Origin of the sequence: Methylobacterium oxalidis, assembly GCF_007992195.1 — a bacterium.
GTDB lineage: Bacteria > Pseudomonadota > Alphaproteobacteria > Rhizobiales > Beijerinckiaceae > Methylobacterium > Methylobacterium oxalidis.
Genome location: NZ_BJZU01000074.1, coordinates 1 through 53,667, shown reverse-complemented (window position 1 = coordinate 53,667; position 53,667 = coordinate 1). Strand labels below are relative to the sequence as shown.

The window sequence follows — 53,667 nt, the reverse complement described above, 5'->3', positions numbered from 1 at the left end:
CGATCTCGCCACCCGCCTCGTCCTCGACATCTGCGGCGGCAGCGCGAGCCAGGCCACGGTCGCGGGCGAGGTCCCGGAGACGGGCCACGTCATCGACTTCCCCTGGACGGAGGTGCGCCGGCTCGCCGGGATCGAGCTGTCGCGCGCCGAGATGAAGGTGACGCTGGAGACCCTCGGGTTCCACGTGGCCGGCAGCGGCGACCGGGTGAAGGTGCTGCCGCCCTCCTGGCGCCCCGACGTCGAGGGCAAGGCCGACCTCGTCGAGGAGATCGTGCGCATCGCCGGGCTCGACCGGATCGAGCCGAAGCCGCTGCCGCGCCTCGTCGCGGGCGTGGGCCGGCCCGTGCTCACCGTCCTGCAGCGGCGCACCCGCGCCGCCAAGCGTGCCCTGGCGAGCCGCGGCCTGATGGAGGCCGTGACCTGGTCCTTCATCCCGCACGACGACGCCGCGGCGTTCGGCGGCGGGGGCGGGGCGCTGGCGCTCGCCAACCCGATCGCCTCCGACCTCTCGGACATGCGCCCGAGCCTCGTGCCGGGCCTGCTGCGCGCCGCGCAGCGCAACGCCGACCGGGGCTACCCGGACGTGGCCCTGTTCGAGGTCGGCCAGTGCTTCGCGGGCGACGAGCCCGAGGCGCAGTCGATCCGCGCGGCCGCCGTGCGCCGGGCCGGCGCCGGCCATGCGGGCGGCGGCCGCCACTGGGACGGCGCGGCCTCCCCCGTCGACGCATTCGACGCGAAGGCCGACGCGCTGGCGCTGCTCGCCGGCCTCGGCGTGCCGACCGGCGGCCTCCAGGTCGTGGCCGGCGGCCCGGCCTGGCTGCATCCGGGCCGCTCCGGCACCCTGCAGTTCGGGCCGAAGAACCCGGTCGGGCATTTCGGCGAGATCCACCCGCGGATCCTGAAGGCGCTCGATCTCAAGGGCACCCTCGTCGCCTTCGAGATCACGCTCGACGCGCTGCCGCTGCCGAAGGCGAAGCCCACCAAGGTCAAGCCGGCGCTGGCGCTCTCGGATTTCCAGCCGGTCTCGCGCGACTTCGCCTTCGTGGTCGCCCGCGACGTGGCGGCGGGCGAGGTGGTGAAGGCGGCACAGGCTGCCGAGCGCAAGCTCATCGCGGGGATCGACGTGTTCGACGTCTACGAGGGCGCCGGCATCCCGGAGGGCTCGAAGTCGGTCGCCATCGCGGTCCGCCTGCAGCCCGTCGAGAAGACGCTGACCGACGCCGAGATCGAGGCCGTGAGCGCGAGGATCGTGGCCGAGGTCGCCCGCAAGACCGGCGCCACCCTGCGCTCCTGAAGGCGGTCCCATGCTCGGCGACGATCTCGCACTCCGCCTCGGCGCCTCCGACTTCCTGCCTGAGGCGGCGCTCCGCGAGGCCGTCGCCGAGCCGGGGCGGATCGCCGGCGAGGTCCTGCGCCTCCTCGACGCCGCGGGCGGCGGCGCGGAGCTGACGGACGAGGAAGCGAACCTCCTGTTCTGGGGCCTGCACGCGCTCGCCGCCGCGCGGGACGCGCGCGCCTACCGGCCGCTGCTGCGCCTGCTGCGGCAGGACGGTGAGACGCTGGCCGACCTCCTCGGGGACGCGGCCGGCACCACGCTGCCGCAGGTGCTCGCGAGCCTCTACGACGGGGACCCGGAGCCGCTCTTCACCCTCGTCCTCGACAGCACGATCGACGACCTCGTGCGCAACGAGGCGCTCGCCGCGACCGCTTTCCTCGTGCGCGACGGCCGCATCCCGGCCGAGGCCGCCGCGGAGATGCTGATACGCTTCGACGACAAGCGCGTCGCCGTCGAGGGCGACATCGGCTGGGTCGGCTGGGAGGAGGCGGTCGCGCTGACGGGGGCGAGCGGCCTCGCCCCCCGCGTCGAGGCGGCCCGCAGGGACGGGCGCCTGACCCGGGACGTGTCGGACCCCGCCTGGTTCCGCGCGGCCCTGCGCCGGGCCCAGACGCGCCCCGGCGACCGCCGCGACCTCGACGAGCGCGGCCTCGGCTATCTCGACGACCCCGTGGCGGCGCTCGCCTGGACGGAGGAGGGGGCGGGCGAGCCGGTGACCAACCCCTTCCGCGACGTCGGCCGCAACGATCCCTGCCCCTGCGGCTCGGGCAGGAAGTTCAAGAAGTGCTGCCTCGGCGCCTGACGCGCCGCCCGCCGAACGCCGTGGAACGATCCCGTCCCCGGGCGCGCGCCCCCACCGCCCGCCGGGGCGCCCGCCTCACATCCCGAAGGCGAGCCGGGCGGGCCGCGGGGAAGGGCCGGCGCGGCTCGGCGCCGGATCCCGCGCCCGCGCGGCCTCGGCGTCGCCGGCCTCGAGCCTGCGCAGCAGCGCCGCGATGCGCGCGTCGGGCGCATCCTGCAGCACGGGCTCGTAGAAGTACTGCAACTGCCGGCCGAGGCTCTCGAGGATGGCCGCGTTCAGGGCGCCCGCGCGCCGCGGCCTCGATGCCGGCGCGACCGGCGGCAGGGTCTTCGACATCCGTGAACCTCCCCCCAGCATGTCCTCAGCAGAGGTCCGGACGCAGCTTCGCGCGGAACCGGGTCCGCGCCGGATCGAGGATCTCCAGGAAGGGCACGTCCATCAGGATGCGGCCCGCCGCGTCGGTGATCTCGAAGGCGCAGGCGAAGGGGTCCGCGCCGGGCTTGCGCAGGGAACTCCGCCACAGGTCGGCGGCGATGTCCGGGATGGTCTCGCAGACGCTCAGGTAGGCCGCGTCGAGGTCCGCGAACGTCGAGCCCTCGTCGTCCCGATGGATGCCGAGCGGTGTCCGGAAATGGAGGTAGAAGTGCGGCATGAGCTGACCCCGAGTTGTCGCGACACCCTCGCGTCGATCGCGCACCGCGGTCTCTCGTTCCGGCTCGTGAAGAACGGTCTCGTCCCCCGCTGGGAGCGGGGCGATGCCTCGACCCGCGCCGGCCGTCGCCGAAACTTCGGCAACGCGCACGCTGAACCAGATGCCGTGGTGCCTGTGACGGTTTCGCGGCCCGACGACGGACCGATCTTTTGTTGGCTCAGCGTATAGACGTAATATTCGAGCCGTGAAACTAAAAAATTCAAGAGCAAAAATAGCCCACGCGGCGCTACCCATGGGCATTTACTGACCTTACGGCGCTTTAGGCCCCCGTCATGGGCACTTTCTTCTCAGTCTGCGCGGCCTGAATGGCTGAGCAACGGTCGAGATGGGCACAAATTACGCTGCACTCCGTACGAAATCGAGCCGAAGGATCGTGTGGACGGAGGGGTTCGCGGCGGCGAACGGCGATCGTCGGCGGTTCGAGCAGGACGATCGCCGGCCAAGCCCGAGCCAAGCCGGGCCGCGGGCGGGCGCGGCGCGGCGATCGAGGCTCCGGACCCGCCGAGGACGCCCGATCCGCTCCGTGCAGCCTCGTCAGGCCGTATCGCCTCGCCGCGGTGCGGGGCCGCCCGCATCGGCCGTTCCCGCGTCCGCCTCCGCCGCCTTCGCCCGCTCCCGGCCGATCGCCGCGCTCTCGCGCTTCAAGGGCCGCGCCACCGGGCAGACCTCCTGCACGAAGCCGTTCAGCGCATTGATCAGGTTCTCGCTGACCTGCCGGTAGAACACGTACTGGCCGCGCTTCTCGCTCACGACGAGGCCGGCCGCCTCCAGCACCGCGAGGTGCTGCGAGATCGAGGGCTTCGTCATGTCGAACCGCGCCGCGATCTCGCCCGCGCTCAGCTCGCTGTGGGCGAGCAGGGCGAGGATCTTCCGGCGGGGCGTGGACGCGAGGGCTTCGAAGACGCGCTGCATGCCCGTCACATAGGCGATCCGGCCGGGCTTGACAAAGCCGCCTGCTTATTTAGCTAATTTGCTAAATAACTGCGATGAGCCCATGCCCTGCCTCTCGACCGACCGCGTGATCGCGGGTCCCGACACATCGAGCACGGAGGGCCGCGTCGTCTGGGCGCCCGCCCGCTCCCTCTGGACCGGGAGCATGCTGGCGGCGGCCCTCGCGCTCGGGCCGCTCTTCGTGACGCCGGGGGCGGTGGTCCTGTTCGTCGCGACCACCGCCGTCACCCTCTGCGCCGGCCACTCGGTGGGCATGCACCGCCTGCTGATCCACCGCAGCTTCGAGGCGCGAGCGTGGCTGGAGCGCCTGCTCGTCTATCTCGGCACGCTCGTCGGCATGGCCGGCCCGCTCGGCATGGTGCGCCTGCACGACATCCGGGACTGGTCGCAGCGGCAGGCCGCCTGCCACGATCTCCACGCCCATCGCGCCCCGTTCTGGAAGGACGCGTGGCTGCAGATGCACGCGCGGCTCGATCTCGCCCGCCCGCCGCGCTTCCGCCCGGAGCCGCGCCTCGCCGACGACCCGTTCTACCGCTGGCTCGAAGCGACCTGGATGCTGCAGCAACTGCCCTGGGCCGTGCTCTTCTTCGCGCTCGGCGGCATGCCCTGGCTCGTCTGGGGGATCCCCGTCCGCATCACGGTCTCGCTCACCGGCCACTGGCTCGTCGGCCACATCACGCACCGGCGCGGCCCGCAGGGCTGGGTGGTCGACGGGATGGCCGTGCAGGGCCACGACCTCCCGGCGGCCGCCTGGATCACCTTCGGCGAGGCCTCGCACGCAAATCACCACGCCGGGCAAAACTCGGCGCGGTTCGGCATCGAGCCGGGCCAGGCCGATCCCGGCTGGTGGCTCCTGCGTCTCTTCGAGCGTCTGAACTGGGTCTGGGGCCTGCGCACGCCCGCGGCGCTCGCGGCGAGGTCGGGCGTGCGGCGGGCCGGCGACGCATCCGTTGCGGGCGGCTCGAAGTCCCGGCGCGAGCATGTGGCGACACGACGGTGAGGGGGCACGAATCGCTGTGGACGCTCCTGCGTGGCAGCGCCGCTCTGGGCGCACGCATCGTCGCCGCCTACTGCGCGGGCTTCCTGATCTTGGTCCCGTTCACCGGCATATTCGCGCCCTTCATCATCATCTTCGCAATCTACCTGAGCTGGCCTCTCCCGATCGCGGCGCTCTGCATCGGCGTAGCGTTTCAGCGCAGCCTTCACGCACATCTGCTCGCTTGGTGCAGGGTCGCTCCGTTTGTCGTAGCCTTGTCGTACCTGCTGCTCGACTACGGCGGTGTTCTCGAACGGCGCGGCACAAGCTTGACGGAACACATCCTCAACCGCGCAACCCTGGAACGGACAGCCCTCGCCCTCGTCTGCTCGACCGTGGCGGCCTGGGTCTTCTTCCGCATCGAGAGCAAGCACCAAGTCGCTTGCGAGGACGAGACGCACCTTTAGCGCACCGGGGTTCCGCTCAGCGGATTCGTCTCGTCCCACCCGTAGGCCAGGGTCTCGAAGCGCATCGCCAGGGCGTCGACCATGAGGAGGCGCCCCACCAGCGGCTCGCCGAAGCCCGCCACCGCGCGGATCACCTCCATCGCCATCAGCGAGCCCATCACGCCGGCGAGCGCGCCGAGCACGCCGGCCTCCGCGCAGGGCGGCACCGCGCCGGGGGGCGGCGGGTTCGGGAACAGGCAGCGGTAGGTCGGGTTCGGGCGCCCGTCCGCTCCCGTCTCGTGCGCGCGGATCGTGGTCAGCGAGCCGTCGAACTGGCCGAGCGCGGCCGTGACGAGCGGCCGCTTCGCGTGGAAGCAGGCGTCGGACACCGCGTAGCGGGTCGCGAAGTTGTCCGAGCCGTCGGCCACCACGTCGTACTCCGCGAGCAGGCCCGGCGCGGACTCGGCCGTGATCCGGATCGCGTGAGGCACCACCCGCACGTGCGGATTGAGGCGGGCCACCGCCTCGGCGGCGCTCTCGACCTTCGGGCGGCCGAGATCCGGCGTCCCATGGATGACCTGCCGCTGCAGGTTCGACAGCGAGACGACGTCGTCGTCGACGAGGCCGATCGTGCCGATGCCGGCCGCGGCGAGGTACTGGATCAGCGGCGCTCCGAGCCCGCCCGCGCCGATCACCAGCACCCGCGCGGCCTTCAGGCGGGCCTGCCCCGGGCCGCCCACCTCGCGCAGCACGAGGTGGCGGGCGTAGCGTTCGATCTCGTCGGCGGAGAGGGCCATGCAGCGGGAGATAGACCGCCCGCGCCCGCCGCGGAAGCCCCGCCGCCCGCGGCCTGCGCCTCGGGCGGGGCCGGTTCCGTTCGGCCGGGGCCTCCACTAGGGTTGGCGGATCCCGCCACCGGACCCCGCCTCGCCCCCCGTGCCCCCCTTGCGCTCCCCCCTCGATCTCGCCCGCGCGCTGATCCGCTGCCCGTCCGTCACCCCGGAGGAGGGGGGCGCGCTGGCGCTCCTCGAACGCGTGCTGGCGGAGGCGGGCTTCGCGGTGCACCGCCCCGTCTTCTCCGAGCCCGGCACGCCCGACATCGACAACCTCTACGCCCGGATCGGCTCGGGCGGACCCTGCCTGCTGCTCGCCGGCCACACCGATGTGGTGCCCCCCGGCGAGCCCGGCGCCTGGCGCCACGGCCCCTTCGAGGGGGCGGTCTCGGAGGGCGTGCTCTACGGGCGCGGCGCCGTCGACATGAAGGGCGGCCTCGCCTGCCTGCTCGCCGCGGCGCTCGGCTTCCTCGACGCCCGCGGCCGCGGCTTTCCGGGCTCGATCGCCTTCCTGGTCACGGGCGACGAGGAGGGGCCGGCGGTCAACGGCACCGTCAAGCTCCTGCGCTGGGCGCGCGAGCGCGGCGAGCGCTTCGACCACTGCATCCTCGGCGAGCCGACCAACCCGAGCCGCCTCGGCGAGATGATCAAGATCGGCCGCCGCGGCTCGCTCACCGGCAAGCTCACGGTGCACGGCCGCCAGGGCCACGTCGCCTACCCGCACCGGGCCCAGAACCCGATCCCCGGCATGCTGCGGCTGGCCTCCTCCCTCATCGCCGAGCCGCTGGACGGCGGCACGGCGCATTTCGACGCCTCGAACCTCGAATTCACGACGATCGACGTCGGCAACCCGGCCACCAACGTGATCCCGGCCGACGCGCGCGCCGTCTTCAACATCCGCTTCAACGAGGGCTGGACCGCCGGGACGCTCGGCGCCGAGATCCGCCGCCGCCTGGAGGCCGCCGCCGGAAGCACGGTCCGCTTCAGCCTCGACCTGCAGCCCTCGAACGCGCCGGCCTTCCTGACGCGGCCCGACGCCTTCGTCGACCTCGTCGCGGGCGCGATCGAGGCGGAGACGGGCCTGCGGCCGGCGCTCTCCACCACCGGCGGCACCTCGGACGCGCGCTTCATCAAGGATGCCTGCCCGGTGGTCGAGTTCGGCCTCGTCGGCGAGACCATGCACCAGGTCGACGAACAGGTGCCGGTCGCGGACCTCGATCGCCTGACGGCGATCTACCGGCGCGTGCTGGACGCGTATTTCCCCGCCTGATCCGTCAGCCGGCCGGGTCGTCCTCCGCCCGGTAATCGACGCCGACGAAGGTCAGGCCGCAGGCCGGGGCCATCGGGCCGCAGCGGCTGCGGTCGCGCGCGGCGAGGATGTCGGCCACGTCGTCGGCGCTGAGGCGCCGGCTGCCGGCGAGCATCAGCGTGCCCACCATGCTGCGGACCTGATGGTGCAGGAAGGAGCGGGCGGAGGTCGCGACGACGATCTCCTCGTGCAGCCCCATCGGCATCCGCGCCACGTCGAGCTGCTCCAGGGTGCGCACGGGGCTCGCCGCCTGGCACTCGGCGGCGCGGAAGGCGGTGAAGTCATGCCGCCCGAGGAGGCGCCGGGCCGCCGCCCGCATCAGGTCGGCATCGAGCGCCCAGGGCACGTGCCAGACCTGGGCGCGGCTGAGCGCGGCGGGGCTGCGTCGGTTGAGGATCCGGTAGCGGTAGTGGCGGCGGATGGCGGAGTGGCGCGCGTCGAAGCTCGGGTCCACCACCTCGGCCGAGAGCACCGCCACGGGCAGCGGGCGCAGATGCGCGTTCAGCGCGTCGCGCACCGTGTCCGTGCGCCACGCCTTCCCGAGGTCGAGATGAGCGACCTGATGGGTGGCGTGCACCCCGGCATCGGTCCGGCCCGCGCAGGTCAGGCGCGCCGCCTCCCCGGAGAATCGCAGGACGGCCGCCTCGACGGCGCCCTGGACGGTGAGGTCCTCGGCCTGCCGCTGCCAGCCGCAGAAGGGCGCGCCGTCGTACTCGATGACGAGCTTGTAGCGGGGCATCAGAGGGACAGGCGGGCGCCGGGCTCCAGCCGGGCGCCGCGCAGGAACTCGGCACCGGAGACCGTGCCGCCGCGCCCGGCCCGGCGCAGCTCCAAGAGGCGCACCGCGCCGGCGCCGCAGGCCACGAGCCCGTCCGCCGAGAGCAGGGTGCCGGGCGCCCCCGCGCCCTCCGCATTCTCCGCCCGGAGCACCTTCACCCGCTCCGGCCCCTTGCCGAGATCCGCCTCGACGAAAGCGCCGGGGAAGGGGGAGAGGCCGTTGATGTGGTTCGCCACCGCGGCGGCCGGGCGCGCCCAGTCGATCCGGGCCTCCTCGTTCGTGATCTTGTGGGCGTAGACCACGCCGGTCTCGGGCTGGGGCGTGAAGCCGAGGCGGCCGGCCGCGAGCTCGGCCAGAGCCCGGCCCATCAGGTCGGCACCGAGCGGCATCAGCGCGTCGTGCAGCTCGCCCGCCGTCATTCCGGGGCGGATCGGAAGACGCGCCTCCATCGCCACGGGGCCGGTGTCGAGGCCGGCCTCCATCTTCATCACGCCGACGCCGCTCTCGTGATCGCCGACCATCACGGCCCGCTGTATCGGCGCGGCGCCCCGCCAGCGCGGCAGCAGGGACCCGTGCAGGTTGAGGCAGCCGTGGCGCGGCGCGTCGAGGATCGCCTGCGGCAGGAGGAGCCCGTAAGCCACCACGACGGCGACGTCCGCCCCGTGCGCGCGGAAGGTCTCGGCCGCCCCGGGGTCCTTCAGGGTCGCCGGCGTCAGGACGGGCGCGCCGAGCGTCTCGGCGAGCGCGTGCACGGGCGAGCGCCGAAACGCGAGGCCGCGCCCGGACTTAGCGGGCGCGCGGGTGTAGACCGCGGCGATCGCGTGGCCGTCCGCCGCGAGGCGCGCCAGCGTCGGCACCGCGAAATCCGGGGTGCCCATGAACACGATTCTCACGGCGTCAGCCCTGGCTCGGGCGGCCTCAGGCGGCCTCGCCGCGCTTGGCCGCCTTGGCGAATTTCTTGACCACCCGGTCGCGCTTCAACTTGGAGAGGTGATCGATGAACAGCACGCCGTTGAGGTGATCGATCTCGTGCTGGATGCAGGTCGCGAGCAGCCCGTCCGCCTCGATCTCCCGCTCGCGGCCTTCGAGGTCGCGGAAGCGCACGCGCACCCGGTCCGGCCGCTCCACCTCGGCGTAGTATTCGGGAATCGACAGGCAGCCCTCGTCGTAGACCCGCCGCTCCTCGGACGACCACACGATCTCGGGGTCGAGGAAGATCCGGGGCTCGCGGGCATTCTCCTCCTTCGAGGTGTCGATGGTGACGACCCGCTTCGGCACGCCGATCTGGATGGCGGCGAGCCCGACGCCCGGCGCGTCGTACATCGTCTCCAGCATGTCGGCGGCGAGCTTGCGGATCTCGTCGGTGACCGGCCCGACCGGCTCTGACGTCAGCCGCAGGCGGGAATCGGGCAGGATCACGAGGGGGCGGACGGCCATGGCTAAACCGGGGAGCACGGCGCCAAACCGCGGCGCCCGAAGGATTTTCGCAGATAAGCTGTGGGGCCGGGCCGGTCAAATCATCCGAGCCCCCGCGTCATGGCCCGGCGTCACGCCCCGGCTTCGGTGCCGGATGCGCGGGCCGGCGATTACCTCAGATTGCACGACCGGCATTCCCGCCCTAAGTACCTCCCCGCGAAAACGGGGGTCCACATGGTTGAGCAGGGACTCGACGCCGGTGCGTCGACCCCGCGGGCGGCCAAGCCCGAGGTTCCGGACGAGGTCGTCGAGAGCTGGCAGTACATCGTCAACGAGGTCGCGAGGCGCCTCGACGTGCCGGTCGGGCTGATCATGCGGGTGATCGGACCGGAGATCGAGGTGCTCGCCGCCAACGACGACGGCCGCAACCCGCACGCTGTCGGCGAGCGGAAAATCCTGAAGGATTCCGGTATCTACTGCGAGACGGTGCTGGCCCAGGGCACGCATCTCTACGTGCGCAACGCCCGTGCCGACATCCGCTCCTGGGCCGGCAATCCTTGCTTCGAGCAGCACGGGCTCCTCGCCTATATGGGCTATCCCATCCGCTGGCCGGACGGCGAGCTGTTCGGCACCCTCTGCGTCCTCGATCGCCGCGAGCGGACCTACAGCACCCACGAGCGGGACGTGATGGCCCTGATGCGCGACCTCATCGAGGGCAACCTGCGCGTGCTCTGCCGCCACTGACCCGTCGGCCGGGCCGGCTGCTCCTCAGAAGGCCGTCCGGCTCCGTATGGCCGCCGACAGCGTCCCCTCATCAAGGTAGTCGAGCTCGCCACCGACCGGCACGCCGTGGGCGAGCCTCGTGATCGTCAGGCCGAGATGGCCGATCGATTCGGTCACGTAGTGGGCCGTCGTCTGCCCGTCGACGGTGGCGTTGAGGGCGAGGATCACCTCCTTCACCGCCGGATCGCTCGCCCGCTCCACCAGGCGGGCGATGTTGAGGTGCTCGGGGCGCACCCCGTCGAGGGCCGAGAGCACGCCGCCCAGCACGTGGTAGCGCGCCTGCACGGCGCCGGACCGCTCCAGCGCCCACAGGTCCGACACGTCCTCCACCACGACCACGGTCGTGGGGTCGCGGGACGCGTCCCGGCAGATCGTGCAGGGATCGCTCGTATCGACGTTTCCGCACTCGTGGCAGACCACGATGCGCTCGGCGGCGACCCGCATCGCCTCGGAGAGCGGTCCGAGCAGCGTGTCCCGTTTCTTGATGAGCTGGAGGGCAGCGCGGCGCGCCGATCTGGGGCCGAGGCCCGGCATCCGGGCGAGAAGCTGGATCAGGCGCTCGATCTCGGGACCGGCGACGGCTTGGGGCATCGTGTGTCCATCGGCTGACCGGGGGCGCGTGCTCCCGGGCGGGTCTGGCAGGGCATAGCGGGCAAACGCCGGACGGGAAATCCAGGCGGCGTACGAAACAGATAGGATCGAAGCCTGCGTTTCGCCCGTGCCCGCGCGCATGCACCGCTGCCCGCACCTGTTCATCGGCCGGACATTTCAGGACTTCCACGATCGTCTCGGACTGACAATCCGATCGGCCAGTCTCGACATCGTACGCAAGTCTGATTGACGGGAAAGCTTCGCTGCCTATCGACATTGATCTGACGCGAGAGGCGGAGAACCGGCGTGCGGCGGACCTGAACGACCGCACGGACGCAACCTCGCGAAAGCCGGCGTCGCCCGACGTCGGAGCTGCGGACAACGTCGCGATCAGGTGCCCGGGAGAAACGCTCTTGACCAACATCGGTGACTTCAACGCGGGCCACGGCGCCGAGGCGATCGGGCTGAAGAATCTCAAGGCCGTCCACTGGAATTTGGAGGCGCCGCGGCTCTACGAGGAGGCGCTTTCCCGCGGCGAGGGCCAGCTCGCCCGCGGCGGCGCCTTCGTGGCGACCACGGGCAGCCATACCGGCCGCTCGCCCAAAGACAAGTTCGTGGTGCGGGACGCCTCCACCGAGAGCGAGGTCTGGTGGGAGAACAACGGCGCCATCACGGCCGATCAGTTCGAGACGCTTCTGGGCGACTTTCTCACGCATGCCGAGGGCAGGGAGCTGTTCGCGCAGGATCTCTACGGCGGTGCGGACCCGGCGCACCGCGTCAAGGCCCGCGTCTTCGCGGAATTCGCCTGGCACTCGCTCTTCATCCGCAACCTGCTGATCAGGCCGGAGCGCGACGAGCTCGCGTCCTACGTGCCCGACCTCACCATCATCGACCTGCCGAGCTTCCAGGCGGACCCAGCCCGGCACGGATGCCGCTCGAAGACGGTCATCGCCATCGATTTCAGCCGGAAGATCGTGCTGATCGGCGGATCGGCCTACGCGGGCGAGATGAAGAAGTCGGTCTTCACCTACCTCAACTACATCCTGCCCGAGAAGGGCGTCATGCCGATGCACTGCTCGGCCAACGCGGCCCTCGACGCGGAAGGCGGCTCGGCCCTGTTCTTCGGCCTCTCCGGCACCGGCAAGACGACGCTCTCGAACGATTCCTCCCGCATGCTGCTCGGCGATGACGAGCACGGCTGGAGCCCGGACGGCATCTTCAACTTCGAGGGCGGCTGCTACGCCAAGACCATCCGGCTGTCGCGCAACGCCGAGCCCGAGATCTACGCCACCACCGAGCGCTTCGGCACGGTGATGGAGAACGTCGTGATCGACCCCGACACGAGGCGGCCCGATTTCGACGACGCCTCGCTGACCGAGAACACCCGCTGCGCCTACCCGCTGGACTTCATCGCCAACGCGAGCGCCACCGGCCGTGCAGGTCACCCGAAGAACATCGTCATGCTCACCTGCGACGCGTTCGGCGTGATGCCGCCGATCGCCAAGCTCTCGGGCGCCGAGGCGATGTACCACTTCCTCTCGGGCTACACCGCGAAGGTGGCGGGCACCGAGCGGGGCCTGACGGCGCCGGAGGCGACCTTCTCGACCTGCTTCGGCGCGCCCTTCATGCCGCGCCACCCGAGCACCTACGGCAATCTCCTGCGCGGCCTCATCGCCGGGCATCAGGTCGATTGCTGGCTCGTCAACACGGGCTGGACGGGCGGTGGCGTCGGGACGGGCCGGCGCATGCCGATCCGCGTCACCCGGCGGCTGCTGGCAGCGGCCCTCGACGGCACCCTCGCCAAGGGCGAATTCCGCCAGGACCCGTATTTCGGGTTCGCGGTGCCGGTCGAGGTTCCGGGCGTCGAGCAGCATGTGCTGGAGCCGGTGAAGACTTGGAACAACAAGGCCGCCTTCGCCGAGACCGCGGCGCGGCTGGTGGCGATGTTCCGCGAGAACTTCAAGCGCTTCGAGGCCCATGTGGAGCCCGACGTGAAGGCCGCGGAGCCGACGACCCGCGCCATCGCCGCCTGATGAAGGGCACCATCCCGGGCCGACGCGGACGGCCCGGGATGAGCGCCCTCACGCCGGCTTCGCGGCGATGACCTGGCGCACCTTCCGGGCGAGTTGCTCCAGCGTGTAGGGCTTGCCGAGGAGTTGCACGTCGGCGTCCACGATACCGTTGTGGACGATGGCGTTGCGCGTGTAGCCGGTCGTGAAGAGGACTCGCAGGTTCGGGTGCCGTTCGCGGGCCGCGTCCGCGAGTTCCCGGCCGCTCATCTCCGGCATCACCACGTCCGTGAAGAGCAGCGCCACGCCCGGATGATTGTCCAGGATCCTCAGGGCTTGAGCCCCGCCCGCGGCGTGAATCACGGTGTAGCGCAGGTCCCGCAGGGCCTCGACCGCCATGCGGCGCACGCCGTCCTCGTCCTCGACCACGAGGATGATCTGACCGGGGTCGCCCTCGGGGATGGCGATATCTGCAGGCCCGGCCGCCGCGATCTCGGCGCCGACGACGCGCGGCAGGTAGATCTTCACCGACGTGCCGCGCTGCGGCTCGGAGTAGATTTTCACGTGGCCGCCGGATTGCCTGACGAAGCCGTAGACCTGGCTGAGGCCGAGGCCGGTTCCCTGACCGACGGATTTCGTGGTGAAGAAGGGGTCGAAGGCCCGGGCAGCGACCTCGGGGCTCATACCGGTCCCGGTGTCCGTGATGACGATCAGCACGTACTGTCCCGCCGGGATGCCGGGATGCACCTCCGCGTAGGCGTCGTCGAGATGGGCGTTGGCCGTCTCGATCGTCAGGCACCCGCCGTCGGGCATCGCGTCCCGCGCGTTCACTGCGAGGTTGAGGAGGGCGTTCTCAAGCTGGTTCGCGTCGGCCCTGGTGGTCCAGAGGCCGCCGGCCAGCACGGTCTCCACGCGCACCCGCTCGCCGAGCGTCCGCCGCAGGATCTCCGACATGCCGGGAACGAGCCGGTTGCAATCGATCGGCTCCGGCGTCAGCGGCTGTTTGCGGGCGAAGGCGAGAAGGCGGTGAGTCAGGGTTGCCGCCCGCGCTCCGGCATCGAGAGCCTGCTGGACATACGCATCGAGCCGGGCCTCGCCGCGCTCGATTCGACGCTTCATCAGGTTCAGGTTGCCCATGATGATCGCCAGCATGTTGTTGAAATCGTGCGCGAGACCGCCGGTGAGCTGACCCATCGCCTCCATCTTCTGGGATTGGCGGAGCTGGTCCTCCAGCCGCTCGCGGGCCGCTGAGGCACGCAGCAGCGCTGCGTGCGCGCTGGCAAGATCCGCGTGCGCGGCAGCGATGCGGCGGTTGCGCGTCGCGGCTTCGAACACCGCGTAGGCGGCGAGAGAGACGGCCAGCAGCACGGCGGCACCGATGGCGATCTGCAGCGAGCGAGCCGTCGTGGACGAGGTGTCCTGACGGGCCCGCAGGCGCGCATCGATATCCGCCTCGAGCGCCTCCACGATCGCACGGACCCGGTCCATCAGGCGCTTGCCCTCGCCCGAGCGGACCACGGCGAGGCTCGCCTCGCTCTCGCCCGAGCGGTGCAGATCGATCGTGCGGCGCAACTCGGCCAGCTTGTCGCCGGTCACGGCGCGGAGCTTGGCGAGCGCCGCACCGGCTTCGAGCTCGGCCGCAACCGCGTCGGCGAGCCGATCGAGAGCCGCGGTGATGCGGCCCTCGGTCTCTCGAAAGGGTGCCAGATAGGCGTCCTCGCCGGTCAGAAGGTAGCCGCGCTGGCTCGTCTCCGCGTCCTGAAGCATCGAGAACAGCCGCGCCACGGAGGCGCGGAGCTCCACCGTTTGCCGGGTATCCGCGACGTTGCCCCGCTGCATGGCGGTGAGGCCGCCGGTCGCCGCGACGACGGCAACAAGCAGCAGGAAGCCCGCGACGAGCGGCGCGAGATTGAAGGCGCGCGGAGGAGTCGAATCCGGGCCCGCGCCCGACGGAGAAGTGAATTGGCGGGCATCGGACATGAGCGAATCAGCAGACTCCGGGCGGAACTATCCGCCGGAAAGCCGCCGCGTACCAATTCGCCGGCACCGGGCTTCGCCGGCGCGGACCTCAGAAGGGGAGGTTCATTCCCGGCGGCAGCGGAAGGCCCTTGGTGAGCTCGGCCATGCGTTCCTGCGCGGTCTGCTCGGCCTTTCCACGCGCGTCGTTGACCGCGGCGACGACGAGATCCTCCAGGATCTCGCGCTCGTCGGCGACCATCAGGGTCGGGTCGATCGTGACACCCTTGACGAGGCCCTTGGCCGTCATCGTCACGCGCACGGCGCCGCCGCCGGAGGCGCCCGTGACCTCGACCGCGTCGAGCTCGGTCTGCAGGTTGGCCATCTTCTCCTGCATGGCCTGCGCCTGCTTCATGATGCCCATCAGGTCGCGCATCGGATCGGTCCCGGTTCGAGTGGCGGTAGCTGAAGATGTAGGCGCGCGGGCTTGCCGCGGCTACGGCTCGTCGTCGCCGGACTCGGCCCGGGCGGCGTCCTCGGTCCCGAGGATCTCGGCTTCGGCGGTTGCCGCTTCGTCCTGAGCCTTCTCACGGACGTCCACGATCTGGGAGCCGGGGAAGCGGGACAATACTTCCCGCACGAGCGGGTGGGCCGCCGCGTTCTGGTGGCGGCTCTCGGTGGCCGCCTTGGCGCGGGCGTCGAGCGTCGGGCCGCCGTCCTCCTTCGAGAGAGCGACGATCCAGCGCCGGCCGGTCCACTCGTCGAGCGCGCGGGCGAGATCGTTGGGAATGGTCTGGCGCGCGCCTTCCGCGAGTCGGAACTCGATCCGGCCCTCCTCGAAGCGGACGAGGTGCACGTCGCGCTGGAGGGCGCTCTGAAGGGCGATGTCGCGCCGCTCTCCGGCCAGGGCCACCACGTCCTCGAAGCGGGCGAGGCGCGGTCCGGCTGGCGCCGCCGGTGCAGGGTTCGCCGCGAGCGCGGGGCGAGGGGGCATCTCGGCCCCGACCGCCTGCGCGAAGGTCGGGGCAGGGGGCGGCGCCGGGGGCGGCGAGGCGGCCGGGTTCTGACGTCCGATTTCACCGGCCTTGAGCTGGCGCAGGGCCTCGTCGGGTGTCGGCAGATCGGCCGCGTAGGCCAGCCGGACAAGCGCCATCTCGGCTGCTGCGAGCGCGCGGCTCGCGGCCTGCACCTCGGGGACCGCCTTCAGCAGGATCTGCCAGGCGCGCGAGAGCGCGCGCACCGAGAGCTTGCCCGCGAACTCGCTGCCGCGCCGGCGCTCCACCTCGCTCAGGGTCGGATCGGCGCCGGCCTCCTCGGGAACGAGCTTCAGGCGGGTGACGAGGTGCGTGAAACCGGCGAGATCCGACAGAACCACGGCAGGGTCCGCACCCGCCTCGTACTGGCCGCGCAGTTCCGCGAAGGTCGCGGGGATGTCGCCCCGCATCACCGCCTCGAACAGATCGACGATGCGCCCGCGGTCGGCGAGGCCGAGCATGTCGCGCACGCCGGCCGCCGTCACCTGGCCCGCCCCGTGCGCGATGGCCTGATCGAGGAGCGAGAGCGCGTCGCGCACCGACCCTTCCGCCGCGCGGGTGATCGCCGCGAGCGCCTCGGCCTCGGCGTCGACACCCTCGGCGGCGCAGATCCGGGCGAGATGCGTGGAGAGGGTCTCGGCCTCGATGCGCCGCAGGTCGAAGCGCTGGCAGCGCGACAGGATCGTGACCGGAACCTTGCGGATCTCGGTCGTCGCGAAGACGAACTTGGCGTGGGGCGGCGGCTCCTCCAGCGTCTTCAGGAAGGCGTTGAACGCCTTCTCCGAGAGCATGTGGACCTCGTCGACGATGTAGACCTTGTAGCGGGCAGAGACGGGCGCGTAGCGGATCCCGTCGATGATGCCGCGCACGTCGTCGATGCCCGTGTGCGAGGCGGCATCCATCTCCAGCACGTCCATGTGCCGGGATTCCATGATGGCTTGGCAGTGCAGCCCAAGTTCCGGCATCGCGATGGTCGGGCCCGCCTCCGCCTCGCCGGCGCGCGCATAGTTCAGGCCGCGGGCGAGGATGCGTGCCGTCGTCGTCTTGCCGACGCCGCGCACGCCCGTGAGCATCCAGGCTTGCGGGATGCGCTTGGCCGCGAAGGCGTTCGCCAGCGTGCGCACCATGGCGCCCTGGCCGATCAGGTCGTCGAAGGTCTGGGGTCGGTACTTGCGCGCGAGCACCCGGTAGGGGGAGGCCGCCGGGAAGCCCGGGAGACCCGGCTCGTCGTCCTGCGTGCCGGTGCTCACGTCCATGCGGTCTGGCTGGGTGCTGCTGACCGGCCGGTCACGGCTTCCCGCGACGCACGGACGGTGGGAACGGGTGGGAGGCTGACAAAGACCCGCTCGGTCTCGTTAGGGCTGCTTCCTTCCGGACCTGACCCGGTTGGCGAGTGAAACGTCCCTCACCAACCTCCCGCCGCCTATATGGCCGGGCGCCGCCGCGAACGCAAGCGCCGCCCGGGGCCTGCCTCACTCGGCCTCGCGCTTCACGATGGCGAGGGTCTTGGGGTCGAGCTTCAGGTCGAATTGCTTGCCGCTGGCGTCGATCGCGTCGTCGACCTCGATCATGCCGTCGTCCAGCTCGATCTCCTTCCACTTGGTGAAGCCCTCTTGCTTGAGCATGGCTTCGACCTTGGTCTGTTGATCGGGCGGCAGTTTCTCGTCTGCGAGGGCGGCACCGGAGGCGGCGGTCGCGAGGGCGACAGCGAGGGTAAGTGTGATCGGACGCATGGCGGGATCCTCTTCTGGTTCGCGGGCGATGAACAAGGCGGGATGAGCCTCGGTTCCTTCGTTGCGTCTGCAACGATCGGTCCCTACCCTCGGCGTCCTTCCCCGAGGACATCCGCCCATGGTCACCCGCGTCGCAACCGTCGCCTTCGAAGGGATCGAGGCGCGCGCCGTCGACGTGCAGGTGCAGATCGTACCGGGATCGGTCAGCTTCACGATCGTCGGCCTTCCCGACAAGGCAGTGGCCGAGTCGCGGGAGCGGGTCCGCGGTGCGCTGATCGCCTCCGGCCTCGCTCTCCCAGCCAGGCGCATCACGGTCAATCTCGCCCCGGCGGACCTGCCGAAGGAGGGCTCTCACTACGACCTGCCGATCGCACTCGGCGTGATGGCGGCGATCGGCGCCCTGCCCGGGGATGCGCTCGCCGGCTACTGCGTGCTCGGGGAACTCGCGCTGGACGGGTCCATCACGGCGGTCAACGGCGTCCTGCCGGCCGCGATGGCGGCGAACGCGCGCGCTCTCGGCCTGATCTGTCCTTCCGCGACGGGTCCAGAAGCGGCGTGGGCCGGCGGCGACCTCGACGTGCTCGCCCCCCGCTCGCTGATCCAGCTCGCCAACCACTTCAAGGGCAGCCAAGTCATGGCCCGCCCGGAGCCGGCCTTTGCGGCATCGGCCGGCCCGATGCCCGACCTGCGCGACATCAAGGGCCAGGAGAGCGCGAAGCGTGCCCTCGAGATCGCCGCCGCGGGCGGTCACAATCTCCTGATGAATGGGCCCCCCGGCGCCGGCAAGTCGATGCTCGCCGCGCGCCTGCCCTCGATCCTGCCGCCGCTTTCGCCGCGGGAGCTCCTCGACGTGTCGATGATCCAGTCGGTCGCGGGCGAGTTGCGCGGCGGCTCGCTCTCGAACCGACGCCCGTTCCGCCAGCCGCACCACTCGGCCACCATGGCGGCCCTCGTCGGTGGCGGGATCGGGGCGCGGCCCGGCGAGATATCGCTCGCGCATGGCGGCGTTCTGTTCCTCGATGAACTGCCGGAGTTCAACCCGCAGACTCTCGACGCCCTGCGCCAGCCCATGGAGACCGGGGAGGTGATGATCGCGCGGGCCAACCACAGGGTCTCGTACCCGGCCCGCTTCCAGCTCATTGCCGCGATGAATCCCTGCCGGTGCGGGCAGGCGCAGGAGCCGGGTTTCGCCTGCCGGAGAGGTCCGAACGAGCGCTGCATGGCGCAGTACGGCGCCCGCATCTCCGGACCGCTCCTCGACCGGATCGACCTTCGCCTGGAGGTCGCGGCGGTGACGGCGGCCGATCTGATCCTGCCACCGCCCGCCGAGGGCTCGACCGAGGTGGCGAGGCGGGTCGCCGAGGCCAGGACGCTGCAGACCGCCCGCTACGCGGAACGCGGCCTGCCAGGTGGCACCACCAACGCGACCTGCCCGGCGCCCGTGATCGAGGCCGTCGCGGCTCCGGACGCGGACGGCACAGCGCTCATCCGCGCGGCGGCCGAGACGATGCGCCTGTCGGCCCGCGGCTTCCACCGCACGCTGCGGGTCGCGCGGACTCTCGCCGACCTCGACGGCGAGGCGCAGGTGCGCCGCCCGCACCTGGCCGAGGCGCTGTCATACAGGGCACGGGCGGACCGGGCTCCTGCCGCTGCGTGACGAGCCCGGCGGACCGCCTCAGGCGTCGAGTTCGGGATACCGGCGGAAAATGCCCTGCTCGTTGAAGGGAATCCGGCGCGGACTCGTCAGGTAGCCGGAGAGGCGCGGGCGCTCTGGCACGGCACGGTGCAGTGCTTCGAGGCATGGATGTTTCTTCAGGGCTGCCTCGGTGGTCTTCGGGAAGGCGTAGAGGAGGCCCGCGACGAGTTGGAAGAGGGAGAGGTCGGCGTAGGAGACCACTCGGCCGGCGAGGTGGCGCCCGTCGTTGCGTACGAGAACGCGCTCGAACCATCCGAAGAATTTCGGGATGCGCTCCGTGCGGAAATCCACCGCGCGGCGCGCGGACTCCGGCTTCTGCTCCTCGTAGGTGAGGGCTGCCGCGACCGGATGGTGCGTGTCGTGCGCCTCCGCCCTCATGTCGGCGATGGTGAGTTGGATCTGATGCGTCCAGATCCGATCAGCCTCGCTCGGACCGACGAGGCCGAGGCGCGGTCCGAGGTAGAGCAGGATCGCTGCGGTCTGCGCGACGACGAGATCGCCGTCCCTCAGGGCGGGGAGCGCGAAGGGCGGCCGACCGAGGCTCGGATCGTGGAGGAGGGCGGCCAGCGCCGGTGGGTCTCCCTCGTCTCCAGGGCCGCCGCGCGCGACGTCGATATAGGGAGCGCCGGCATCTTCCAGGGCGAGGCGGACGAACTCGCCGCGCCCCTGGAGCATGGGCCAGTAATACAGTTCGTAGGTCATCGCCGATCCTCGCGTCGTCGGGACAAGAAGCGACGGCGCGATGGGTTCAGCGGGTGAGCGCGCTCAGTGCGCCTCGGTCTCGCCCGGCACGCCCCGGTCGGCGGGCGGCTCGGCGCTCGCCACGGCCTTGCGCTCGAGGAAGGGCTGCAGGCGCTCCGCCAGAGCCCGGTCGAGGTGCTTGGCATAGGCGCTCTTGAAGTAGCGCGCGCCGCTGCCCGGGCCGAACAGGCGGTCGTGCGCCGCCGTCATGGCATCGACCTCGGGCCGGCAGAGGAAACCGATCACGCCGGCGGCCTTGTACCACTGGCCGGCCCGCGCGTAGTTCATCGCTCCCGGGTTCGCCATGACGGTCTCGGCGAAGCAATCCGTCGCGGATTTTTCCAACGGGGTGAGAACCTGCGCCGCGTCGGTACGGCTCCGCGCATTCGGCCGTGCCTCGGCACAGGTGGCCGATGCGAGGGCTGCTGCGACGAGGCCGAGAACAAGTGCTTTCATGGGGACGAGCCTGAGATGCGAACCAGACCGTCGCCAGTATTCCCGCACGATTGCGTCACGAACAGGGCTTCGCGTGCCCAGCCGGGGCCAAAATCGTGTTTGCGCCGCTGCTGTCGCCGGCCGACCACATGTGACGCGATGCCCGCGGCCGAAATAACGCTTCCTTAACTCTCTCGCCGGCCTCGGTTTTCAGCCACGCCGCTCTGCGTTCCACTGGCCGCGGCAAGCGATCCCGCCGTTCGTCGTCCAGGTCCCGTTGCCGTACCCGGCGCGGGCCAGGCGGCCGACGACGCTGGCGCTGTCGGTGCCCCGCGAGATGATCGCCCGCACCGCGCCGTTCGGCGCCACCCGCCCGGAGATGTGGAAGTCGGCGCCCGCGTAGCGCGCCTCGCCGCGTTCGATCTGGACGCCGTAGCGGTAGGCCCGGTCGCAGGGACCGTCGAGCGTGATGACCTCGATGCTCCAGCTCCCGTCGTAGCGGTTGGGCACCTGCACCTTCTTGCGGGCGGCCTCGGCCGAGCCGATGCCGGCGGCCGCGACGGTGAGGGCGACCGCGGCGATGATGGCTGTTCTCATGGTACCTCGTATCCCGAGGGCGGCGCGGGCGCCGGCCCGTTCTGCGTGCCTGGACGAAAGCACGGTTCGGCACGCCTCGGCGCGTCCGGCCGTGACGACTGAACGTTCCAGAAACTCGTCAGAGTCCGAGAGGTTTCCCGCCGAGCTTCAGGCACGCGTTCCGATCTTGAGGGCCTCGGTCAGGAGAGTCTGCAGATCGCAGCCCGCGTGCAGGAAGGCGTGCACGCCCGCGGCGTTCAGGGGCCCCGCGAGTTCTGCCGGCTTGCCCGCCACGTAGATCGTGCCCGCGCCGGCCCGCGCCAGGGCCTCGGCGGCGGGCACGGCCTCCGCCTCGTAGACCTTGTCCGACGAGCAGATGCAGGCGAGCGCCGCCCCCGACGCCTTGAAGGCGGCGGCAAGCTCGTCGAGATCGGTGAAGCCGTGGTTGCCCGGCGCCTCGATGCCGCCTGCCGCGAAGGCGTTGGCGGCGAAGGTCGCCCGGGTGTTGAAGGCCGCGAGCGGGCCGAGATTGGCCAGGAACACCCGAGGCCGCCGCCCGGTCCGGGCGAGATAGGCGTCGGACGCGTCCCGGAGCGCCTCGTAGGGCTCGGCCAGCCGCATCGAGGGCAGCGCCTCGCAGGCGACCGCCGCGCCTGAGCCGAAGCCCGAAGCAGGAGGTGCCGCCACCGGATCCACGTCGAGGACGGTCACCGGCTTCTCGGCGAGGAAGGGAAATTCCGTGGCGCCGGTCAGCGCCTCGCGGCGCGTCGCGACGTTGCGGGCGCGGGTCTGGCGCGTCTCCTCGATCCGCCCCTGGAGCTTGCCGAGGCTGAGGCTCGCGACGATTCCGCCCTCGCGCTCGATCGTCTGGAAGGCGGACCAGGCGGCCTCGGTCAGTTCCGCGGTCAGCGCCTCGAAGCCGCCGGCGCCGGCGGCCGGGTCGGCGACCTTGGCGAGGCTCGACTCCTCGAGGAGGACGATCTGGCTGTTGCGGGCGACCCGGCGGGCGAAGCCGTCCGGCAGGCCGAGCGCCTGCGTGTAGGGCAGGGCTGTGACCGTGTCGGCGCCTCCGATCCCGGCCGAGAACGAGGCCATGGTCGTGCGGAGGATGTTCACGAAGGGGTCGCGGCGGGTCATGTTCCGCCACGCCGTCTCGGCGTGGACCCGCAGCGGCTTCGCGTCGAGACCGCAGGCCGCCTCGACTCGGGCCCAGAGGCGGCGGAGCGCGCGGAACTTCGCGATCGTCAGGAACTCGTCGGCGTCCGCCACGAGGAGCACGGCGACGGCGTCCCGAGCCCGGTCGAGATCGTGGCCGCCCGCTTCGAGGGCGCGCAGGTAGGCGACGGCGGTCGCCAGCACGGCGCCGAGCTCGGCGGCCTCGCTGGCGCCGGCCTCGTGGTAGGGACGGCCGTCCGCGAGGACGAGGCGGCCCCGGAAGCCGGCGGCGTCGAACTCCGACAGCGTCTCAGCGAGCTTCGGCGCCACCGAGTCCCAGACCGCGCCGAGGGTGCCCGTGGCGGCGAGCGTGCCGACCGGGTCGATGCCGAGGTCGAGGTCGAGATCGGCCAGGGCGTCGCCGCGCCGCTCGGCCAGCTGCCGGACGAGGGCCGCCGCCTCGAGACCGCGCGGGCCCGCGTCGAGGCGCAGGGCGATGAGCGGGAGCATCACGTTCTTGAGAGAGGCATCGAGATGGTCGACGCTCACGGCGGTGAGGCCGAATCCGCGTGCGGCGGGCGCTCCCGCGAAGACGAGAGCGAGCGCATCGGCCCCGCCTTCGAGGTCGGAGAGGGCCTGCGAGACCGCCGATTCGGAATCGGGATGGTCGACGCGCATGGAGACGCGCCAGGGGCCCGGCGCCCGGGTCGGCTGCGGGGCGGCCTCGGCGGGCTCGTAGAGCGGCTCGATGCGGATGCCGTCGGCCGTCTTCGAGACGAGGCGCTTCTCGAAATCGGCCCCCTTCAGCACGCCGTCGACGAGGCCGCGCCAGCCCTCGCGGGTCGCGGGCTCGAAGAGGTCGGCGAGCGGTCTGTCTTCCATCGTTCGGCCCTGCGCGGTCTGGGGCAGGGGCCCGGGCCGGGACAGCGGCGTGACAGGTTGCCCGCCTTGTCATCCTGCCAGGGTCATCCTGCCAAGTCTCGGCTTGAGCCCTGGCACGACGTGCCGGCCGAGGCAATCGCCATGAGGTCGGATGCGGGCCCGGCCGAGGATGATCAGCCGAGGATGATCAGCCCCGCGAAGCCGAGCGAGCCGACGATGATGCGCCACCACGCGAACAGCCAGAAGCCGTGCCGGGAGACGTAGTCGAGCACCGTGCGCACCACGAAGAGGGCGGAGAAGAAGGCCACGACGAAGCCGATGATGATCAGGCCGGCATCGTCCTTCGACAGGTTCTTGTAGTTGTCGAGGAGGTCCTTGGCGAAGGCGCCGGCCATGGTCGGCATGGCGAGGTAGAACGAGAACTCGGTGGCCGAGCGCTTGTCGGCGCCCATCAGCATCGCGCCCACGATGGTGGCGCCCGAGCGCGAGACGCCGGGGATCATGGCGAGGCACTGGAAGATGCCGATCTTGAGGTCCATCGGCAGGGTGAAGTCGTAGACGTCGGTCTTCTTCACCTCGAGGTCCATGTCGTCGAGGACGAGCAGGACGAGGCCGCCGGCCACCAGGGTCGCGCAGACGATCCAGGGGTTGAACAGGTAGTACTTGATCGCCTTCGAGAAGATGCCGCCGATGATCGCGGCCGGCAGGAAGGCGATCAGGATCCCGATCACGAATCGGCGCGCCTTGGGGTCGTGCGGCAGCGCCGTGCCGACCTTGAGCAGCCGGCTGAAATAGACCGACAGGATGGCGAGGATGGCGCCGAGCTGGATCAGCACCTCGAAGGTGTTGTTCGGCGAGTGGAAGCCGATGAAGTGCCCGACGAGGAGCTGGTGGCCGGTGGAGGAGACCGGGATGAACTCGGTCGCGCCCTCCACGACGGCGAGCACGACCGCCTTCGCGATGCTCGTCGCATCCATCATCTCGCGCCTCGACTTCTCGGATGGGGCCGCCCCTGAAGGGTCTCGCCGGACGGGTTCTCGGCGCGGGACCGCACCGGCCGGCAGCCTTGGCCGGTCACGGTTGATGGGCGGTTACCCGCGCGACTTCAGCGTGTTAATGAGGCGGCAACGATCGAGCAATAACTCTCATCCCGCGCGCAGCCCGCCCGGGCCATGCGCTGGGCGCGTCCCGCCGGCTCATCCCACCCGACCGATCTCGGCCTCGATGGCGACGCTTCACCACTCATCCTTCTGCCCCAACTCCCGCTTCATCCGCCTCGTCCTCGCCGAGATGGGCATGGAACCGACCCTCGTGGAGGAGCGGCCCTGGGAGCGGCGCGAGGCGTTCCTACTGATCAACCCGGCCGGAACGACGCCGGTGCTCGTGGAGCAGACCGGGCTCGCCGTGCCGGGCGCCGGCATCATCGCCGAGTATCTCGACGAGACGCGGGGCCTCGGCCTGAGCGGGCGCCGGCTCCTGCCCGAGCACACGCCGGACCGGGTCGAGGTGCGGCGCCTGCTCGACTGGTTTCTCGTGAAGTTCTACGCCGAGGTGACGGGCTACCTCGTGACGGAGAAGATCTCGAAGCGCTTCATGACGAGCGCCGACGGCGGCGGCCCGCCGGACATGAACGCTATTCGCGCGGCGCGGATCAACGTCCGCTACCACCTCCAGTATATTGGCTACCTGATGGAGCGGCGGCGCTGGATCGCGGGCGACCATCTGACCTATGCGGATCTGGCGGCGGCCGCCCATCTGAGCTGCGTGGACTACCTCGGCGACGTGCCATGGGACGAGAGCGAGATCGCGAAGGACTGGTACGCGCGGCTGAAGTCGCGCCCCTCCTTCCGCACGCTCCTGGCCGACCGCGTGCCGGGCATGGCGCCGGCCGACCACTACGCGGACCTGGATTTCTGAAGCCCGCGCCAGTCCCACGGACCTCCAGCCCCGACGCGCCCGCTCTCCGGCGCATCATCGAGGAGCGCGCCCGCTCCCTCGGCTTCGACGCCCTGCGCGTCGCCCGGCCCGATTCGGTGCCCGGCCTGCCCGAGCGCCTGTCGGCCTGGCTCGCCGCGGGCGCCCACGGCGAGATGGCGTGGATGGCGGAGCGCACGGCCGAGCGGACCGCGCCGGCCGGCCTCTGGCCGGAGGTCCGCAGCGTCGTGATGCTGGGGCTGAGCTACGCCCCCGGGACGAACCCGCTCGACCTCCTCGCGCGGCGCGACCGGGCCGCCATCGCGGCCTACGCGCAGCGGCGCGACTACCACGAGGTCGTCAAGGGCAAGCTGAAGGAGCTCGGCGGCCTGCTCGCCGCCCGATCGGGGCGGCCGGTGAAGGTGTTCGTCGACACCGCGCCGGTGATGGAGAAGCCGCTCGCCGAGGCCGCCGGCCTCGGCTGGCAGGGCAAGCACACGGTGCTGATCTCCCGCGAGCACGGCAACTGGCTGCTGCTCGGCGCGATCTACAGCGCGGCCGAACTGGAGCCCGACGCGCCCGAACCCGAGCATTGCGGCACCTGCCGGCGCTGCCTCGACATCTGCCCGACCGCGGCCTTTCCGGAGCCCTTCCGGCTCGATGCGCGGCGCTGCCTCTCCTACCTGACAATCGAGCATGCGGGGCCGATCCCGGCCGAGTTCCGGGCCCCGATGGGCAACCGCGTCTTCGGCTGCGACGACTGCCTCGCGATCTGCCCCTGGAACAAGTTCGCGCAGGATGCCCGCGCGACCCGGCTCGCCGCGCGGGACGACCTCGCGGCGCCGCCGCTCGCCGATCTCGCCCGCCTCGACGACGCGGCCTTCCGCCGGCTGTTCGCGGGCACGCCGGTGAAGCGCACGGGGCGCGACCGCTTCCTGCGCAACGTCCTCATCGCCATCGGCAACTCGGGGGACCGGGCGCTCGCCGCGGAGGCGGCGCGGCTCCTCGACGATCCGGCGCCGCTCGTGCGCGGCATGGCGGTCTGGGCCTGCGGCCGTCTCCTCGATAGGAACGCCTGCGCGGACCTCCACGCCCGCTCGGGCCGCGGGGAGGCCGACCCGCACGTGCTGGCCGAGTGGCGGGCGGCGCTCGCGACACGGGACGAGGAGACCCCACTCCCATGAACCTGTTCGTGTTCGGCCTCGGCTTCAGCGCCCGCCGATTCGTGGAGCGCGAGCGGTCCCGCTTCGCCGCCATCCGCGCGACCGTGACCGACCCGGACCGGGCGCGCGCCATCGAGGCCGAGGCCGGCTTGCCCGTGCGGGTGTTCGGGCCGGACGCCGACGACCCGCGCATCGCCGCCGATCTCGCCGACACGGACGTCCTCCTCGTCTCGGCCCCGCCCGGCCCCGACGGCGACACCGCCCTGGCGCGCCACGCCGACGCGATCCGCGCGAGCCGGATCCGCTGGATCGGCTACCTCTCGACGATCGGCGTCTACGGTGACCAGGGCGGCGCCTGGATCGACGAGACGACGGAGGCCACGCCCCGCAGCGCCCGCTCCCGGGAGCGGCTCGCCGTCGAGCGGGACTGGCTGGCGCTCGGCGCCGAGACGGGCAAGGCGGTGCAGGTCTTCCGCCTGTCCGGGATCTACGGGCCGGGCCGCAACCCGTTCGTGAAGCTGCGCGAGGGCAAGGCGCAGCGCATCATCAAGGCCGGGCAGGTCTTCAACCGCATCCACGTGGACGACATCGCGGCGGCGCTGGCCGCCTCGCTGGAGCGGCCCCGCAACGGGGCGGTCTACAACGTGACCGACGACGAGCCGGCGCCGCCCCAGGTGGTCACCGAGCACGCGGCCCGGCTCGCCGGCCTGCCGCTGCCGCCGGCGGTCGATTTCGAGACGGCGGAGCTGAGCCCGATGGCGCGCAGCTTCTACGGAGAGAACAAGCGGGTGCGGAACCGGCTGCTGCGCGAGGAACTCGGGCTCGCCCTGCGCTACCCGACCTACCGGGAGGGCCTCGCCGCCCTGAAGGACGACGCGGCGGGCTAGGCCCGCTCCGCGGGACCGCGCCGGGCGATGCGGCTCAGGCCGCCCGCCGGTTCGCCGCCGGGCCGAAATGGCCGAGGTAGCGCGAGGCGATCGCGCTGATCGGCAGGACCACGAACACGTCCGTGGTCCCGAACTGGCGATCGACCACGGCGCCGTCGCCGAAGGTCGCGCCCACCCGCAGATAGCCCTTGATCAGCGGCGGCAGCGCCTGGAGCGCCGCCTTCAGGTCGACGGATTCGCGGTCGAGCCGGTTCATCCGCACGTAGCGGCCGGGGAGCGCCCGCGCGCACCAGCCCTCCGCGGCGCGGGCGTGGTGGTGCAGGAAGCTCAGGGGCAGCGCGAGGCGCTCCGGGTCCGTGCCCTCCAGGCTCGCGCAGCCGAGGAGCGCGTCGATCCGGTGATGCAGCACGTAGGCGTAGATGCCGTGCCAGAGCAGCTCGACCGTGCGCTTGGTGCGGTAGGGCTTGAGCACGCAGGAGCGGCCGAGCTCGAGCAGGCGCTTGCCGGGATTGGCCGCCAGAACCGGCGCGATGTCGTACTCGCCCGCCGTGTAGAAGCCGAAATGCCGGTCCGCGATGTCCTGGCGGAGCAGGCGGTAGGTGCCCACCACCTTGGGGCGGGGCTTGCGGAAGGGCTTGGCCTCGGTGGCCGCGTGGTCGATGACGAGGAGGTGGTCGCAGACCGCGTCGTAATCGTCCACGTCCCGGCGCGAGAGCATCGCCATCCCGCTCGGGATCGCCGACATCTCCTCGTAGAACACGCGGAAGCGCAGGCGCTGGGCCCGGCGCACCTCGGACTTCTTGGTGGCGAGGCGGACCTCCAGGCTGCCGATGCGGCCGAGGCTCGGGTCGAGGCCCGGCGTCGCGAGCGGTGCGCGGAAGCGCTCGCCGAAGCGGATCGGCGTGGCACCGGGCGGGATCAGGCTGCGGCCGCCGAAGCCCGGCAGGCCGGCCTCGGCGCTCTTCTGCTTGAGCCGGGTGATGGGGCCGCTGACCCCCTTCTCCCAGCCGTTCAGCCAAGCCGCGGAAGCGCCGCGCGCGAAGTTCGCGACCATGGTTCAGCCTGCCCTCGGGATCGCGGAGCCCACCCCCTCGGGATGGACGGCCCCGGCCTCGCGGATGCGACAACACCACGAAGCGCGCACGCTTTTATGACAGGCGCGCGCCTTTCGCATCAAGGACTTGGCGAGGGCCCTCGCGGCGCGCGCCCGGGCCCGGCGGTGCGTAGCCGCCGAAGGGCCGGCCCGGGCCGGGGCCGGCTCCCCGCCGGAGGCTCAGACGAACTGGTTGAGGCCGGGGATCGAGCCGACGATCGGGCCCATCACGTCCTCGCCGGCCTTCTCGCGGCCGTAGGCGAAGAGTTCCTGGCCGAGGGGCTGCATCTGCCCCATCGGCACGCCGGCCGACATCAGCTTCTGGCCGAGCGCCATCACGCCGCCGCCCATCATGCCGCCGAGCATGCCCATGAGGCCGCCGCCGTTCTCGGCGCCGTTGGATTCGGCGACCAGCGCCTCCGAGCCCGGCATCGCCGCCATGAGCTGGCCCACCTCGGCCGCCGGCCCCTCCTTCTGCAGGAAGGCGAGGATGTGGCCGATTGCGGTCTGCGCGGTCGCGGCGTCGAGGCCCGTGCGGGCGGTGACGCGGGCAATCAGTTCTTCCATCGTGGCGGGCTCCTGAGGGTACGATCTCCACCGTCCTTCGGGCCTCGGCGTGCCGAAATCAAGCGGTGCCGCGCCGGGCATCTGGAAAACGGGCGGCCCCGGCGGCATAACCTTGGGCGCAACCGACCGGGCGAGGGCGCGATGACGGACGACGGCACGATTCTCATCGGCAGGAGCCCGGCCGGCGGGCCCGGCGGCTCCGGCAAGCCCGAGCGCCTGACGCTCCGGCTCGCCAACCGCCACGGCCTCGTGGCCGGCGCCACGGGCACGGGCAAGACCGTGACCCTCCAGGTGATGGCGGAGGGCTTCTCGAACGCGGGCGTCCCCGTCTTCGCCGCCGACATCAAGGGCGACCTCTCGGGACTCGCGGCGGCCGGCGAGGCCAAGCCCGCCTTCGTGAAGCGCGCCGAGGAACTCGGCATTCCCTACGAGCCCGACCGCTTCCCCACCGTGTTCTGGGATCTGTTCGGCGAGCAGGGCCACCCGATCCGCTGCACCGTGATGGAGATGGGGCCGCTGCTGCTGGCCCGCCTCCTCGAACTCAACGACACCCAGGAGGGCGTACTCAACATCGCCTTCCGGGTGGCCGACGAGAACCAGTGGCCGGTCATCGACCTCAAGGACCTGCGCGCGCTCCTGACCTTCCTGTCCGAGAACCTGAAGGAGATCTCGGGCACCTACGGGAACGTCTCGGCGGCGAGCGTCGGCGCGATCCAGCGCCAGCTCCTGATGCTGGAGAACCAGGGAGCGGACAAATTCTTCGGCGAGCCGGCGCTGAACCTCTCCGACTTCATGCGCACGGACCGCGAGGGCCGCGGATTCGTCAACATCCTGGCCGCCGACAAGCTGATGCAGAAGCCGCGGCTCTACGCGTCCTTCCTGCTGTGGATGCTCTCGGAGCTGTTCGAGGAGCTGCCCGAGGTCGGCGACCTCGACAAGCCGAAGCTGGTCTTCTTCTTCGACGAGGCGCACCTGCTCTTCAACGACGCGCCCAAGCCCCTGCTCGACGCGGTGGAGCAGGTGGTCCGCCTGATCCGATCGAAGGGCGTGGGCGTCTACTTCGTGACGCAGAACCCCCTCGACGTTCCGGAGACGGTGCTGGGCCAGCTCGGCAACCGGGTCCAGCACGCGCTGCGCGCCTTCACGCCCCGCGACCAGCGCGCCGTGCGCGCCGCCGCCGAGACCTTCCGGCAGAACCCGGGCTTCGACGTCGCCAAGGCGATCACCGAGCTCGGCGTCGGCGAGGCGCTGGTGAGCTTCCTGGAGGCGAAGGGCACCCCCTCGGTGGTGGAGCGCGCGCTGATCGCGCCGCCGCAGGGCCGCGTCGGCCCGCTGACCCCGGCCGAGCGCGCGGCGCTCATCGCGCAGAGCCCGCTGCGAGGCAAGTACGACGAGAGCGTCGACAACGAGAGCGCCTACGAGATGCTCGCCAAGCGCAAGGGCCTCGACGCGGCGCCCGCCGAGGCGGCGCAGGACTCCGAGGGGGGGCTCGGCGGCCTCCTCGGCAGCCTCGGCGGGATGCTGGGCGGCGTGCTCGGCTCGAAGCCGGCCCCGCAGGGCCGGGGAGGCCGCCGCCCGCCCCAGAGCCTCGCCGAGCAGGTCGTCTCCAACGCCGCCCGCTCGATGGCCCGCTCGGTGGGCACGCAGGTCGGCAACGCGATCCTGCGCAACGTGCTCGGCGGGCTGATGAAGAAGTGATGCCCCTTCTCGCCTGTACGTGAATCGCGTATATGTGGACAGAGGACGACGTGATCGTCGAGATCACGGACGTCGAGGGGCCGGAGATGCTCGTGTCGGTCGCGACGCCCGTCGAGCGGATCGATATCCTCGGGCAGGTCCGGCTCCGCGACGGCTGGCTCGTGATCGAGCGGGCGCACGTGCAGGGTCTCTCGCCCGGTGCCCTCGGGCGCCGGGGCCTCAACGTGATCGCCCGCAAGCTGATGGTCGAGGCCGATGCGCAGGGCATTGTCGTTGAGGGAAGCACTCGCACGACGAGACGAGCCCGCGGGCGGCGACCGCGCCCCTTCCGATTCCCCCACCCGCCTTCGGCTGAGGGTGGACGGCGAGGTGGCGCGGCCCGTCGACGTCGCGCGGCTGCTGACGGATCAGGGACTCTCGCTTCGGCGGGCGCACGCCCTCCTCGACCGGCTGGCGGAGGGCCGCGCCGTCGTCGTCGGCGTTCCGGGCGCGACGCGGGAGGACCTCGTGGTTCGCCTCGCCGAACTCGGCGTCCGCGCCCGCGCGCTGCGCACGCCCGAGGTCAGCAGCCGCGAGGTGCGGGCCAAGCTCGACCTCTCGCAGGCGGAGTTCGCCCTGCGATTCGGCTTCGAGCTCGACACGGTGCAGAACTGGGACCAGGGCCGGAACCGGCCGGACACGGCGACCCGCATCCTGCTCGCCGTCATCGCGCGCGATCCCGACCTCGTGGACGCCGTCCTCGCCGGGGAAGAGCCGACCGCGCGTTGACAAATCGCCCCTTCGCGGCCTATCCACCCGGCACCACGCGCGGCTTCCTCGCAGGAGTCCGCGCGTTTCGCGTTTCGCCGCGGGCCATCCTGCCGGTCGGGACGAACTGATAAAAAGCCGGTCCAGGGGGCGACCCCGGAGGCCGATCGGAACACGAGAGAGAACGATGTTCGCAGTCATCAAGACCGGCGGCAAGCAGTACCGCGTCGCCGCCAACGACACCATCACGGTCGCCAGCCTCGAGGGCGAGGCCGGCTCCAGCGTCACCTTCGGCGAGGTGCTGCTGTTCACCGACGGGGATGCCACCCAGGTCGGCGCGCCGCTCCTGTCGGGGATCAGCGTCACGGGCGAGATCGTCGGCCACGGCCGCGACAAGAAGGTGATCGCCTTCAAGAAGCGCCGCCGGCAGAACTCGCGCCGCAAGCGCGGCCACCGGCAGCACCACACGGTGGTGCGGATCACCGGCATCGACGCCGGCGCCAAGAGCGCCAAGGGCTGAGGCGCCAAGGGCTGATAGCGGCATCGCGCCAGGGCTGAGCCCGCGCTCGCCCGACTGAGGAATTTCGGAGTTCATCCATGGCACACAAGAAAGCAGGCGGCTCGTCCCGCAACGGCCGCGACTCGGAAGGCCGGCGCCTCGGCGTCAAGAAGTTCGGCTCGGAGGCCGTCATCGCCGGCAACATCATCGTCCGGCAGCGCGGCACCAAGTGGCACCCCGGCACCAACGTCGGCATGGGCAAGGACCACACCCTGTTCGCCCTCACCGACGGCCGCGTCCGCTTCGAGACGAAGCGCGGCCGCGCCTTCGTGGCGGTCGTACCGGTGCAAGAGGCGGCCGAGTAGGCGGGCAAGCTCGACGGACGAGAGAGCTTCCCGCCGGTGTCCCACACCGAACCGGCGGACCCGAAGCTCCCTCGCAGGCCCCGACAGGGGCGACACGGGACACGGAACGCGGGGGAGGATGGGATGCCATCTTCCCCCTTCTTCGTCCGAAGGCCTGAGGCGGTTTTCTCGCCGCCCGCGACCGGAGCCCGCGACGATGTTCCCCGACCTGACCCGCGACGACGTCTTCCGCCTGGAGACCCGGCGCCTGTGGCTGCGCTGGCCCTGCGCCGCGGATGCCGAGGCGATCGTCGCCCTCGCCGGCGACCGGGCGGTGTCCGAGATGACCGCCCGGATCCCGTACCCGCTCGACCGGACGAGCGTCGACGGCTTCATCGTGAAGGCGCGCTGGGGGAACACCGAGGGGCGCTCCATTGTCATGGGGATCGCGCCGCGAAGCCGCCCGCAGAGTCTGATCGGCATCGTGGCGATCGAGCCGGACCCCGGCGCGGCCGGGCCGCATCTCGGCTACTGGCTCGGCGCGCCCCACTGGGGCAACGGGCTCGTCACCGAGGCGGTCGCCGCCATGGTCGAGGCTTACTTCGCCTACACGCCGGGCCAGGTGCTGACCTCGGCCGCGCGCGTGGAGAACGTCGCCTCCCGGCGCGTCCTGCAGAAATGCGGCTTCGCGCACGAGGGGCGGGCGCTGGCGCCCTTCCCGGCGCGGGGCGGCGACCTCATGGTCGACCGGTTCCGCCTCGACCGGAGGGCCTGGCAGCGCCGGCAGGCGGGCCCCGGCACCGTGGTGCCGGAGACCTCGGTGCTCCTGGCGGTGCATGCCTGACGCGGGCCGGGCGGTCCTGGCATCCGGGCCGCCCGATCCACACCTTGCGAAGATCCGCCCGCGGCCCGGGGCCGCGCGCGACGACCCGATGACGAGCCCGACGCCGTGAAATTCCTCGACGAAGCCAAGGTCTATGTCCGCTCCGGCGACGGAGGCGCGGGTTGCGTCTCGTTCCGGCGCGAGAAGTTCATCGAGTTCGGCGGCCCGAACGGCGGCGACGGCGGCCGGGGCGGCGACGTCTGGATCGAGTGCGTCGAGGGGCTGAACACGCTCATCGACTACCGCTACCAGCAGCATTTCAAGGCTCGGAAGGGCGAGCACGGCATGGGCTCGAACCGCCACGGCGCCAAGGGCTCCGACGTGGTGCTGAAGGTGCCGGCGGGGACGCAGGTGCTCGCCGAGGACGGCGAGACGCTGATCGCCGACATGACCGAGGTCGGCCAGCGCGTGCGCCTCGCCAAGGGCGGCAACGGCGGCTTCGGCAACGCCTACTTCACCACCTCGACGAACCGGGCGCCCAAGCACGCCAACCCGGGTCTCGAGGGGCAGGAGCAGTGGATCTGGCTGCGCCTCAAGCTCATCGCGGATGCGGGCCTCGTCGGCCTGCCGAACGCCGGCAAGTCGACCTTCCTCGCCACCGTGACGGCGGCCAAGCCGAAGATCGCCGACTACCCCTTCACGACGCTGCACCCGGGCCTCGGCGTGGTGCGGGCGGACGGGCGCGAGTTCGTGCTCGCCGACATCCCGGGCCTGATCGAGGGGGCGCACGAGGGCGTCGGCCTCGGCGACCGCTTCCTCGCGCACGTGGAGCGCTGCCGGGTGCTGCTCCACCTCGTCGAGGGGACGAGCGAGCACGCCGGCAAGGCCTACAAGCTCGTGCGCGGCGAGATCGAGGCCTACGGCCACGACCTCGCCGGCAAGCCCGAGATCGTCGCCCTCTCCAAGGCCGACGCCCTCGACCCGGAGACGCTGAAGGAGCAGGTCGCCCGCCTCAAGCGCGCCGCCAAGCGCGCGCCGCTGATCCTGTCCTCGGCCACGGGCCAGGGCGTGCAGGAGGCGCTGCGCGCGGTGATGGCGGAGATGGACGCGGCGAGCGCGGCGGAGGCCGAGCAGGCGGCCCCGGCCGCCGCCTGGCAGCCGTGATGTGCTAGGCTTGCGGAAGCGCGGCGAATCGGCGGCGAGCGGAGCGATGACCAAGCCCCTGATCATACGGAACGAGGAGGCGCGGCGCCTTGCCGGCGTGCTGGCGGAGCGGCTGGCCACCGACCTCGACGACGTGGTCGTGAGGGCCTTGAGGGCCTACGAAATCCGTCTTGCGCAGCAGGCACCAGAGACGGGCGCCGCGCGCGCCGCAGGCACGCCTGCCGTCGAATTCGGCGCTGGCGCGGGCCTCACGCCGGCGCAGCAGGCGGAACTCGAAGCGATCCGCGCGCTCGTGCGGGAGGGCCGGAAATATCGGCGCCTGCCCGGCACCTCCGACCATTCCGACATGTACGACGAGTACGGCCTGCCGAAATGATCGCCCTCGACACGTCGGCCATCGTCGCCATCGCGATGGAGGAGGCGGAGGGAGACCTGTTCGAGGAGATCGTGGTCGCCCGCTCGGCCATCGTCGCGCCACCGACCCTTCTGGAAGCGCGCATGGTGCTCACGGCCCGCGTTCCGGACTTCGCGCCCCGCTTCCTGGACAACCTCGTCGGCTGGCCGTCCGTCACGGTGGTGCCCTTCACCCTCGACATGTACCGCGCCGCCTCCGACGCCTTCCTGCGCTTCGGGAAGGGGCGGGGACACCGGGCCCAATTGAACTTCGGCGATTGCCTCGCCTACGCGGTGGCCCGAACCCATGCGGCGCCGCTGCTGTTCAAGGGCGACGACTTCGTGCACACGGACATCGAGCCCGCACACGAAACCCGCGCATGATCCCGAGCCTCGAAGATTTCCGCCGCGTCGTGATCAAGGTCGGCTCGGCCCTGCTGGTCGACCGCGCCCGCGGCCGGCTGCGGCACGCCTGGCTCGCCGCGCTGGCCGAGGACATCGCGGAGCTGCACGCCCGCGGTGTCGACGTGCTCGTCGTGTCCTCGGGCAGCATCGCCCTCGGGCGCACCGTGCTCGGCTTCCCGCCCGGCGCGCTGCGCCTCGAGGAGAGCCAGGCCGCCGCCTCGGTCGGCCAGATCGCGCTCGCCCGCCACTGGGCCGAGGCGCTCGGCCATCACGGCATCGTGGCGGGCCAGATCCTCGTGACGCCCCGGGACACCGAGGAGCGCCGCCGCTACCTCAACGCCCGCGCCACCACCCTGAAGCTCCTCGAGGTGCGCGCCGTCCCGGTCGTCAACGAGAACGACACGGTGGCCACGAGCGAGATCCGCTACGGCGACAACGACCGCCTCGCCGCCCGCGTCGCCACCATGATCGGGGCCGACGTCCTGGTCCTGTTCTCCGACATCGACGGGCTGTACACGGCCCCGCCGAAGGCGGATCCCGGAGCCCGCCACCTGCCGGTCGTCGAGCGCATCACCCCCGAGATCGAGGCGATGGCGGGCGGGCCCGCCTCGGACCTCTCGCGCGGGGGCATGCGCACCAAGGTCGAGGCGGCCAAGATCGCGGTCGGGGGCGGCACCCACCTGATCATCGCGGACGGGCGCGAGAAGAACCCGCTGCGCACGATCGTCTCGGGCGGGCGCTGCACGTGGTTCTTGTCGGGCTCGACGCCCACGGCCGCCCGCAAGACCTGGATCGCGGGCTCGCTGGAGCCCCGCGGCAGCCTCGTCATCGACGACGGGGCGGCCCGCGCGCTCCAGGGCGGCGCCAGCCTGCTGCCGGTGGGCGTGCGGGCGATCGAGGGCAGCTTCGGGCGGGGCGACGCGGTGCTGATCCGCGACCTCTCCGGCCGCACGCTCGGGCGCGGCCTCGTGGCCTACGACAGCGCCGAGGCCGCCCTCATCATCGGCCGCCCGAGCAGCCACATCGCGGACCTCCTGACCCATCCCGGCCGCGCCGAGATGGTGCATCGCGACGACATGGCGATGTTCTCGGAGTAGGGCAGGGCCGCCGCCCCGGCGGGTTGTTTCGCGCCTTCGCGCCGTGCATAGACAGGGCATTACTGAGGCGGCCACAGACCTCCCGGCCGCGAGACCTGCGCGAGGATCGGCGAACGTGCCCGCTCTGAACCTGAGATCCGAATTCGCGGGCGCCGACGACCTCGACACGCTGATGGCGGGAATCGGCCGCCGCGCCCGCGCCGCGGCGCGCGGCATGGCGCTGGCCTCGGCCCAGACCAAGGACGTCGCGCTGCGCACCATCGCCGAGCGCATCCGGGCGAGCAGCGCCGAGATCCTGCGCGAGAACGCCCGCGACGTGGCGGCGGCGAAGGCGGCGGGCCAGACGCAGGCGCTGATCGACCGCCTCACCCTCGACGAGGCGCGCCTCGCAGGGATCGCGGACGCCGTCGAGAAGATCGGGGCGCTGCCCGACCCGGTGGGGCGCCAGCTCGCCGCCTTCGAGCGCCCGAACGGCCTGCTGATCGAGCGCATCGCCGTGCCGCTCGGCGTCGTCGGCGTGATCTTCGAGAGCCGCCCGAACGTGACGGCCGATGCGGGCGCGCTCTGCCTCAAGGCCGGAAACGCCGCGATCCTGCGGGCGGGCTCGGACAGCCACCGCAGCGCCATGGCCATCGCCCGGGCGATGAGCGAGGGGCTCACCGCCTCGGGCCTGCCGGCGGACGCCATCCAGATCGTGCCGACGCGCGACCGCGCCGCGGTGGGCTCCATGCTGACGGGACTCTCCGGCTGCGTCGACGTCATCGTGCCCCGCGGCGGGCGCAGCCTCGTCGAGCGCGTCCAGGCGGAGGCCAAGGTGCCGGTCTTCGCCCATCTCGACGGCATCTGCCACGTCTACGTGGCGGCCGGCGCCGACCTCGACATGGCCCGCACCGTGCTCCTGAACAGCAAGATGCGCCGCACCGGCATCTGCGGCGCCGCCGAGACCCTGCTGGTCGACCGCGCCTGCGCGGGCACCCATCTCGCGCCTCTCGTGAGCGCGCTCCTCGACGCGGGCTGCGCCGTGCGCGGCGACGAGGCCGTGCGCGCCGCCGACCCGCGCGTGACGCCGGCCTCGCCCGAGGACTGGCGCACCGAGTACCTCGACGCGATCATCTCGGCCCGCGTGGTCGACGGGCTCGACGCCGCGATCCAGCACATCGAGGAGAACGGCTCGCACCACACCGACGCGATCATCACCGAGGACGGGGCGGAGGCGACGCGTTTCCTCGCCGAGGTCGATTCGGCGATCGTCACCCACAACGCCTCGACGCAGTTCGCCGACGGCGGCGAGTTCGGCTTCGGCGCCGAGATCGGCATCGCCACCGGGCGCATGCACGCCCGCGGCCCGGTGGGCGTGGAGCAGCTCACCACCTTCAAGTACCGGGTGCACGGCAGCGGCCAGACGCGCCCGTGAGCGGGCCGCGAGCGGCCTGACCGGCGGATGCTCCCGCGCCTGCCGCCGGCCGCGCCGGGCCAGCGGATCGGCCTCTACGGCGGCTCCTTCAACCCGGCCCATGCGGGCCACCGCCACGTCAGCCTCACCGCCCTGCGGCGGCTGCGGCTCGACCGCATCTGGTGGCTCGTCACGCCCGGCAACCCGCTGAAGGATCGCGGCGCGTTGGCCCCGCTCGCCGAGCGGGCGGCCCTCGCGGAAGCGGTAGCCGACGACCCGCGCATCGCCGTGACCACCGTCGAGGCCGCGATCGGCGTCCGCTACACCCGCGACACGCTGCGCGTCCTCGTCCGGCGACGTCCCGACCTCCGGTTCGTCTGGATCATGGGGGCCGACAGCCTCGCGACATTTCACCGCTGGCGGGGCTTCCGCGAGATCGCCGGGCTGGTGCCGATCGCCGTGGTCGACCGCCCCGGCTTCACCCTCGCGGCGCCGGGCGCTCCCGCCGCCGCGGCCCTGCGCCGCTTCCGGGTGCCGGAGCGGGACGCCGGCCGGCTCGCCGGGCTGGCGCCGCCCGCCTGGGTCTACCTGCACGGGCCGCGCTCGGACCTGTCCTCCACCGCGATCCGCCGGGCGGCGGATGCCGGCGGCGCTTGAGCGGCGCGCCGATCCGTACCGAATCACCGGGACGGGAGCGGCCGGCGTATTGAAAACGCGCGGCGAAGCCTCCAATCTCTCAAGCACGCGCGAATGCTGGCGCGCACCCGTATTCACCTGAGGAACCAGGACGCTGTCCGAGACGATCGACATGGGAACCAACGGTTCCGAGACCACCGCCCTCGAACGGGCAGAGAATCTGAGGGCCCTGGCGCTCGGTTGCCTCGACGAGATGAAGGCCGAGGAGACCATCGCGATCGATCTCGCCGGCAAGACCTCGCTCGCCGACACGATGATCATCACGTCCGGCCGCTCCCAGCGCCATGTCGGCGCCATCGCCGACCGGATCATCCAGGACATGAAGGACAAGGGCTTCGGCACCGCACGCGTCGAGGGCCTGCCCGCCTGCGACTGGGTGCTGATCGACGCCGGCGACGTGCTCGTGCACATCTTCCGGCCCGAGGTGCGCGGCTTCTACAATCTCGAGAAGATGTGGGGCGCCGACCGGCCGGTCGGCCGGATGGCCGGCTGACGCCGCTCCCTTGCGGCTCCTCGTCGCCGCGGTCGGGCGGCTGAAGGCCGGCCCCGAGCGCGACCTCGCCGCGCGCTACCGCGACCGCGCCGGGCAGATCGGCCGCGGCCTCGGGCTTCCCGCCTGCGACATGGTCGAGATCCCCGAGAGCCGGGCGCGCCGCGCGCCCGACCGCTGCGCGGAGGAGGGCGGCCAGCTCCTCGCCCTCTGCCCGGCCGGCGGCATCCTCGTGGCCTACGACGAGCGCGGCCGCGCGGACCTGCCGAGCGAGCGGCTGGCCGAGCGGGTGGGGGCGTGGCGTGATTCGGGCAAGCCCGCCCTCGTCGTGGCGATCGGCGGCGCGGACGGGCTCGATCCGGGCGTACGGGACCGCGCCGACCTCGTCCTCTCCTTCGGGGCCGCGACATTGCCGCACGGGCTCGTGCGGATTGTCGCCTTGGAACAGCTCTATCGCTCGCTCACGATCCTGGCCGGGCACCCCTACCATCGCGGTGGCCCGGACGGGCAATCGGCGGCATAGAGGCGTGATGGGGCGCGCGCGGCGGATCTCTCTCGCAGGGTGGATGGGGCTCGGGCTGCTCGCGGCGGGCTGGCCCGCGGGCGCGCAGGCACCGTCCGCGCAGGCACCTGCCGCCCCGGCACCGGCGGCCGCGACCGAGGCTGCGCCCCCCGGCGAGGCCGACAGGATCCGGCAGGCGCAGGAGGAGCGGGACCGGCGCGCCGAGAGCCTGAAGCGGATCGAGGAGGCGCTCGCCGCCTCGTCGAGCGCGCGGGCGCAGTTCGAGGCCGAGATCGCCGCGATCGGCGGCGACCGGGCGAAGCTGAACGCGGCCTTGCTCGACGCGACGCGGCAGGCCCAGGCCACCGAGGACCGGATGAGCCGGCTGGAGGAGCGCCTGCGCAACCTCGGCGCCAGCGAGTCGGCGATCCGGCGCTCCCTCGATGCGCGCCGGGGCGTCATCGCCGAGATCCTCGCCGCCCTGCAGCGGATGGGGCGGCGCCCGCCGCCGGCCGTGCTGGTGCAGCCCGAGGACGTGCTCGCCGTGATCCGCACCTCGATGCTGCTCGGCGCCGTGGTGCCGGAGCTGCGCGGCGAGGCCGAGACGCTGGCGAGCGACCTCGCCGAGCTCGTGCGGCTGCGCGGCCTGATCGCGGCCGACAAGGAGGGCCTGCGCACCGATCTCGCCGGCTGGGCGAAGGAGCAGCAGCGCCTCAACGCCCTGATGACGGCGCGCCGCGCCCGCCTCGCGGAGGTGGAGAGCGGGCTCGCCGCCGAGCGCCTGCGCGCGGCCGAGCTCGGCGTCCAGGCCAAGAACCTGAAGGATCTCGTCGACCGGATGCAGGGCGAGGTCACCGCCCGCCGCCGCGCCGCCGAGGAGGCGCGCAACGCCGAGCTGCGCGAGGCGCGGCTCACCCAGGAGCGCTTCGCCGCGGCGGGCTTCAGGGACCCGGCCCGCCTCGCCCCGAAGGTCCGCTTCGCCGAGGCCCGCGGCGACCTGCCGAGGCCGGTGAGCGGGCGCCTCGTGCGCGCCTTCAACCAGCCGGACGGCAACGGCGGGATGACGCGCGGCATTTCGCTCTCGACCCGGCCGAAGGCGGTCGTGGCATCACCGGCGGACGGGTGGGTGTCCTTCGCCGGACCGTTCCGCTCGTACGGCCGTCTCTTGATCATCAATGCGGGCGATGGCTACTATCTGTTGTTGGCTGGGATGGATCAGATCAACGTCGAGGTCGGCCAGTTCGTGCTCGCCGGGGAGCCGGTGGCGAGCATGGGCGAGGGGGCGCCAAGCCCCGCGGCCGGGGACGGTGACCGCGGCGATCCCGTCCTGTACGTCGAGTTCAAGAAGGACGGCGGCTCCATCGACCCGGAGCCTTGGTGGGCGAGAGGCCCCAGCGAGAAGGTTCGCGGATAATGCGCAAGATGTCCCTGGTCATGCTCGGCGCGCTCCTCGGCGCGGGCACGTCGATGCTGGCGACGCAGACCCAGTTCCTCTCGGGTCCGAGCGCGGTGGCGGCATCGGCCGAGACCTATCGCCAGCTCAGCCTGTTCGGTGACGTCTTCGAGAAGGTGCGGACCGACTACGTCGAGAAGCCCGAGGAATCGAAGCTGATCGAGGCGGCCGTCAACGGCATGCTGACCTCCCTCGACCCGCACTCGAGCTACATGGACGCGAAGGCCTTCCGCGACATGCAGACGACGACCCGCGGCGAGTTCGGCGGGCTCGGCATCGAGGTCACGATGGAGGACGGCCTCATCAAGGTCGTGACGCCGATCGACGACACCCCGGCCTCGAAGGCGGGCCTCCTCGCGAACGACATCATCACGCAGATCGACGAGGAGCAGGTGCAGGGCCTCACCCTGAACCAGGCGGTCGACAAGATGCGCGGCCCGGTCAACTCCTCCGTCAAGCTGAAGATCAGCCGCAAGGAGGCCAAGGACCCGATCGAGGTCTCGCTGACCCGCGACGTCATCAAGATCAAGCCCGTGCGCTCGCGCGCCGAGGGCGGCGACATCGGCTACGTCCGCCTGACCCAGTTCAACGAGCAGACCTTCGACGGCCTGCGCAACGCCGTCGACAAGCTCACGACCGAGATCGGGCAGGACAAGGTCAAGGGCTACGTGATCGATCTGCGCAACAACCCGGGCGGCCTGCTCGACCAGGCCGTGATGGTCTCCGACGCCTTCCTCGACCGCGGCGAGATCGTCTCGACGCGCGGGCGCAACCCCGACGAGACGCAGCGCTTCTCGGCGAAGTCCGGCGACATCACCAAGGGCAAGCCGGTGGTGGTGCTGGTGAACGGCGGCTCGGCCTCGGCCTCCGAGATCGTGGCCGGCGCGCTCCAGGATCACAAGCGCGCGACGGTCCTCGGCACCCGCTCCTTCGGCAAGGGCTCGGTGCAGTCGATCATCCCGCTCGGCGGCAGCGGCGCCCTGCGCCTGACCACGGCGCGCTACTACACGCCGTCGGGCCGCTCCATCCAGGCGAAGGGCATCGAGCCGGACGTCGAGGTGCTGCAGGACGTGCCGGACGAGCTGAAGGGCAAGGACGAGACGAAGGGCGAGGCGGGCCTGAAGGGTCACCTCAAGCAGAAGGACACGGAGGAGCGCGGCGGTTCCTCCGCCTACGTCCCGCCGGACCCGGCCAAGGACAAGCAGCTCACCGCCGCCTTCGACTTCCTGCGCGGCATCCAGAAGGGCGCGGCCAACACCCAGAAGCCGAGCCTGCCGAACTGACCGGCGCGACGCGCGCCATCCTCATCGCGAGACCCCGCCCGGGATCCGGGCGGGGTTTCTCGTCTCTAGCCGCCGATTCGGAGGCGCGGCGCATCCGGCCGCGGTGCGGGCGCACCCCGTTAGCCGAACGTTAACCATGACGGCCCGCAATGGCGGCGGGGGACCGCCTCGCGCGCGTGGGGCCCGTCGCGGCCGCCCCTGCCCGAGGACGCGGTGAGCCTGCCCTCCGACGATATCCTGACCCGGCCCCTCGGGGTGCCCGAGCCGGCCGACGACAGCCTCAAGGGGCGCCTCGCGCGCCTGCGCGCCCGCCTGCGCCCGGCGCACGTCCATGCCGGGCTCGGCGCCGGCGCGCTGGCGGCCGTCGGCCTGCTCTACCTCGCCGGCGATCCGCGCGGCGGCGAGCCCCGGATCGTCGCCCCGATCGCCCTGCGCGAGGTGCCGGCCGAAGCGCAGCGCCCGGCGCCGGCCGAGCCGGTGCGGACGGCGGAGGCGGAGCTGCCGCCCGTCCCCGCGCAGCGCAGCGCCGAGGAGGTCGAGAGCGCCTCCGGCGTCACCGTGTTCCGCCCCTCCGGCACCGCGGCGCCGAGCGAGGCGGTGGTGATCCGCGTGCCGACCGCCGAGGTGAAGCTCGCACCCGCGCCCGATCCGCGCCTTTCGGAGCGCGGCCGCCACGGCACCATGCCGAAGCTCGGGGAGGGGCGGCTGCGCGCCCTCGACGTCTACGCCCGCCCCGAGGAGCCGGGTTCCGGCCCGCGCATCGCCATCCTGCTCACCGGCCTCGGCACCGGCCAGTCCGCCACCGCGAGCGCCATCGTGAAGCTGCCGCCGCAGGTGAGCCTCGCCTTCGCGCCCTACGGCGAGGTCGAGCGCAGCGCCGCCCGCGCCCGCGACTTCGGCCACGAGGTGCTGATCCAGGTGCCGATGGAGCCGTTCGACTATCCCGACAGCGATCCCGGGCCCCAGACCCTGCTCGCCGCCGCAAGGCCCGCCGAGAACGCCGATCGCCTCGCCTGGGCGATGAGCCGGCTGCCGGGCGCCGTCGGCCTGACGAACCTGATGGGCTCGAAGCTGCTCGCCGAGGGCACGGCCCTGGAGCCGGTCCTGCGCGAGGCCGCAGCCCGTGGCCTCGGCTTCGTGGACGACGGCACCGCGCAGCGCTCCCTCGCGCCGAGCCTCGCCGGCAAGGCCAAGGCGCCGGCGGCGCGGGCCGAGATCGTCCTCGACGCCGTGCCGCGGGCCGAGGCGATCGACCGCGAGCTCGCCCGCCTGGAGGCGCAGGCCCGCACGAAGGGCTTCGTGCTCGCCTCCGCCGGAGCCTCGCCGCTGACGATCGAGCGGATCTCCCGCTGGGCCCGGGATCTCGACGCCCGCGGCCTGCGGCTCGTGCCCGTGAGCGCCGCTCTGCGGGGTCCGGCGGCCGGAACCCGCGTCTCGAAGGCCGAATAGCGGCTCGGGCCGCCCAAACAGGGGCCGTCGGGGCGTTGCCGGGACCGGGCCGGCTGCTATGGTCACGCGCCATGACCCGCGAGCCCCATGACGATTGAGAGCCCCGCCGACGCCGCGACCGCCGCGGTCGATCTGCCCTATCGCCCCTGCGTCGGCATCACCCTGGTGAACCGGGACGGGCTGGTCTTCATCGGCCGGCGCCGCAAGGAGGGTGGGCCCGAGCACGTGGCCGGCGACTTCTCCTGGCAGATGCCGCAGGGCGGCGTCGACGAGGGCGAGGACCCGCGGGAGGCGGCGATCCGCGAACTCCACGAGGAGACGAATGTCGGCGCCGGTTCGCTGCGCTTCCTCGCGGAGGTGCCGGACTGGCTGCCCTACGACCTGCCGCCCGACGTGATGAAGCAGGCCTGGAAGGGGCGCTACCGCGGCCAGACCCAGAAGTGGTTCGCCTTCGGCTTCCTCGGCGACGACGCGGAGATCGACGTGCTGCGCCCCGGCGGCGGCCGCTTCCGCTCCGAGTTCGAGGATTGGCGCTGGGCCCCGCTCGACGGGCTCGCCGGGCTGATCATCCCGTTCAAGCGGCCCGTCTACGAGAGCGTGATCAGGGCCTTCTCCGGACTGTCCACATGGCACGCGCGGGGTTGAGCCCGCGCCGCACGGACTGAGGACCGGGGATGCGCTGGTGGTACGTCCCCATCCTCCTGGCCCTGGCCTGGTTCGCCTTCACGCTGACGCCGCTCGTCTCGCTCTACAGCCTCGCCCGCGCCGTCGAGGCCCGCGACGTCGCCTACGTCGACGCCCACGTGAACTTCCGGACGCTCCGGCTCTCGCTGGTGCGCCAGACCACGAGCGCGGCCCGGACGGCGCTGAACGAGAGCGGCGACCTCGACCCGCGCGAGCAGCAGAAGCTCAACGAGGCGGCGGTGGGCCTCGCGCTCGCGCTGGCCGAGACCATGGTGACGGCCAAGACCGTGGTCGATCTCCTCGACGACGGCTGGCCGGAGAGCCTCGAAGTGCCGCGGGGGGCCCAGGCCGGCGCCGCCTCCGGCCTGCGCATCGAGGGGCTCGGGCGGCTCGCCGCCTACTACTTCGCCACGGAGATGCGGGGCTTCCGCACCGTCGTGGTCTCGGTGCCGCCCGACGCGCCGCGCGCCCGCCAGTTCAGGATCCGCCTGCGCCTGAGGGCGTGGTCCTGGCGCCTCGTCGACATCGAGGTGACGGAGGATCTGCGCGCCCAGATGGCGCAGAAGCTCGCCCGGACGCTGGCGCGCATGCGGGCGGGCGAGAAGAGCGAGAGGAAGGAGCCGGCGGCGCAGTAGATCCGCCGGGGCCGAGGTCGCGGGCCGGCCCGCCTCAGCGGGGCTTTCCGGGCTCGGCCGGAGCCTTCGGCTCGCGGGTCTCCTCGACGCTCTCGGCCTTCTCCTCGTCCGTGTCGCCGCCCTGCTCGATCGCCTTCACGGGGTTGGCGGCGAGCGCCTTCACGATCCCGACGAGGCGCTCGCACTCCGCCTCGTACTTGTAGGCGTCGAGCACGATGGCCGCGTCGCGCAGGGTGCGCAGGTCGCGCACCGTCTGCTTGTTGGCGCTCTCGCGCAGCTCGCTCGTCTCGGCGATCCGCTCCTCCAGCCGGATCCCCGTGAGGTCGCAGGCGGCCTCGGCGGGAGCGCCGGCGAGGAGGGGCAGGAGGAGGGCGGAGATGCGGGCGGGGCGTCTCATGGTCGGGCTCCGGCGGGCGGCCGGTCGTCGGCCGCTCAGGCGTGGTGGGGGTTGCTGCGGCGGAGGATGTCCCGCGTCAGGGCGACGAGGTCGCTCGGCCGGTAGGGCTTCGGCACGAAGACCGATTGCGCAACGGCCTCGCCGTGCGAAAGGCTCCCGCGCCCGCCCGAGGTGTAGACGACGGCGAGGTCCGGCCGCTCGCGGCGGGCGTGGCGGGCGAGCGCGATGCCGTTCGTGTTGCGGGCCAAGTCGATATCGGTGAAGAGCAGATCGACGCTCTCGCGCGCCAGGATCGCTTCCGCCTCGAGGGCGTCCGCCGCGGTGAGCACCCGGTAGCCCTCGTCGGAGAGCGCCTCGGCGGCGAGCTCGCAGACGATGGCCTCGTCCTCGACCACGAGGATGGTCTCGAGGGGGCCGTCGAGGAAGGCGGGGACGGAGAAGGCAGCGCAGGCTTGGGGGATCATGACGCAACTCCAACTCACCCGGCGCGGGCCGAACGTCCCGCTGCCGGATCGCGAGACCAACGGAGGCCCCGACCCGGCGTTCGCCGTGTTCCCATCGAATTGCCGAGGTTTGGTGAGCGAAGCTTTAACCCTGCGCGCCCCACCCCCGATGGAGCGCCGGAACTGGTTAACGAGGCGTTACCGGGACCGGGCACGGTGATGATTTCATGAACCGGTCCTGGCAGGTGGCCTACGGGCTCGCGCTCACGGCGACGGCGGGCTACGTCGACGCGCTCGGCTTCATCGAGCTCGGCGGGCTCTACACCTCGTTCATGAGCGGCAACACCACGCAGTTCTCGGTCTCCCTCGGCCGGGGCGAGTGGCGGCAGGCCCTGCTGCCCTGCCTGCTCGTGACGATGTTCTTCGTCGGCAGCGTGCTGGGCAGCGGGCTCGCGCTGGCGGTCCCCGCGCGCTGGGCGACGCCGATCGTGCTCGCCTTCGAGGCGCTGACCGTGCTCGGCGCCCTCTCGCTCGGCCTCGCCACGCCCGACCACGGGCTCGCCTCGCTGTTCATGGCGCTCGCCATGGGCGCGCAGAACGCCGTGCTGGCGCAGGTGCAGGGCTTCCGGGCCGGCACCACCTTCGTCACGGGCGCGTTGTTCAGTTTCGGGCAGAAGGTGGCGCTCGCCCTGACGGGGCGGGGCCCGCGCTACGGCTGGGTCGGGGACGGGGTCGTGTGGCTGGCGCTCCTGTGCGGGGCGCTCGGCGGCACCGTGGCCTACGGCCGCTTCGGCCTGATGGCACTGGTGCTGCCGGCCGGGATCACCACCGGCCTCGCCGTCGTCTCGGCTCTTCTCATCGCGCGCGCGCCGGTGGAAAAGACCGCCTGACCGACCCCGCATCACACGAGGTGACCCCAGACCATGTCCGCGACCGCCGCCCCCTCCCTGACGAGCCACGTCGCGCCGATCGAGGCGGGCGCGCACGTCACCGCCGCCCACTGGCTCAAGGACGCCCTGGCGCTGGCGCTCGGCGACGGCACCGTCGTCCTGCAGCGCGGGGATTCCGGCGAGCGCATCGCCGCGCATCCGGACGGCGCCATCCTGGCGGCGGCGGGCGATGCCGGCCGCCTCGTCACCGGCGGCGACGACGGCCGCGTGGTCGAGATCCGCGGCGACGGTCGCCCGACCGAGGTCGCGGCGGCGGCCAACGGCGCCTGGATCGACGCGCTCGCCGTGCATCCGGACGGCGGCCTCGCCTTCTCGGCGGGGCGCCGGGTGGTGGCGCGGGACGCCAAGGGGCGGGAGCGGACGTTCACGGCCCCCTCCAGCGCCCGCGGCCTCGCCTTCGCGCCGAAGGGCTACCGCCTCGCCGTGGCGCACTACAACGGCGCCAGCCTCTGGTACCCGAACCACGAGACGCCGCCCGAGGTGATCGAGTGGAAGGGCTCGCACATCGACGTGACGTGGTCGCCGGACGGCCGCTTCGTGATCACGACCATGCAGGAGAACGCCCTGCACGGCTGGCGCCTGCAGCCGGACCGCGGCCACATGCGGATGTCGGGCTACCCCGCCAAGGTCCGCTCGACCGCGTGGTCGGCGGACGGGCACTGGCTCGCCACCAGCGGCGCCGAGGCGGCGATCGTCTGGCCCTTCGATTCGAAGGAGGGCCCCACCGGCAAGGCCCCGCGCGAGTGCGGCGTGCGGCCCGCCCGCGTCTCGCGGGTGGCGTTCCACCCGAAGGCGCCGGTGCTGGCCATCGGCTACGAGGACGGGTGCATCCTGCTCGTGCGCTTCACCGACGCCTCGGAGCTGCTCGTGCGGCCCGCGGCGAAGGGCAGCGCCGTCTCGGCGCTCGCCTGGGACGGGCGGGGCGGGCGCCTCGCCTTCGGCTGCGCCGACGGGCAGGCCGGCCTCCTCACCCTGCCGGGCTGAGGCGCGCGGCTGGAACCCGCGGCCACCCCGTGCTCTTCTCTCACCGACACGCTTTCAGGGGGGTGGATTCGTGTTCCGTGTCTTCCGCACGCTCGGCCTCGCCCTCGGGCTCCTCGGCGGCACCGTCGCGGCGCAGGGGCCGGAATTCGCGCAGCAATACGCGCAGCGCCTCGGCGGGGCGGTGGACGAGCTGCGCCGCAGCGTCGAGACCTTCGAGTCGGACGCGCGCGCCACGGGCAACAGCCGCGAGGGGGCGGTCGACCGCCTGCGCACCAATCCGGACAGCCTCGTCGCCCGCCGCGGCGAGGCGGCGCGGGCCGACATCCAGCGCCTCGCCGCGCTCACCGCGCAGCAGCAGGCGCTCCGCGAGGCCACGAGCCCGCTCGGCCGCCTCGCCGCATTGATCCGCGACCCCGACATGGCGGTGGCGCGCGCCACCTACGAGGAGTACCGGCCGGCCGTGCCGACGACGGCGGACGGGATCGTGGCGGGGCTGATCGGCTTTCTCGCGGCTTGGGGCGGCTGGCGCGTCCTGTCCGATCTCGGCCGGCGCGGCCTCAGGCGGCGCCCGCGGCCGGAGACCTCGACGGCCTGATCCGCCCGGTCCGTTCCCAACCTGCACCCTCGCACTGCACAGGCGGGCGCGCCTGTGCCAGTATGTGTTGCCCAGGGTCTACAGCCGCTCGGTTTCGGCTGCTCTAGGAGAGAACGGCACGCCGGACGGAGGCCCCCGCGCCGGCTCACGGTCTGCCAGTCGCATCATGTCGCGCGCGTCCCACTCCACCGTCGATCCCGCGCTCGATGCGGCGGCGCTGCTGCGCCGCGTCGGCTTCTTCGGCCTGTTCGTGATCATCCCGGTCGTCGCGCAGGTCGGCCGCCGCGCCACCGTGGTGCTGGCGCCGATCGCCATCGTGCTGCTGATCCTGGCGAGCGCGCTCGACGGGCGCCAGCGCCCGCTGCGGCCGGCGCTGACGGCGCTCGTGCGCTCGCCCGCCTTCCTGGCGGGCGGCCTCGTGCTCCTGTGGGCGGCGCTCTCGCTCGCCTGGACGCCCTTCCTCAACTCGGGCGCCGAGCGCGTCCTCAACCTCCTCGCGACGATCCTGCTGACGCTCGCCGGCTACCTCGCCCTGCCGGACCGGATGCGCTCCGCCAACCTCTACCTGCTGCCCCTCGGCGTCACCGCGGGCGGCATCGTGGCGGTGATGATCGGACTGTTCGGCGACGCCCTGGTGCGCAGCGGCGCGGAGGACGACCAGATCCTCGACCGCGGCCTGATCATGCTGGCGCTCCTCGTCTGGCCGGCGGTCGCGTGGCTGCGCTCGCGCCACCGCGACCGCGAGGCCCTGGTCACCGCCCTGATCGTGGCCGCCGCCATCGCCGCCTCGCCGAAGGCCACGCAGATCATCGCGCTCGCCGTCGGCGCCGCCACCTTCCTGCTCACCACCGTGAGCCCGCGCATCGGCGTCGCGCTGACGGCCGCCGTGACCGCGGCGCTGCTCGCGCTCGCCCCGCTGATCCCGTTCGTCGGCCGGCCGCTCGGCGCGACCCTGTTCGGCTCGGGCAATCCGGGCGTGCTCTCGCTGAAGGCGTGGCAGAAGGTGGTGACCTCGGAGCCGGTGCGCCTGTTCACCGGCCACGGCTTCGAGACGGCCCTGCGCGGGCGGGCCTACAACCTGCTGCCGCACAACGCGCCGAGCACGATGCTGTTCGAGTTCTGGTACGAGCTCGGCATCGTCGGGGCCTTCGCGGCGGCCTACGGCCTCTACGTCTCGATCCACCGGATCGGGCGCGACGCCCCGGCGCTGGCGCCCGGCGCCATGGCGGCCATCGCCACCGCCTACACGATCGCCTGCATCGGCATCGGGCTCGCGGTGATGTGGTGGTTCACGACGCTGACCGTGACGATCTTGGTGTTCGTCTCGATCCAGCGCGGCCAGTTCCGCTCGCGCCGGCCGAAGATCAGCCTGCTCCGCCGCATCCGCGAGGAGCGCGAGGTCGAGGCCCCTTAGGCCGCCTGTCGGCGGCTAGGCCGCCGCGTCGGCGGCCGCCTCGATCGCCTCCATGTCGTCGTCCGACAGGCCTAAATGGTGGCCGATCTCGTGAACGAGGACGTGGGTGACGAGGTGGCCGAGCGTCTCGTCGTGCTCGGCCCAGTAGTCGAGGAGCGGCCGGCGGTAGAGCCAGACCATGTTGGGCATCTGCCCGGTGGCGACCTCGCCCGACTGGGCGAGCCCGACGCCGCGGAACAGGCCCAGCAGGTCGAACTCGGTCTCGCACTGCATCTCGGTCATCGTCTCCTCGTCGGGGAAGTCGTCGACGAGGATCTGGACGCCGGCGCTCAGGCGCCGGAACGCCTCCGGCAGGCGCTCGTAGGCGGCGAAGGCGAGTTCCTCGATCTCGGCGAGCGTCGGCGCCTTCGCGTCGGTGAGCGCGCTCACGCGGCCCGCCCCGCCTCGGGCAGCACCTGCTGCGAGAGGAAGCCCGCGAGGTCGTTCGTGATGTAGTCGATGTGCGGCTCCTTGACCGCCTCCTGCTCGAAGCGCTCGCGGAACGGGTCGAGGACCGGGGGCACCACCAGCACGGTCGCCATGCCGAGGTCGTGCGGCACCACGAGGTTGCGGGCGATGTCCTCGAACAGGGCCGAGCGGTCCGGATCGACGCCGTGGCGCGCGAGGAAGCGCTCGTAGGTGGTGCGCTCGGGCTTCGGCACGAAGTCGGCCGCCGCGATGTCGAACACGTCCTCGAAATGGTCGAGGATGCCGAGCTTGGCCGCGACGTTCTCGGCGTGCCGGCGCGAGCCGTTGGTGAGGATCAGCTTGCGGCCGGGCAGGCGCTCGATGGCCTCGCCGAGCGCCGGGTCGAGCTTGATCGTCGAGTGGTCGATGTCGTGGGCGAAGTCGAGGAAGTCGTGCGGCTCGACGCCGTCCTCGATCATCAGCGCCTTCAGGGTGGTGCCGTAGCGGTGATAGAAGTGCTTCTGGAGGGCGCGGGCGGAGAGCCCGTCGAGCCCGTAGAGGCGCATGACGTAGAGCGTGATGCGCTCGTCCACCTGCGGCCAGACCCGCGCGTCGCTCGGGTAGAGCGTGTTGTCGAGGTCGAACACCCAGGTGTCGACGCGATCGAAGCGTCGGGCGTCGCCGGTGGTGAAGTGGCTGGGGGCCGGAGAGTACAAGGGTCGGTGCGCTCAGCTTGGGACGCCGGGAGGCGTCGGCCGGGCTCCTTAAGATGGACGCCTTGGCCGCAAAAGGAAAGCGCCCGGGCCGATCCGGGCGCGCCGCTTCGGCGCGCGCCCGGATCGGCGCCACGGTCAGTTCCGGCGGATCAGGGTGCCGGCGCCGTAATCGGTGAACAGCTCCAGCAGCACCGCGTGGTTCACCTTGCCGTCGAGGATGACCACCGCCTCGACGCCCTGGTCGATCGCGTAGATGCAGGTCTCGACCTTGGGGATCATGCCCCCCGTGATGGTGCCGTCCGCGATGAGGCGGCGGCAATCCTCCACCGTCAGCTCGGGGATCAGGTTCTTGTCCTTGTCGAGGACGCCCGGCACGTCGGTGAGGAGAAGCAGGCGCTTGGCCCGCAGCGCCCCGGCGATGGCGCCCGAGAAGGTGTCGGCGTTGACGTTGTAGGTCTGGCCGTCCGCGCCGTAGGCGACCGGGGCGAGGACGGGGATCAGCTCGGCCTTCAGGACCGCGTCGAGGACGCCGCGCTCGACGTGCTCGGGCTCGCCGACGAGGCCGAGGTCGAGCGCCTTCTCCTCCTGGCTCTCCGGGTCCTTCACGGTGCGCATCGCCCGCTTGGCGCGGACCATGTTGCCGTCCTTGCCGCACAGGCCGATGGCGCGCCCGCCCTCGGCGGAGATCCAGCCGACGATCTGCTTGTTGATGGAGCCGGCGAGCACCATCTCGACCACCTCGACGGTGGCCTCGTCGGTGACGCGCAGGCCGCCGCGGAACTCGGACTCGATGCCGAGCCGCTCCAGCATCCGGCCGATCTGCGGGCCGCCACCGTGCACCACGACCGGCTTCAGGCCGGACTGCTCCAGGAGCACCACGTCCTCGGCGAAATCCTCCGCCGCCGCCCGGTCGCCCATGGCGTGGCCGCCGTACTTGATGACCACGATCTCCTGATCGTAGCGCTGCATGTGCGGCAGGGCCTGGGCCAGGACTTCGGCGCGCACGTGCACGTTCGGCAGGTCGGTCATCGTAGCCTCTGTGAACCGGGGAGAGGGACTCCGGACGCGGGCGGGCTTCTACAGGACGCGGAACGCCCTGCGAAGCCTGCGGCGCGAAAAATGCCGCATCCTGCGCCCGAGCCGTGCGGGCGAGGCGGCCCCGACGCGGGCGCGCCCGGAACGAGGGCCGAGGCTGAGCCCGCGCTCCGGCGGAAGGGGGAGCGGAGAAGGCCGAGGCTCCGAGGATGCGTCCCGGACCGGTCTCGCCGCGCTCTGGAACGGGGTTGTCGGCGGATGCGGCGCGGAGCCGGCGGCCCGACACGGCGAGCCCGACGGGGCGTGCCCGACACGGCATGCTTGTAATTCCTTCGATGAATACAATTGTCTTTCCCGGATTAGTCTCGATTGACCACCAAGAGTTGAATTGATGTGCGCACCATGCGGGCTTTTCAATCCTCAACCGTTTGTTAACCATGTCGGCGAATTCTACAGGAGCCGAACAGGACCAGTTCCCCGATGCTCAACGCCGACCCGCTGCTCGCCCGCCCGACCCTGACGAACCCGACGCTCCTCTCCACCACGCTCGAGGGCATCCGCCTCAAGGCCGCCGACGCCGCCGAGGTCTGGCACCTGCTCACGCAGAATTTCACGGTCGATCTCGACACGGTCGCCGCCCTGATCCCCGCCGAGGAGATGGAGCCGGCCTGGCTCACCGCCCGCGGCTGAGATCCGCGCGGGAAACAACGGGGCCTGTCTCCCGCAGGCCGCACAACCTGTCGTCGCCGCCGGACGGGCACCCTGCGTGCCTCGCCGGGCAGCGGACTGAGTGAGGAAACGCCGAGGCAACAATCACGCGGCGGCTCGGACGCCAGAGCACCACCGCGGACCTTCTCGAACCACGATCAAGGGGTCCGTCATGCCTGAACTGCTCTCCGTCGCGCTCGTCTGCGCCGGCACCCTGCTGGCCAGGGATTGCTCCCGCGCGACCGCCCTCGACGTCATCGTCGCCCCCGTCCGCACCCCGGTGGAGTGCGTGATGCACGGCCAGACCACCGCCGCGGCGGCGGGTCTGCCGGGCGGCGACGGGCGCTACCTGAAGATCACCTGCGAGCGGCGCCACCCCGGCGCCGAGCCTCTGCGCACGGCGGACCGGGCCCCCTGAGGCGAGAGCCGCCTCAGGCGATCCGGCTCAGCGCGTCGCCGACCCGCAGGGTGCCGCCGGCCAGAACCTCGGCGTAGACGCCGCAATCGCGGTGGCCGAGGTGACGGTCGAGCGTCCAGGGGATCTCGAGGTCGCGCGCGCCGGTGGCCGGATCGACGTTCGTGGCCGCGCAGCGCTCCGTCCGCTTCGTCACCTTGAGGCGCAGTCCGTCCGGACCTTCGAGGACGGCGCCGACGAGGTCGAGCTCGGCCCACGCCTCCAGCCCCTCGACGAGCAGGTTGCCGCGGAAGCGCAGCGGGTCCACGGGTTTGCCCAGCATCGCCTCGACGGCGCGCACGCTGGCGAGGTTGATGAGCGAGACGAAGCCGGTGCGAGAATCGGTGAACCGGTACTGCTCGGGCGCGGCGAGCACCCGCGGCTCGCCGCGCAGGCTGCCCGGCATGAAGTCCCGCAGGAAGGCTTCGAGGCGCGCCCGGCCCTCCGGCGTGCCGAGATCGGCCGAGAACGTCTCGCCCCCGCCCGCCACGTGCAGGGTCGCGGTGGCGTCGTCGTAGCGGGTGCGGAGCTGCGCCAGCGCCTCGTCGCGCATCAGCATCAGGTACTTGACCTTCGGCAGGTGGCGCGGCGCCACCGCGTTGAACCCCGAAGGGCCGTTCTCGATCGCGTAGAGGCGGTCGCCGGGGAAATAGCCGCTCGTCTCGAGCCGGGCCGCGTCGAGCGGTTCCGGACTGAGCCCCTTCACCGGGTAGCGGTGCAGGGCGGAGAGGTGGAGGGTCTGAGGCTGAGCCATGTCCCGAGCGTGACCCTGAAATTCCGTCGTGCGCAAGCCCCGTCCGGGCCCTTGTGGTGCCGATATGCAACACCACATCCCGGATACCGGCGGCCCAGACGCGCCGGGGTCCTCTGCGGCACGCGCCGGGGGACGTCGTTTCGGCGAGGCCGTGCCGCGTGGCGGGCGGCGGATCGCCGGTACGGGGAGGTGCAGACACGTGAATTTCGACAAGTACACCGAGCGCGCCCGCGGCTTCGTC

General features: G+C 72.1%; 60 protein-coding genes and 1 other RNA gene (1 of these 61 only partly in view). 35 read left to right on the top strand and 26 right to left on the bottom strand.

Annotated elements, in window-relative coordinates; genetic code table 11:
• Positions 1-1,294 carry the 3' portion of a phenylalanine--tRNA ligase subunit beta gene (gene pheT, locus MOX02_RS18355; protein ID WP_147027243.1) on the top strand. 1,130 nt of this gene lie to the left of the window's left edge, so only the last 1,294 of its 2,424 coding nucleotides appear in the window; the start codon falls outside the window, past its left edge; its stop codon occupies positions 1,292-1,294.
• A 10-nt stretch (positions 1,295-1,304) separates the two neighbouring features.
• On the top strand, positions 1,305-2,138 hold the full coding sequence (locus tag MOX02_RS18350; protein WP_147027242.1) for a DUF1186 domain-containing protein: 834 nt from the start codon (positions 1,305-1,307) through the stop codon (positions 2,136-2,138).
• A gap of 75 nt (positions 2,139-2,213) precedes the next feature.
• Here MOX02_RS18350 and MOX02_RS18345 read toward each other — a convergent pair whose 3' ends face one another.
• The 3 genes from MOX02_RS18345 to MOX02_RS18335 form a co-directional block, all read right to left on the bottom strand.
• On the bottom strand, positions 2,214-2,474 hold the full coding sequence (locus MOX02_RS18345) for a hypothetical protein (protein ID WP_147027241.1): 261 nt from the start codon (positions 2,472-2,474) through the stop codon (positions 2,214-2,216).
• A 25-nt stretch (positions 2,475-2,499) separates the two neighbouring features.
• Positions 2,500-2,790 (bottom strand): DUF6894 family protein, encoded by a 291-nt coding sequence (locus tag MOX02_RS18340; protein WP_147027240.1) that lies wholly within the window; start codon positions 2,788-2,790, stop codon positions 2,500-2,502.
• A 594-nt stretch (positions 2,791-3,384) separates the two neighbouring features.
• On the bottom strand, positions 3,385-3,762 hold the full coding sequence (locus tag MOX02_RS18335) for a metalloregulator ArsR/SmtB family transcription factor (RefSeq protein ID WP_147027239.1): 378 nt from the start codon (positions 3,760-3,762) through the stop codon (positions 3,385-3,387).
• A gap of 82 nt (positions 3,763-3,844) precedes the next feature.
• On the opposite strand from MOX02_RS18335, the gene MOX02_RS18330 reads away from it, so the two are divergent.
• Together MOX02_RS18330 and MOX02_RS18325 are read left to right on the top strand one after the other, a co-directional pair.
• Positions 3,845-4,801: an acyl-CoA desaturase gene (locus tag MOX02_RS18330; RefSeq protein WP_147027238.1), complete on the top strand. Its 957-nt coding sequence runs from the start codon at positions 3,845-3,847 to the stop codon at positions 4,799-4,801.
• Positions 4,798-5,244, top strand: coding sequence for a hypothetical protein (locus tag MOX02_RS18325; protein ID WP_147027237.1), 447 nt, complete (start codon positions 4,798-4,800; stop codon positions 5,242-5,244). Before MOX02_RS18330 ends, MOX02_RS18325 begins: the two co-directional genes overlap by 4 nt.
• On the opposite strand, the gene MOX02_RS18320 is transcribed toward MOX02_RS18325, so the two are convergent.
• Positions 5,241-6,020: a HesA/MoeB/ThiF family protein gene (locus MOX02_RS18320; RefSeq protein WP_147027236.1), complete on the bottom strand. Its 780-nt coding sequence runs from the start codon at positions 6,018-6,020 to the stop codon at positions 5,241-5,243. The two genes, MOX02_RS18325 and MOX02_RS18320, sit on opposite strands and share 4 nt — an antisense overlap.
• 139 nt (positions 6,021-6,159) lie before the next feature.
• On the opposite strand from MOX02_RS18320, the gene dapE reads away from it, so the two are divergent.
• Complete coding sequence (dapE, locus tag MOX02_RS18315) at positions 6,160-7,326, top strand: succinyl-diaminopimelate desuccinylase (RefSeq protein ID WP_147027235.1); 1,167 nt, start codon at positions 6,160-6,162, stop codon at positions 7,324-7,326.
• 4 nt (positions 7,327-7,330) lie between these two features.
• Here dapE and truA read toward each other — a convergent pair whose 3' ends face one another.
• The 3 genes from truA to MOX02_RS18300 are packed head-to-tail and all read right to left on the bottom strand — an operon-like array spanning position 7,331 to position 9,580.
• Complete coding sequence (gene truA, locus MOX02_RS18310) at positions 7,331-8,104, bottom strand: tRNA pseudouridine(38-40) synthase TruA (RefSeq protein ID WP_147027234.1); 774 nt, start codon at positions 8,102-8,104, stop codon at positions 7,331-7,333.
• Entirely contained in the window at positions 8,104-9,021 is a 918-nt protein-coding gene (fmt, locus tag MOX02_RS18305) for a methionyl-tRNA formyltransferase (protein WP_174804944.1), read from the bottom strand. Before fmt ends, truA begins: the two co-directional genes overlap by 1 nt.
• Positions 9,022-9,061: 40 nt before the next feature.
• Complete coding sequence (locus tag MOX02_RS18300; protein ID WP_147027232.1) at positions 9,062-9,580, bottom strand: peptide deformylase; 519 nt, start codon at positions 9,578-9,580, stop codon at positions 9,062-9,064.
• Positions 9,581-9,793: 213 nt separating this feature from the next.
• On the opposite strand from MOX02_RS18300, the gene MOX02_RS18295 reads away from it, so the two are divergent.
• Entirely contained in the window at positions 9,794-10,303 is a 510-nt protein-coding gene (locus tag MOX02_RS18295; protein WP_170267920.1) for a GAF domain-containing protein, read from the top strand.
• A 24-nt stretch (positions 10,304-10,327) separates the two neighbouring features.
• On the opposite strand, the gene recR is transcribed toward MOX02_RS18295, so the two are convergent.
• Entirely contained in the window at positions 10,328-10,933 is a 606-nt protein-coding gene (recR, locus tag MOX02_RS18290) for a recombination mediator RecR (RefSeq protein ID WP_147027230.1), read from the bottom strand.
• A 413-nt stretch (positions 10,934-11,346) separates the two neighbouring features.
• Between recR and MOX02_RS18285 the strand changes: the two genes are divergently transcribed.
• Complete coding sequence (locus MOX02_RS18285; RefSeq protein WP_147027229.1) at positions 11,347-12,966, top strand: phosphoenolpyruvate carboxykinase; 1,620 nt, start codon at positions 11,347-11,349, stop codon at positions 12,964-12,966.
• Between the two features lie 48 nt (positions 12,967-13,014).
• Here the strand turns inward: MOX02_RS18285 and MOX02_RS18280 are convergent, their stop codons facing one another.
• From MOX02_RS18280 to MOX02_RS18260, 5 genes are all read right to left on the bottom strand, one after another.
• Positions 13,015-14,922, bottom strand: a complete 1,908-nt coding sequence (locus MOX02_RS18280; RefSeq protein WP_147027228.1) for a CHASE3 domain-containing protein — start codon at positions 14,920-14,922, stop codon at positions 13,015-13,017.
• 88 nt (positions 14,923-15,010) lie between these two features.
• On the bottom strand, positions 15,011-15,334 hold the full coding sequence (locus MOX02_RS18275) for a YbaB/EbfC family nucleoid-associated protein (protein WP_147027227.1): 324 nt from the start codon (positions 15,332-15,334) through the stop codon (positions 15,011-15,013).
• A gap of 60 nt (positions 15,335-15,394) precedes the next feature.
• Positions 15,395-17,188 carry a DNA polymerase III subunit gamma/tau gene (locus MOX02_RS18270; RefSeq protein ID WP_147027226.1) on the bottom strand — a complete coding sequence of 598 codons (1,794 nt, stop codon included), beginning with the start codon at positions 17,186-17,188 and terminating at the stop codon, positions 15,395-15,397.
• 66 nt (positions 17,189-17,254) lie between these two features.
• An RNA gene (gene ffs / locus MOX02_RS18265) (signal recognition particle sRNA small type) lies at positions 17,255-17,350 on the bottom strand.
• Between the two features lie 54 nt (positions 17,351-17,404).
• Positions 17,405-17,665 carry a PepSY domain-containing protein gene (locus MOX02_RS18260; protein ID WP_147027251.1) on the bottom strand — a complete coding sequence of 87 codons (261 nt, stop codon included), beginning with the start codon at positions 17,663-17,665 and terminating at the stop codon, positions 17,405-17,407.
• Positions 17,666-17,783: 118 nt separating this feature from the next.
• On the opposite strand from MOX02_RS18260, the gene MOX02_RS18255 reads away from it, so the two are divergent.
• Complete coding sequence (locus MOX02_RS18255) at positions 17,784-19,322, top strand: YifB family Mg chelatase-like AAA ATPase (RefSeq protein WP_147027225.1); 1,539 nt, start codon at positions 17,784-17,786, stop codon at positions 19,320-19,322.
• 18 nt (positions 19,323-19,340) lie between these two features.
• Here MOX02_RS18255 and MOX02_RS18250 read toward each other — a convergent pair whose 3' ends face one another.
• From MOX02_RS18250 to MOX02_RS18230, 5 genes are all read right to left on the bottom strand, one after another.
• Positions 19,341-20,063: a glutathione S-transferase gene (locus tag MOX02_RS18250; protein WP_147027224.1), complete on the bottom strand. Its 723-nt coding sequence runs from the start codon at positions 20,061-20,063 to the stop codon at positions 19,341-19,343.
• A 63-nt stretch (positions 20,064-20,126) separates the two neighbouring features.
• Positions 20,127-20,558, bottom strand: coding sequence for a hypothetical protein (locus MOX02_RS18245; RefSeq protein ID WP_147027223.1), 432 nt, complete (start codon positions 20,556-20,558; stop codon positions 20,127-20,129).
• A 189-nt stretch (positions 20,559-20,747) separates the two neighbouring features.
• The gene (locus MOX02_RS18240) at positions 20,748-21,134 is read right to left on the bottom strand and encodes a hypothetical protein (protein WP_147027222.1); all 387 of its coding nucleotides are present in this window, start codon (positions 21,132-21,134) and stop codon (positions 20,748-20,750) included.
• 147 nt (positions 21,135-21,281) lie between these two features.
• Positions 21,282-23,150, bottom strand: coding sequence for a methylmalonyl-CoA mutase subunit beta (locus tag MOX02_RS18235; protein ID WP_147027221.1), 1,869 nt, complete (start codon positions 23,148-23,150; stop codon positions 21,282-21,284).
• A 173-nt stretch (positions 23,151-23,323) separates the two neighbouring features.
• Complete coding sequence (locus tag MOX02_RS18230; protein WP_147027250.1) at positions 23,324-24,127, bottom strand: undecaprenyl-diphosphate phosphatase; 804 nt, start codon at positions 24,125-24,127, stop codon at positions 23,324-23,326.
• 247 nt (positions 24,128-24,374) lie between these two features.
• Here MOX02_RS18230 and MOX02_RS18225 point away from each other — a divergent pair, with 247 nt between their 5' ends.
• Genes MOX02_RS18225 through MOX02_RS18215 form a run of 3 tightly spaced genes read left to right on the top strand, consistent with a single transcriptional unit; the run spans position 24,375 to position 27,114 of the window.
• Entirely contained in the window at positions 24,375-25,067 is a 693-nt protein-coding gene (locus MOX02_RS18225; protein ID WP_147027220.1) for a glutathione S-transferase family protein, read from the top strand.
• A 56-nt stretch (positions 25,068-25,123) separates the two neighbouring features.
• Positions 25,124-26,248: a tRNA epoxyqueuosine(34) reductase QueG gene (gene queG, locus MOX02_RS18220; protein WP_283207464.1), complete on the top strand. Its 1,125-nt coding sequence runs from the start codon at positions 25,124-25,126 to the stop codon at positions 26,246-26,248.
• Positions 26,245-27,114, top strand: a complete 870-nt coding sequence (locus tag MOX02_RS18215) for an SDR family oxidoreductase (RefSeq protein WP_147027219.1) — start codon at positions 26,245-26,247, stop codon at positions 27,112-27,114. Before queG ends, MOX02_RS18215 begins: the two co-directional genes overlap by 4 nt.
• A gap of 34 nt (positions 27,115-27,148) precedes the next feature.
• On the opposite strand, the gene olsB is transcribed toward MOX02_RS18215, so the two are convergent.
• Together olsB and MOX02_RS18205 are read right to left on the bottom strand one after the other, a co-directional pair.
• Positions 27,149-28,168 carry a l-ornithine N(alpha)-acyltransferase gene (olsB, locus tag MOX02_RS18210; protein WP_147027218.1) on the bottom strand — a complete coding sequence of 340 codons (1,020 nt, stop codon included), beginning with the start codon at positions 28,166-28,168 and terminating at the stop codon, positions 27,149-27,151.
• Between the two features lie 219 nt (positions 28,169-28,387).
• The gene (locus MOX02_RS18205; protein WP_147027217.1) at positions 28,388-28,774 is read right to left on the bottom strand and encodes a DUF2267 domain-containing protein; all 387 of its coding nucleotides are present in this window, start codon (positions 28,772-28,774) and stop codon (positions 28,388-28,390) included.
• A 141-nt stretch (positions 28,775-28,915) separates the two neighbouring features.
• On the opposite strand from MOX02_RS18205, the gene MOX02_RS18200 reads away from it, so the two are divergent.
• From MOX02_RS18200 to MOX02_RS18115, 18 genes are all read left to right on the top strand, one after another.
• Positions 28,916-30,472: a helicase HerA-like domain-containing protein gene (locus MOX02_RS18200; protein ID WP_147027216.1), complete on the top strand. Its 1,557-nt coding sequence runs from the start codon at positions 28,916-28,918 to the stop codon at positions 30,470-30,472.
• 369 nt (positions 30,473-30,841) lie between these two features.
• Positions 30,842-31,240, top strand: a complete 399-nt coding sequence (locus tag MOX02_RS18195; RefSeq protein WP_147027215.1) for a helix-turn-helix domain-containing protein — start codon at positions 30,842-30,844, stop codon at positions 31,238-31,240.
• Between the two features lie 166 nt (positions 31,241-31,406).
• Positions 31,407-31,739, top strand: coding sequence for a 50S ribosomal protein L21 (gene rplU, locus MOX02_RS18190; protein WP_147027214.1), 333 nt, complete (start codon positions 31,407-31,409; stop codon positions 31,737-31,739).
• Positions 31,740-31,816: 77 nt separating this feature from the next.
• Positions 31,817-32,083, top strand: coding sequence for a 50S ribosomal protein L27 (gene rpmA / locus MOX02_RS18185; protein ID WP_147027213.1), 267 nt, complete (start codon positions 31,817-31,819; stop codon positions 32,081-32,083).
• Between the two features lie 196 nt (positions 32,084-32,279).
• Positions 32,280-32,906: a GNAT family N-acetyltransferase gene (locus MOX02_RS18180; protein ID WP_147027212.1), complete on the top strand. Its 627-nt coding sequence runs from the start codon at positions 32,280-32,282 to the stop codon at positions 32,904-32,906.
• 105 nt (positions 32,907-33,011) lie between these two features.
• Positions 33,012-34,049 (top strand): GTPase ObgE, encoded by a 1,038-nt coding sequence (gene obgE, locus MOX02_RS18175; protein WP_147027211.1) that lies wholly within the window; start codon positions 33,012-33,014, stop codon positions 34,047-34,049.
• Positions 34,050-34,095: 46 nt separating this feature from the next.
• On the top strand, positions 34,096-34,425 hold the full coding sequence (locus MOX02_RS18170; protein ID WP_147027210.1) for a hypothetical protein: 330 nt from the start codon (positions 34,096-34,098) through the stop codon (positions 34,423-34,425).
• Positions 34,422-34,826, top strand: a complete 405-nt coding sequence (locus tag MOX02_RS18165) for a type II toxin-antitoxin system VapC family toxin (protein ID WP_147027209.1) — start codon at positions 34,422-34,424, stop codon at positions 34,824-34,826. The genes MOX02_RS18170 and MOX02_RS18165 overlap by 4 nt, the downstream gene beginning before the upstream one ends.
• Positions 34,823-35,944, top strand: a complete 1,122-nt coding sequence (gene proB, locus MOX02_RS18160) for a glutamate 5-kinase (RefSeq protein ID WP_147027208.1) — start codon at positions 34,823-34,825, stop codon at positions 35,942-35,944. Before MOX02_RS18165 ends, proB begins: the two co-directional genes overlap by 4 nt.
• A 115-nt stretch (positions 35,945-36,059) precedes the next feature.
• Positions 36,060-37,358 (top strand): glutamate-5-semialdehyde dehydrogenase, encoded by a 1,299-nt coding sequence (locus MOX02_RS18155; RefSeq protein ID WP_147027207.1) that lies wholly within the window; start codon positions 36,060-36,062, stop codon positions 37,356-37,358.
• Positions 37,359-37,385: 27 nt separating this feature from the next.
• Positions 37,386-37,994, top strand: coding sequence for a nicotinate-nucleotide adenylyltransferase (locus MOX02_RS18150; protein WP_147027206.1), 609 nt, complete (start codon positions 37,386-37,388; stop codon positions 37,992-37,994).
• A gap of 151 nt (positions 37,995-38,145) precedes the next feature.
• Positions 38,146-38,526 carry a ribosome silencing factor gene (rsfS, locus tag MOX02_RS18145; RefSeq protein ID WP_147027205.1) on the top strand — a complete coding sequence of 127 codons (381 nt, stop codon included), beginning with the start codon at positions 38,146-38,148 and terminating at the stop codon, positions 38,524-38,526.
• 10 nt (positions 38,527-38,536) lie between these two features.
• Entirely contained in the window at positions 38,537-39,046 is a 510-nt protein-coding gene (gene rlmH, locus MOX02_RS18140) for a 23S rRNA (pseudouridine(1915)-N(3))-methyltransferase RlmH (RefSeq protein ID WP_147027204.1), read from the top strand.
• 43 nt (positions 39,047-39,089) lie between these two features.
• Positions 39,090-40,439, top strand: a complete 1,350-nt coding sequence (locus MOX02_RS18135; RefSeq protein ID WP_147027203.1) for a murein hydrolase activator EnvC family protein — start codon at positions 39,090-39,092, stop codon at positions 40,437-40,439.
• Complete coding sequence (locus tag MOX02_RS18130; protein ID WP_147027202.1) at positions 40,439-41,761, top strand: S41 family peptidase; 1,323 nt, start codon at positions 40,439-40,441, stop codon at positions 41,759-41,761. Before MOX02_RS18135 ends, MOX02_RS18130 begins: the two co-directional genes overlap by 1 nt.
• A gap of 213 nt (positions 41,762-41,974) precedes the next feature.
• The gene (locus tag MOX02_RS18125) at positions 41,975-43,210 is read left to right on the top strand and encodes a divergent polysaccharide deacetylase family protein (RefSeq protein ID WP_147027201.1); all 1,236 of its coding nucleotides are present in this window, start codon (positions 41,975-41,977) and stop codon (positions 43,208-43,210) included.
• An 87-nt stretch (positions 43,211-43,297) separates the two neighbouring features.
• The gene (locus tag MOX02_RS18120) at positions 43,298-43,855 is read left to right on the top strand and encodes an RNA pyrophosphohydrolase (protein WP_147027200.1); all 558 of its coding nucleotides are present in this window, start codon (positions 43,298-43,300) and stop codon (positions 43,853-43,855) included.
• A gap of 29 nt (positions 43,856-43,884) precedes the next feature.
• Positions 43,885-44,529: a DUF2939 domain-containing protein gene (locus MOX02_RS18115; protein ID WP_147027199.1), complete on the top strand. Its 645-nt coding sequence runs from the start codon at positions 43,885-43,887 to the stop codon at positions 44,527-44,529.
• Between the two features lie 34 nt (positions 44,530-44,563).
• Here MOX02_RS18115 and MOX02_RS18110 read toward each other — a convergent pair whose 3' ends face one another.
• Positions 44,564-44,926 carry a photosystem reaction center subunit H gene (locus tag MOX02_RS18110; RefSeq protein WP_147027198.1) on the bottom strand — a complete coding sequence of 121 codons (363 nt, stop codon included), beginning with the start codon at positions 44,924-44,926 and terminating at the stop codon, positions 44,564-44,566.
• Positions 44,927-44,961: 35 nt separating this feature from the next.
• Positions 44,962-45,390, bottom strand: coding sequence for a response regulator (locus MOX02_RS18105; protein WP_147027197.1), 429 nt, complete (start codon positions 45,388-45,390; stop codon positions 44,962-44,964).
• A 206-nt stretch (positions 45,391-45,596) separates the two neighbouring features.
• Between MOX02_RS18105 and MOX02_RS18100 the strand changes: the two genes are divergently transcribed.
• The 4 genes from MOX02_RS18100 to MOX02_RS18085 all read left to right on the top strand — a co-directional run bounded on the left by MOX02_RS18100 (position 45,597) and on the right by MOX02_RS18085 (position 49,312).
• Complete coding sequence (locus tag MOX02_RS18100; RefSeq protein ID WP_147027196.1) at positions 45,597-46,259, top strand: YoaK family protein; 663 nt, start codon at positions 45,597-45,599, stop codon at positions 46,257-46,259.
• Positions 46,260-46,292: 33 nt separating this feature from the next.
• Entirely contained in the window at positions 46,293-47,303 is a 1,011-nt protein-coding gene (locus MOX02_RS18095) for a WD40 repeat domain-containing protein (protein ID WP_147027195.1), read from the top strand.
• A 70-nt stretch (positions 47,304-47,373) separates the two neighbouring features.
• Entirely contained in the window at positions 47,374-47,898 is a 525-nt protein-coding gene (locus MOX02_RS18090) for a DUF2937 family protein (protein WP_147027194.1), read from the top strand.
• Between the two features lie 166 nt (positions 47,899-48,064).
• A complete protein-coding gene (locus MOX02_RS18085; protein WP_147027193.1) occupies positions 48,065-49,312 on the top strand; it encodes a peptide ABC transporter permease in 1,248 nt (415 codons plus the stop codon).
• Between the two features lie 15 nt (positions 49,313-49,327).
• On the opposite strand, the gene MOX02_RS18080 is transcribed toward MOX02_RS18085, so the two are convergent.
• From MOX02_RS18080 to argB, 3 genes are all read right to left on the bottom strand, one after another.
• The gene (locus MOX02_RS18080; RefSeq protein ID WP_147027192.1) at positions 49,328-49,741 is read right to left on the bottom strand and encodes a metallopeptidase family protein; all 414 of its coding nucleotides are present in this window, start codon (positions 49,739-49,741) and stop codon (positions 49,328-49,330) included.
• Positions 49,738-50,475 (bottom strand): pyrimidine 5'-nucleotidase, encoded by a 738-nt coding sequence (locus MOX02_RS18075; RefSeq protein WP_147027191.1) that lies wholly within the window; start codon positions 50,473-50,475, stop codon positions 49,738-49,740. The genes MOX02_RS18080 and MOX02_RS18075 overlap by 4 nt, the downstream gene beginning before the upstream one ends.
• A 135-nt stretch (positions 50,476-50,610) precedes the next feature.
• Positions 50,611-51,504 carry an acetylglutamate kinase gene (gene argB / locus MOX02_RS18070; protein ID WP_147027190.1) on the bottom strand — a complete coding sequence of 298 codons (894 nt, stop codon included), beginning with the start codon at positions 51,502-51,504 and terminating at the stop codon, positions 50,611-50,613.
• A gap of 486 nt (positions 51,505-51,990) precedes the next feature.
• Between argB and MOX02_RS18065 the strand changes: the two genes are divergently transcribed.
• Complete coding sequence (locus MOX02_RS18065) at positions 51,991-52,200, top strand: hypothetical protein (RefSeq protein WP_147027189.1); 210 nt, start codon at positions 51,991-51,993, stop codon at positions 52,198-52,200.
• A 190-nt stretch (positions 52,201-52,390) separates the two neighbouring features.
• Positions 52,391-52,636 carry a hypothetical protein gene (locus MOX02_RS18060; RefSeq protein WP_147027188.1) on the top strand — a complete coding sequence of 82 codons (246 nt, stop codon included), beginning with the start codon at positions 52,391-52,393 and terminating at the stop codon, positions 52,634-52,636.
• A gap of 13 nt (positions 52,637-52,649) precedes the next feature.
• Here MOX02_RS18060 and MOX02_RS18055 read toward each other — a convergent pair whose 3' ends face one another.
• Entirely contained in the window at positions 52,650-53,426 is a 777-nt protein-coding gene (locus MOX02_RS18055) for an MOSC domain-containing protein (RefSeq protein ID WP_147027187.1), read from the bottom strand.
• Positions 53,427-53,667 lie beyond the last annotated feature (241 nt).

Excerpts from the sequence above, each read along its gene's own strand:
- MOX02_RS18055 (WP_147027187.1), bottom strand. The coding sequence starts at position 53,426 with ATGGCTCAGCCTCAGACCCTCCACCTCTCCGCCCTGCACCGCTACCCG.
- MOX02_RS18165 (WP_147027209.1), top strand. The coding sequence starts at position 34,422 with ATGATCGCCCTCGACACGTCGGCCATCGTCGCCATCGCGATGGAGGAG.
- MOX02_RS18215 (WP_147027219.1), top strand. The coding sequence starts at position 26,245 with ATGAACCTGTTCGTGTTCGGCCTCGGCTTCAGCGCCCGCCGATTCGTG.
- MOX02_RS18135 (WP_147027203.1), top strand. The coding sequence starts at position 39,090 with ATGGGGCTCGGGCTGCTCGCGGCGGGCTGGCCCGCGGGCGCGCAGGCA.
- MOX02_RS18235 (WP_147027221.1), bottom strand. The coding sequence starts at position 23,150 with ATGGAAGACAGACCGCTCGCCGACCTCTTCGAGCCCGCGACCCGCGAG.
- MOX02_RS18345 (WP_147027241.1), bottom strand. The coding sequence starts at position 2,474 with ATGTCGAAGACCCTGCCGCCGGTCGCGCCGGCATCGAGGCCGCGGCGC.
- proB (WP_147027208.1), top strand. The coding sequence starts at position 34,823 with ATGATCCCGAGCCTCGAAGATTTCCGCCGCGTCGTGATCAAGGTCGGC.
- rpmA (WP_147027213.1), top strand. The coding sequence starts at position 31,817 with ATGGCACACAAGAAAGCAGGCGGCTCGTCCCGCAACGGCCGCGACTCG.
- MOX02_RS18200 (WP_147027216.1), top strand. The coding sequence starts at position 28,916 with ATGACGGACGACGGCACGATTCTCATCGGCAGGAGCCCGGCCGGCGGG.
- argB (WP_147027190.1), bottom strand. The coding sequence starts at position 51,504 with ATGACCGACCTGCCGAACGTGCACGTGCGCGCCGAAGTCCTGGCCCAG.
- truA (WP_147027234.1), bottom strand. The coding sequence starts at position 8,104 with ATGCCCCGCTACAAGCTCGTCATCGAGTACGACGGCGCGCCCTTCTGC.
- MOX02_RS18280 (WP_147027228.1), bottom strand. The coding sequence starts at position 14,922 with ATGTCCGATGCCCGCCAATTCACTTCTCCGTCGGGCGCGGGCCCGGAT.
- MOX02_RS18300 (WP_147027232.1), bottom strand. The coding sequence starts at position 9,580 with ATGGCCGTCCGCCCCCTCGTGATCCTGCCCGATTCCCGCCTGCGGCTG.
- MOX02_RS18320 (WP_147027236.1), bottom strand. The coding sequence starts at position 6,020 with ATGGCCCTCTCCGCCGACGAGATCGAACGCTACGCCCGCCACCTCGTG.
- MOX02_RS18110 (WP_147027198.1), bottom strand. The coding sequence starts at position 44,926 with ATGAGACGCCCCGCCCGCATCTCCGCCCTCCTCCTGCCCCTCCTCGCC.
- MOX02_RS18335 (WP_147027239.1), bottom strand. The coding sequence starts at position 3,762 with ATGCAGCGCGTCTTCGAAGCCCTCGCGTCCACGCCCCGCCGGAAGATC.
- MOX02_RS18100 (WP_147027196.1), top strand. The coding sequence starts at position 45,597 with ATGAACCGGTCCTGGCAGGTGGCCTACGGGCTCGCGCTCACGGCGACG.
- MOX02_RS18095 (WP_147027195.1), top strand. The coding sequence starts at position 46,293 with ATGTCCGCGACCGCCGCCCCCTCCCTGACGAGCCACGTCGCGCCGATC.
- MOX02_RS18120 (WP_147027200.1), top strand. The coding sequence starts at position 43,298 with ATGACGATTGAGAGCCCCGCCGACGCCGCGACCGCCGCGGTCGATCTG.
- MOX02_RS18340 (WP_147027240.1), bottom strand. The coding sequence starts at position 2,790 with ATGCCGCACTTCTACCTCCATTTCCGGACACCGCTCGGCATCCATCGG.
- MOX02_RS18255 (WP_147027225.1), top strand. The coding sequence starts at position 17,784 with ATGGTCACCCGCGTCGCAACCGTCGCCTTCGAAGGGATCGAGGCGCGC.
- MOX02_RS18060 (WP_147027188.1), top strand. The coding sequence starts at position 52,391 with ATGCCTGAACTGCTCTCCGTCGCGCTCGTCTGCGCCGGCACCCTGCTG.
- MOX02_RS18260 (WP_147027251.1), bottom strand. The coding sequence starts at position 17,665 with ATGCGTCCGATCACACTTACCCTCGCTGTCGCCCTCGCGACCGCCGCC.
- MOX02_RS18250 (WP_147027224.1), bottom strand. The coding sequence starts at position 20,063 with ATGACCTACGAACTGTATTACTGGCCCATGCTCCAGGGGCGCGGCGAG.
- MOX02_RS18150 (WP_147027206.1), top strand. The coding sequence starts at position 37,386 with ATGCTCCCGCGCCTGCCGCCGGCCGCGCCGGGCCAGCGGATCGGCCTC.
- MOX02_RS18180 (WP_147027212.1), top strand. The coding sequence starts at position 32,280 with ATGTTCCCCGACCTGACCCGCGACGACGTCTTCCGCCTGGAGACCCGG.
- MOX02_RS18270 (WP_147027226.1), bottom strand. The coding sequence starts at position 17,188 with ATGGACGTGAGCACCGGCACGCAGGACGACGAGCCGGGTCTCCCGGGC.
- rplU (WP_147027214.1), top strand. The coding sequence starts at position 31,407 with ATGTTCGCAGTCATCAAGACCGGCGGCAAGCAGTACCGCGTCGCCGCC.
- MOX02_RS18240 (WP_147027222.1), bottom strand. The coding sequence starts at position 21,134 with ATGAGAACAGCCATCATCGCCGCGGTCGCCCTCACCGTCGCGGCCGCC.
- recR (WP_147027230.1), bottom strand. The coding sequence starts at position 10,933 with ATGCCCCAAGCCGTCGCCGGTCCCGAGATCGAGCGCCTGATCCAGCTT.
- MOX02_RS18085 (WP_147027193.1), top strand. The coding sequence starts at position 48,065 with ATGTCGCGCGCGTCCCACTCCACCGTCGATCCCGCGCTCGATGCGGCG.
- olsB (WP_147027218.1), bottom strand. The coding sequence starts at position 28,168 with ATGGTCGCGAACTTCGCGCGCGGCGCTTCCGCGGCTTGGCTGAACGGC.
- MOX02_RS18225 (WP_147027220.1), top strand. The coding sequence starts at position 24,375 with ATGGCGACGCTTCACCACTCATCCTTCTGCCCCAACTCCCGCTTCATC.
- MOX02_RS18205 (WP_147027217.1), bottom strand. The coding sequence starts at position 28,774 with ATGGAAGAACTGATTGCCCGCGTCACCGCCCGCACGGGCCTCGACGCC.
- rsfS (WP_147027205.1), top strand. The coding sequence starts at position 38,146 with ATGGGAACCAACGGTTCCGAGACCACCGCCCTCGAACGGGCAGAGAAT.
- MOX02_RS18230 (WP_147027250.1), bottom strand. The coding sequence starts at position 24,127 with ATGGATGCGACGAGCATCGCGAAGGCGGTCGTGCTCGCCGTCGTGGAG.
- MOX02_RS18130 (WP_147027202.1), top strand. The coding sequence starts at position 40,439 with ATGCGCAAGATGTCCCTGGTCATGCTCGGCGCGCTCCTCGGCGCGGGC.
- MOX02_RS18295 (WP_170267920.1), top strand. The coding sequence starts at position 9,794 with ATGGTTGAGCAGGGACTCGACGCCGGTGCGTCGACCCCGCGGGCGGCC.
- MOX02_RS18275 (WP_147027227.1), bottom strand. The coding sequence starts at position 15,334 with ATGCGCGACCTGATGGGCATCATGAAGCAGGCGCAGGCCATGCAGGAG.
- MOX02_RS18105 (WP_147027197.1), bottom strand. The coding sequence starts at position 45,390 with ATGATCCCCCAAGCCTGCGCTGCCTTCTCCGTCCCCGCCTTCCTCGAC.
- MOX02_RS18245 (WP_147027223.1), bottom strand. The coding sequence starts at position 20,558 with ATGAAAGCACTTGTTCTCGGCCTCGTCGCAGCAGCCCTCGCATCGGCC.
- MOX02_RS18350 (WP_147027242.1), top strand. The coding sequence starts at position 1,305 with ATGCTCGGCGACGATCTCGCACTCCGCCTCGGCGCCTCCGACTTCCTG.
- MOX02_RS18115 (WP_147027199.1), top strand. The coding sequence starts at position 43,885 with ATGCGCTGGTGGTACGTCCCCATCCTCCTGGCCCTGGCCTGGTTCGCC.
- MOX02_RS18330 (WP_147027238.1), top strand. The coding sequence starts at position 3,845 with ATGCCCTGCCTCTCGACCGACCGCGTGATCGCGGGTCCCGACACATCG.
- fmt (WP_174804944.1), bottom strand. The coding sequence starts at position 9,021 with ATGGGCACCCCGGATTTCGCGGTGCCGACGCTGGCGCGCCTCGCGGCG.
- MOX02_RS18065 (WP_147027189.1), top strand. The coding sequence starts at position 51,991 with ATGCTCAACGCCGACCCGCTGCTCGCCCGCCCGACCCTGACGAACCCG.
- MOX02_RS18170 (WP_147027210.1), top strand. The coding sequence starts at position 34,096 with ATGACCAAGCCCCTGATCATACGGAACGAGGAGGCGCGGCGCCTTGCC.